Raw genomic sequence first — 56016 nt, forward strand, 5'->3', positions numbered from 1 at the left:
ACACTGCGGAACACCGTGTACGCGCGCGTGCCGCGCGACAACGCCGGCAGGAACGCCGTGGCACGGCTGGAGACGTCCTCAATGGCATAGGCCCAGCCGGGGACCATGCCGACACGGACGATTACCTAACGGCGCAGCTGAGCACGGTTTGCTACTTCAGCTTCCGTTCGCGGCGGAGCGCGGTGGTTGCCGCGTCTGGTTCCGGAATTGTGTGGGCGATGCGCCGACCACGCGGCGGAACGCGGTGCTGAATGCGCTCTCGGACCGGTAGCCGGTGGCCTGTGCGAGTTCGGAGATCGACAGGGTGTCGCGGGCGAGGGCGTCGCGGGCGAGGCTCATGCGCCATTGGATCAGGTACTCCAGCGGCGGGAGGCCGACGTGGCTCTTGAAGGCGTGGGCGAACGCGGAACGTGACATGTGGCTGATCTCGGCGAGCTCGTTGAGGGTCCAGGAGTGGGCCACGTCCGCGTGCACGGCGCGTAGCGCGGCACCGATGCCGTCGTCGTTCAGGGCACCGAGCCAGCCGGTGGGCCGGTCCGTCTGGCCGGCGTGGGCGCGCAGCATGTGCACGAGGAGGATCTGCGCGAGGTGATTTTGCACCAGCGGGCCGCCGGCGGCGGTGACCCCGACCTCGGTGGCCAGGAGATCGATCAGCTGGGCGAGCCGCCGGCCGTGGGGATCGGCCACGCGGACGGTCACGAGCGGCGGCAGAAGATCGGTCAGGAGGGCGGCGTTCGTGTCGTCGAAGGCGATGTGCCCGATGCAGAGGTAGAGGTCCTCCTCGGACTCCGGGCCGATCCTTACGAACCCGTCTTCGGCACCCGCCCACACCTGCTCCGCCGGGCGCGGGTTTGCGTCGGGCGTGCTGGCGAGCACGTAGGGCGGGGGGTTGCCCAGCATGAAGGTGTCCCCCTCCTGCAGGAGCACCGGCTCGTGCCCTTCGAGGATCAGCCAGCATGTGCCGTGCACGAGGCCGCCGATCCGCACGTGCAAGAACGTGTCGAAGCGCAACGCCCACTGGCCCGCGGCCCGGAGACTCGGCCCGATCACCGTGCGGGGCCGGAGCAGCCCGATCGCGTCGGCCACTGGATCCCGAAAGCCGAGCACCTCCCTCACCTCCTGGACGATACGTAAAGAATCCCGGACTCTGCATCATGGATCGTATCCCCGATCTCCCGCAGTATCGATAGCGAACGGATCGGCATCGAGACAAGTGGCGGAGACACCCACATGGGACAGCTGGAAGGCAAGACGTCGGTGGTCACCGGGGGCAGTGCCGGAATCGGCCTGGCCACCGCCGTACGGCTGGCGGACGAGGGCGCGCACGTGTTCGTCACCGGGCGACGCGAGGCCGAACTGGAGGCCGCCGTCAAGACCATCGGAACGGACCGGGCCACGGCAGTGGCCGGCGACATCTCCACGATGGCCGACCTGGACCGGCTCTACGACGCGGTCCGAGCCCGGGGCAAAGGGCTGGACGTCCTCGTGGCGAACGCGGCGACCGGCACGTTCGTGACACTGGAGCAGACCACCGAGGAACACTTCGACCAGACCTTCGACGTCAACGTCCGAGGCACGCTGTTCACCGTGCAGAAGGCACTGCCGCTGCTCAACGACGCAGCCTCGATCGTCCTGCTCGGCTCGACCGCCGGCGACCGCGGAGTGGCCGCCTTCGGCGCGTACGCGGCGTCCAAGGCGGCCGTCCGGTCCTTCGCACGGACATGGTCCAACGAGCTCAAGGACCGCGGCATCCGGGTCAACGTGGTCTCCCCGGCATGGATAGAGACCCCCGGCGGCACCGCCGCCTTCGGCGACGAGGAAACCGCCCGGGCCGTCAAGGAGAACGTCGCCGCAACCGTGGCCAGGGGGCGCATGGGTCAGCCTGAGGAGGCCGCCGCAGTCGTGGCCTTCCTGGCCTCCGAACAGAGCAGCTACGTCGTCGGCGCGAACATCTACGTCGACGGAGGCACCAACCAGATCTGAGCAGACACCACACAGTGGGCGGCATAAGGCTCGCCCCGGGTTCCGTGTCTTTGCTGCCTAGTGGCAGCGGCCGGTCCTGTAGCGGACGGCAAAGCACTTCGGTGGCCACACACACCGGTGCTGCCCAAGCACGTTGGTGACCGTCACGGGGACATTGGCTGGCGTGCTTCAAAAGCCGGCGTGTGAGGAGGTCCGCGTTGGCGTTCACGTCGTGGGCGAGCAGGATCCGGTGGTACGGGAGGGCGGCAAGCCGGTCGGTGACCGTGGCACAGGCCGGGCCACGTTTTCACGCGGGTCGGCATCGGATAGCGGCTATGGGGTGTGACGGGGCGTCACCGGGACGTGGGATTGCCTGGCGCCGCCGTCGTCTCGCCGGCGGCTTGGGCGATGTCCTCCCGGACGTGAGCCATCAGGTCGGCTACGGGGCCGGTGAGTGAACGGCGTAGCCAGTCGGCGATGGCCAGAGCGAGCGCCGCGGCCTGCTCGACCTTGCCGTCCGTGAGAAGTGCCTCGACCCGGTAGCCCACATCGGACAGCGTCTCCGCGTCGGTCTGGGGCACGAGAACCTTCCGCAGACCCGCCGGGTACGGCTCCCGGGTGCGGGCATCGCGCAGGGCTTCGACCACTTCCGGAACGTCGCCGTACCGGTCCAGAAGACCGAGGAAGACGTAGATCCGTGCCGTGAGGCGAGGGCGGCCGGGGAAGGTGTCCAGCCACGTCATCAGCTCGGCCTCACCGCCGAGGTGCGCGATGACGTCCTGGAGCGCCGCCTTCAGCTTGTAGGGCAGGTCCCAGCCGTGGGGCAGCAACTCCGCCACTTCCAGGGCGAGTCCGGCCTCGTCCTGCCGGCCGAGTGTGCCCGCGCCGAATCCGCGTACCTTCGCCGGGTCGAGCACGAGCTCTTCCGGGCGGGCCCGGGCGGCGGAGGGCCGGCCATCGTGGCGGTGGGTGAGGCGGCCGCCTGCCCTGTGGAGCAGCTTCTCGTGCACGACATCTCCTCGCTGCCCCTAGCTAGCCGCAGGTACCGGTACCAGGACGGACACCTCTTTCCATGATGCGGGCGCCCCGTGTGATCGGCGACTCGATCTCCCGGCAGGCGGCGGCCCCTGGCACCGGGCGGGCGCGGGGGGCCGCCTGGCGGGAGGGGCTACCCCACGGGGTGCCAGTCACCACCGCCGTCGTCGATGTCGTCCTCCGTCAGCGCGACGATCGACATCGAACCGTCGTCGAGCATCCGCAGGGCCACGCCGTACGGCATCTCGCCGCCCTTGCCCTCCTCGGCGGTCGCGGTCGCCGCGTACCCGGAGGCCTCGGCGGCCTTCCCGTCCCCGCCGCCGGCGGCCGAGGCCGCGGGGGCGGCGGCCAGCGCGGTGAAGCCCAGCAGCGCCGCCGACGACAGCGCGACGGCGAGAGCACCAGTCCTGCGCATGAATCCTCCTGGATCCGGAGAGCGGCCCTGTGCCGCCCTGCCTGAACCAAGAAGAACAAGCGCCCGCGTTCAGCCGGATAAGCCTTCTGGCGGAGAAAGCGGACGCCCGCTTATCTCTCTGCAATCCCACCGCAAAGCGCCGGCCGAGGGCACGGGATTCCGGAGCAGCGCCTTCCTCGTCAGGCTCGTTTTGGCGCCTCCCACCTGCTTCGATACGCTCACCCGGACCGCGACCACGGAAGAGCCCCATGACCGAGACCATCACCAGCGCCGCCAACCCCCTCGCGAAGCGGGTGAAACTGCTGGCAAGCCGCAAGCACCGGCGGCGTGAGGGGGCGTTCGTCGTCGAAGGGCTGCAGCCGGTGTGGTGTGCCGTGGAGGCGGGGTGGGAGGTCGAGACCCTGCTCGTCGCGCCCGGACTGCTCACACATCAGGCGGCTTGGCGCATGATCGAGGAGCAGGAGCAGGCGGGTGTAGCCGTCGCACGGTTCGGGGCCGAGCTCTTCCAGCGTCTCGTCGACCGGGACGGGCCCAGCGGCATCGCCGCCGTCCTGCGCAGCCGCGCCGGTGGACTGGACGGTCTGAGCACACACCCCGGGGCGGTCTTCGTCGCCCTGGACCGCATCGCCAACCCGGGCAACCTCGGCACGATCATCCGCACCGTGGACGCGGTGGGCGGGGCCGGGGTGATCCTCATCGGGGACACGGTGGACCCCTACGCCCCGGCAGCGGTCAAGGCCAGCATGGGGTCGCTCTTCGCCGTCGACGTGGTCCACACCCCCGAAGCCGCGGAATTCTTCGCCTGGGCCGCACAGCAGAGAGTCGACATTCTGGCCACATCCGGTTCCGCGCAAGAAGACCACTGGAACACCACCTACGAACCACCACTCGCCTTCCTGCTCGGCAGTGAACGCGAGGGCCTACCGGAAGACCTGCTCGCCCGGGCAACCCGGCAAGTACGCATCCCCATGGAAGGAACGGTCGACTCGCTGAACATCGGCGTCGCCGCATCGATCATGCTGTACGAGGCCCGCAGACACAGCCAGAACAGATGACCGGCCCCCCGGCCGACGCTGCCCAGGACCGGATCACCACTACCAACGCCGAGGAGCCGTCCGCCGCACGGGTTCCCGCCCCGGGTCAGTCCGCGACATCCTCCGCCGACGTCGGACCGAGCTGCGTGGCATCCGCGTATTCCGGCATCTTCATGGGCTGGTCGAACAGGAAGAACGACTGGTTCGTCCCCACCGTGAACTCCACGTACGCGCCCGTCGTCGCGTCGAAGCCGAAGTAGGCGTTGCACGCCGAACCCGAGTCGTACGTCCCGTCCATGCCCGGCTGCGCCACCACGACCTTGCCGTTCGACGAGGAGTCCACCGCCTCGGTCGGCGTGAGCTTCTTGCAGCGGGGCACGGGCAGGCCCTTCATGACGAAGTACCCGTACTCCCCCTTGCCGTTCTGGATGTAGACGTACGACAGCTTGCCGCGCTTGCCCCAGGTCTTCACCCACTCGTTGATGGCCTCACGGGTCGGCGAGTACGTCATCTTCCCCGCCGGCTGATTCGCCACCAGCGCGTCGTAGTTGCTCTGCTTGGCGGCGTTCTCCTTGCCCTGACTGGAATCGTCCTCGCAAGCGGCAAGGCCGAGAACCGCGATCAGCGCCAACACGGACGTCATGGCGATACGGGCGATCGTCTTCATGGTGTGCCGTCCCCTTCCCTGGATACCGACACCGCCGACACAGACCGCTCGGCGCCGACAGCGTCCGGACGGAGCGGAAGGCCGTGGCCACGGAGGTAGTGCGGCCTGCCGGCGGAGCTGTCGCGTACGGACGCCGCCAGACGGCCTGCCGACTCCTATTCTGCGGCGCGGCGCCCGGGAGGGGTCCCGCGTCCCGGCGGCTACGCCACGGGAAGTAGCGGCGGAGCCGCCCGACGGGGGACGCGCGCCCGGCGCGGCGCGGCCGATGCTGTGGGGCATGTCCTTACGTGCCCGTGTCACCGCGCTCTGTCTGGCCGTCGTCTCCGTGCTGTCCCCGGTGGGGGTGCCGGCAGCCGCCGAAGTGCCCGATCCCGCTCTGGTGCGGGTGGACGGAGGGCTGCTGCGCGGCGTGCGTGACGGCGACGTCCTGCGGTTCCGGGGCGTGCCGTACGCGCGGCCGCCGGTCGGCGAGTTGCGCTGGCGTGCGCCCCGGCCGCCCCGCCCGTGGTCCGGCGTGCGCGACGCCGGCGTGGCGGGGCAGGAGTGCGCGCAGCCCTCCGGCGGCGGCGAGGACTGCCTGTACGCCGACATCACCGCGCCGCACCGGCCAAAGCGGGCCGGGCCCTTGCCGGTGATCGCCTGGCTGCACGGCGGCGGCCTGACCACCGGCGCGGGATCCGACTACGACGCCGCCCGGCTGGCCGCCACCGGCGATGTGATCGTGGTGAGCGTCAACTACCGCCTCGGTGCGATGGGGTTCCTCTCCCACCCGGCGCTGGACGACCGGGGCGGCGTCTCGGGCAACCACGGGCTGATGGACCAGACCCGGGCGCTCGGCTGGGTCCGGGCCAACGCCGCGGCGTTCGGTGGCGATCCCGGGCGCGTCACGCTGGCCGGGCAGTCGGCAGGGGCCCGCAGCGTCTGCGCGCACCTGGCCTCGCCCGCCTCCCGCGGCCTCTTCCACCGGGCCGTCGTGCAGAGCGGCGCCTGCGCCAACCCGGTCCTGACGAAGGCCGCCGCCGACGCCAGGGGAGCACGGGCCGCGCGTGACGTCGGCTGCGCCGGGGCCGCGGACGTCGCGGCCTGCCTGCGCGGGGCGCCGGTCACCGACCTGCTCAAGGCGCTGGCGGATGTGGCGGCGCCGGTCACCGGGACGACCACCGACGACGCCTGGGGGCCGGTCGCCGGTACGCCGTTCCTGCCGCGGCAGCCGGGGGCGGCGCTGCGGCGCGGCTCGGCGGCCGGAGTCCCGCTGCTGATCGGCAGTACCCGTGACGAGACGCGTTCCTTCGTCCCGGACGCGTACGACCTCGGCGGCCGCCCGCTCACCGCGCGAGGCTACGCCGACGTCGTCACCGGGACGTTCGGCGACGACGCCCCGGCCGTGCTGCTTCGCTACCCGGCCGCCGGCGACCCGAGCCCTGTGCTCGCGCTGTCACGGCTGCTGACCGACCGGGGCGCAAGGATCGGCGCCTGCCCCACGCTGGCCACCGCCGCCTCCGCCGCCAGGCACGCGCCCGTGTACGCATACGAACTGGCCCAGGACAGCGGAACGGTGATCGACGGGTTCCCCTTCGGTGCACACCACGGCTCCGATCTGCCCTACCTGTTCGAAATGCCGTGGGCGGAACCCGGCCCCGCGGACCTGACCGCCGCGATGACCGGCTACTGGGCCGCCTTCGCCCACCGCGGCGACCCCAACCACGCCGGCCTGCCACGGTGGCATCCCGTACGGGCGGAGGGCAGGACCACGGTGCTCGGGCTGGCCGACGGCGCCATCGGGCCCACCCCGTTCGCGGCCGACCACCGGTGCGGCTTCTGGAACAGCCGGTGACCTCCGCGGCCCGTGTGCTACGTGGGAGCGGGGCCGGGCGTGGCGGTGGGGATCGCCGTCACGCTGCGGACGACGGCGAAGAACCGCGGCTCGTTCCCGGCCAGCCCGGCGGCCGCCAGCGCCCGGTCGGCGTCGGCCAGCGGCCCGGCCAGCACCGCCGCGGCCAACCCGTGCCCCCCGGGCTCGGCCAGCGCCGCCTGCGCGCTGCGCACCAGCCGCCGGTACGCCTGGGCCGCCGTCACCTCGGCGGTGTCGTCCGCCATCGTCGCCTCCGTTCGTCGGACGTGTCGTACGCCCTCATTCTGCCGAGGGGCACTGACATCGGCCGGCCGAACTCCCCTTCCGCCGGGGCCGGTTGGCCTCGCGGCAGGGAGGAGGCGGGCCGCCTACGGCGTCAGGTACGCGGCGAGCGCGTCGGCTTCGCGGCGCAGGCGGGACGCAGCTTCGCCCTGGCCCGCCGTCTCGTAGCCCCCGGCCTCGGTGCGGCGCTCGGTGATCTGCGTCCGCAGCAGGGCGCGTACGTCGTCGGCGGAGAGCACCCGCCGGGCCGCCTCCGCCGCACCGACGCCGGCGAGGGCGCCGGCGACGTGCTCGCTCCCCTGGTCCGCCGGGGTGTCGGGGGCCTCGACGGCTTCGGCGTTGTCGATGGCGGCCAGAGCGGTGCGCAGTGCGGAGACGACCTCGCGCCGGCGCTCCTTCATCGCGGCGCGGAGGTCCGCGCGCATGAGGGACCGCAGTGCCTGCGCGTCCTCGGTCGTCTCCGGGTCTGTGGGCGGGCCCGCCGCTGCCGCTGTCATGGGCCCAAAGTACCCGTCGCCGCCCCGGGTGGCGGTCCCCGGGCGGCGGCGTCGGGCCGGCCGTGCGTCAGCGCTGGTGGGCGGGGCGTACGACGATTTCGTTGACGTCCACCTCCGGCGGCTGGGACAGGGCGTACGAGACGGCGGCGGCGATGGCGTCGGGCGCGATCGCGTGGGCGCGGTAGGTGCGCATGGCCTCCGCGGCACCGGGGTCGGTGATGGTGCCGGCCAGTTCGGAGGTGACGACGCCGGGCGAGACGGTCGTCACCCGTACCGAGGGGTCGGACTCCTGCCGCAGGCCCTCGGTGATCGCCCAGGCCGCGTACTTGGTGGCGGAGTACACGGCGCTGGTGGGGACGACCTCATGGGCGCCGACGCTGGCGACCGTGACGAAGTGCCCGGAGCGCTGGGCGTCGAACACGGGCAGCGCCGCGGCGATGCCGTGGAGCAGCCCGCGGACGTTGACGTCGATCATGCGGTCCCACTCCTCGACGAGCAGGGAGTCCAGCCGCGACAGCGGCATCACCCCGGCGTTGGCGACGAACACGTCGACGCCGCCGTGCCGGGCGCGGGCGCCGGAGACGAAGTCGGCGACGTCCGCGCGGTCCGTCACGTCGAGGCGTACCGGCTCCAGCGTGCCGCCGCTGCGTGCCGCCGCGTCGGCGGTGCGCTCCGCGAGGGCCTTGAGGCGGTCGGTGCGGCGGGCGCCGGCCACGACACGGTGCCCCTCGGCGGCGAGCCGGGCGGCGACGGCCTCTCCGATGCCGCTGCTGGCGCCGGTGACGAGGACGGTCTTCGCCCGGCCGGCGGGGGTCTGTTCTGTCTGCTGTGTGGTCATGGCCACGAGGCTGGGCCGCCCGCGGCGCCCGCGGGAGAGACGGCGTCCTCCTGGGTGCGGCGCACCCAGGCACGTCCGCGTGCGCCGTGCCTAGCATGGGCGGCATGGCACGTACCGAGCTGGGCGCGTTCCTCACCGCGCGCCGCGCCGGCGTCACCCCGGCCGCCGCGAACCTCCCGGTCACGGGGCACCGGCGGGTGCCGGGGCTGCGGCGCGAGGAGGTCGCCGTGCTGGCGGGGGTCAGCGCCGACTACTACGTACGGCTGGAGCAGGGCCGGGAGCGGTCGCCGTCCGCGCAGGTCCTCGACGCGCTCGCGGCCGCGCTGCGGCTGGACGAGGACGGCCGGCTGCATCTGTTCCGGCTGGCGGGCCTCGGGCCGCGCGCCCGCGCCGCCGCGGTGCCGGACCGGGTGGAGCCGAGCCTGCTCGCGCTCTTGGACGCCTGGCCGCACAACCCGGCGGTCGTCCACAACCGCGCGTACGACGTGCTCGCCTCGAACGCCATCGCCGACGCGCTCTTCCTCGGCTGGACGCACTCGCGCAACCTCATGGACGTCGTCTTCACCGACCCCGCCGCCCGCACCTTCTACCGCGACTGGCACGACGTGGCGCGCAACTCCGTCGCCGGCTTCCGTCTCGGCCACGGCGCGGCGCCGGACGACCCGCGGGTGCGGCAGGTCCTCGCCGGACTGCTGGAGTCGAGCCCGGAGTTCGCCGAGCTGTGGGCGCGGCACGACGCCCGCGGAAAGGCGCTGGAGCACAAGCGCTTCGCGCACCCGGCCGTGGGTCCGCTGACGCTGACGATGCAGACGTTCGGCGTACGCGCCGCCCCGGGGCAGGAGTTGGTCGTCTACCACACGGAGCCGGGCTCGCCCGGCGGCGAGGCGCTCGCGCTTCTCGGCTCGCTCGCCGCGACCCCGGACCCCGGCTGACCGCCCGCCCGGCACACCGCGCGTGCTCAGCCGGGCAGACGCAGCCGGTAGGCGTGGGTGCGGCGGTACGGGCGGAAGCCGAGCTGCTCACCGAGGGCGAGGACCGCGGCATCGCGGTCGGCCGCGGCTATCTCCACCTCGCTGATCTGCGGGTGCTCGGCGTGCAGCCGGCGCAGCATCTCGGCCGTGACCCAGCGGCCCAGGCCCCGGCGGCGGTGGGCCGGCACGACGGCCAGGTGGGAGTGCTGGGCACGCGGGGCGGGCGCGGGCGGGATGAGCACTTCGGTGTAGCCCGCGACGGCGCCGGTGCCGGTGTGCAGGGCCGCCACCGTCAGCAGCCGGCCGCTGCCGGGCTCCGGCGCACCGGCGGCGGGGCCGAAGGCGAAGCCGGGGACGGCCGCGGCGAGGCCGTCGGGGTCGTCGGCGTCCGCCGGTGCGGGTTCTCCCGTACGGGCTGGGCCGGGTATCCCCGGCGCGGGGATGGCGGGGGCGTACCAGGTGGTGAGGCGGTAGCCCGGGTGGTCGGCGCAGACCAGCTCGGCCAGCCAGGCGCGGTGGACCTCGGCCAGCGGCAGCAGCAGGTGGTGGACGACGCGCTCGCGGACGAAGCCGTGGCGCAGGCAGAAGACGTCCGCGGGCGTGCACGCCGGGGCGTCTGCCCGCAGGGTGGCCCAGCCGTCCTCCCGGGCCGCGGCGGCGACGGCGGCCAGCAGCAGGGTGCCGGTACCGCGGCGGCGGGCGGCGGGGTGGACGTAGAGCTGGAGGTCCGCCGCGGTACGGGCCGGGCCGGGCGAGGTGGCCGGCTGCACCCCCGCGACGGCCGTCACCTCGCCCTCCGCCCCCGTGGCCGCCCACGCCGGCGGCATCCTGCCGCCGGCGTGGGCGTCCCCCCGCAGTCCGGCGAGGACCTCTTCCCGTACCGGCGCCGGAACGCCGGGCAGGTCCGCCGCCCGCGCGGCGGCGACGACTGCACGCCAGGCGGCCGCGGCCGGCGCGGCGTCGCGTACGACGGTGATCTCCACCGGTGAACTCATGGCTCCAGCCTCGCCGCGCCCCGCCCGGCGAACAACGGCCGATCCCGGAACGTGCCATAACCCGTCGGTTATCGATGGGGGCGGGGGATTCATAACCGACGGGTTATCCATCGTTGCCGGATCGGCCGTTGTTCGCGGGCCGCGCCGAGCCGAGGCTGGTCCACGCAAACGAAAGAGCAGGAGCTCACGCAGCCACCGAAGGGGGCGCAAGGTCCATGACCGCCACCGCACGTACGGGCAGGGTCTGGTTCGTCACCACGGCAGGACACGGCGCGGGCCGGGCCGTCACCGCGGCCGCGCTGGCGCGCGGCGAACGGGTCGCCGCCGTCGTACCGGACGAGGCCGCCCGTGACCGGCTGCTGGCGCGGCACGACGAGCACCGGCGCAGGCTGTTCGTCCGGGCGCTGGACGTGGCCGACAACTGGTCGGTGAACGCCACGGTGTGCGCGGCGGCCGACCGGTTCGGCCGCCTCGACGCGATCGTCAACGACGCCCGCCCGCCGCGCCACTCCCCCGGCACCCGGGACGCGGCCGCGCCGGTCGGGTGGATACCCGAGGCGGCGGCCCGCGCGCGGATGGAGTCGGCGTTCTTCGGCCCGCTGTGGGTCGCGCAGGCCGTCCTGCCGCTGCTGTACGAGCAGCGCTCCGGCCATCTGCTGCAGCTCTGCGGCTCCGTCGGTCCGCCCGGGGCGCCGGGCGCCGCGCTGGACCGGGCCGGCACCTGCGCGGTGGTGGCGCTGAGCCGTGCGGCGGCGTGCGAGGCGGCGCGCGCCGGCGTCGACATCAGCGTCGTCGGCGGGCGGCCGGACGCGGGTGCGCTGCTGCGGCTCGTCGACGGCGCCGCGGCCCGCCGCCGGGAGGCCACCGGCCCCGTGTCCGCCTCCGCCGCAGGTCACGGCGCGGCGGCCTGAGGGTGACGGGGGCGGGGCGGGCGGGATACGCTCCCGGGACGGTGCCGGTTTCCGGCCAGGGCCAGGCGATGCGGGGGTGCGGGATGGAGCTGCGGGACATAGAGATCTTCCTCGCGCTCGCCGAGGAACTGCACTTCGGCCGGACCGCGGAGCGGCTGCACGTCTCGCAGGCCCGCGTCAGCCAGTCGATCGCCAAGCAGGAGCGCCGCATCGGCGCGCCGCTGTTCGAGCGCACCAGCCGCCGGGTGGAGCTGACGGCCATCGGGGCGCAGCTCCACGACGATCTGCAGGCGGGCTACCGGCGGATCCAGGACGGCATCGACTCCGCCGCCGCGGCGGCCCGCGGCACGACCGGCGTGCTGACGCTGGGGCTGATGTGCGCCCAGGCGTTCGACCAGGCGTCGATCCTCGCGCGTTTCAAGGACCGCTACCCGGGTGTCGAGCTGCGCTTCCGCGAGGTGGTCTTCAGCGACCCGTTCGGGATGCTGCGGGCGGGCGAGGTGGACCTGGAGGTCACCTGGCTCCCGGTGCGCGAGCCGGACCTGACGGTCGGCCCCGTGCTGGCCCGCGAGCCGCACGTGCTGATGGTCGCCGAAGGGCACCCCTTCGCCGCCCGCGGGTCCGTGAGCCTGGAAGACCTCGCGGACTGCGTGTTCCCGCAGCCGGTGAACCCGGTCCCGGCGTACTGGATGGAGGCGCTGATGCCGGCGCGTACGCCGTCCGGGCGGCCGATCCCCGCGGACGGGCCGAAGATCGCCACGTTCCAGGAGGCGCAGGCGGTGGTCGCGGCCGGGGACGCGGTGTGCGTGGTGCAGGGTGAGGCGGCGCGGCACTTCCCGCGGCCGGGCATCGCCTACGTGCCGATCACGGAGCAGCCGATGGGCGTCTGGGGGCTGATCTGGCGTACGGCGCACGAGACGCCGCTGGTACGTGCCTTCGTGCAGTCGGCCGTCGACACCCTCGCCGACGCGGCGCAGGCGGCACCCGGCGCCGACGTCCCGGAGGTGCCGCAGGCCCCGGAGCCGGCCCGCGCCGTTCCGGAGCCCGCCGTCGCCCGCGGCTGAAGCCCCGCACGGAGGGCTTCAGAGCAGGGAGTTCTGCTTCAGCACCGCCACCGCGCCGACCGTACGGTAGCCGCGCCACTCCAGGGCGGCGGCCGGCGAGAACGAGCCGAAGTCGACCAGCCAGCCGCCGTCTTCCTGCTGTCCCGCGGCCAGCCGGCGCAGTTCGTCGTCGACCACCTCCGGGGCGTACAGCGTGCGCGCGGGGCGGCCGGGTTCGGGGGCGACGTCGAGCGGCCGGATCGCCTCGCCCTCGGAGCCGCCGGCGACGGGCAGCACGCCGTCGTCGGGGATGAGCCGGCGCAGCCGTTCCAGCAGGGAGGCGGCCTGCGGGCGGGTGTCGGCGGCGGCGTCGAGGAAGCGGATGGCGAAGGACAGCTCGATGGCGTGCGGTTCGTCGCCGATGGCCTCGATCGCGTCGAGGCAGTAGCGCGTGGCCCGCTCCAGCCAGGGGTGTGCGGCGACGGCGGGGTCGTGCGCGGCCAGCCTGAGGGCGGTGCCGGCGGCGAACGCGGTGCTCTGCAGGGCGGAGGCCGCCGGGTCGGCCCGGGTCCAAAACGGTGCGCAGCCGGCGGGGTCCGCCACGGGCAGCGCGAAGGGCAGCCCGCCGTCGGGCAGCGTGACGGACAGCAGCCAGTCGCAGAGCCGCGCCGCGTGCGGGGTGGTGGCCGGGGCGGCGTCCACGAACGCCTCGAAGGCGTGCAGCGCACCGCCGGGCTGGCTCTCCGGCGCCCGCAGGTCCGGCTCCAGACCCCAGCCGTAGCCGCCGTCGGGGTTGCGGTAGCCGTCGACGGCGGCGAGCACGGCGGCGGGGCCGGTCGCGCCGAGCAGCAGCTCGAAGCGGCGGCGGTCGAGGAGCCGCGCGTGGGTGGCCATGAAGGAGGCGGCGGCGGAGAGGTCTGCGGTCATACGCCCACGATGGCAGCGGCGCACGCGGTGGTCTTGAACGTTTCGGACGTGTCCGCCGGCCGGGACCGGATCGGGGGACGGCCACCGCCCACCCGCGTCGGCCGTCCGCCGCCCCCCACGGGTCAGGTGCCTTCGCGGACCGTGAACGTCGTCGTCGCCAGCACCGCCGCGTGCGCCGCGTTCCTGGCCCGGATACGAACCGTGTGCCGCCCCGGCCGCAGCGTCAGCGACGCCGTGAGCCGGCCCGTGGCCGGGTCGAAGCGGTGCCGCACTGGGGGGCCGTCGACCTGTGCGCCCTCGCGGGTGGTCCGGGGGTCGGCCCGGCGGCGGTGTGTGCGGGCTGCTGGCGGTGGTCGCGGCGGCGGGCGCGCTGGTGTGGCGGCGGCGGGCGCCTGCGGGTGCCGGCCGTGGTGCTGCTGCTCGACGGCGGCGCCGAAGCGCTGGTCCCGGAGGCGGCGGTGGTGCCGGCGCTCCCGGGTGCGGTGTGGGTGGCCCTGTTCTCGCTGGCGGTGCACGGCGGCGTACGGGACGCGCTGGCCGGGGCGGCGGTGGCAACGGCGGTCGTGGGGGCCCCGATGGCGGATGCTTCGTCGGCGTGGGCGCTCCTCGACGAGTTGCCGGCCGGGGCGTCGCTGCATCTGCTGCTCGTGCTGTGCGGGCGGCTGCGGCGGCACCGGGTGGCGCGGCGGGCACGGGTCGCGGCGCGGCGGGCCGGGGTGGCGCGGGAGCAGGACGCGGCCGCCGCGGCGGAACGGGAGCGGCTGACGCGCGAGTTGCACGACGCGGCCGGGCACCATCTGAGTGCGGTCGCGGTGCAGAGCGCCGCCGCGCTGCGGCTGGTGGACAGCCGCCCCGAGCTGGCGGGCGAGGCGCTGGCGGGGGCGGCGGCCACGGGCCGGACGGCGCCGGCGACGCTGGCACGCCTGGTGGACGCCGCGGGCGACGAGGCGGGCCAAGGCCCGCTCGACCGGCGGCTCGCCGCGCTCTGCGGCAGGCTGGCGGACCTGGGGTTCCCGGTGGCGCTCGCGGTGACGGGGCGGGTGCTGATCCTGACCACGTACCGGCGCGACGACTACGTCTTCGAGGCGCTGCGCGCGGGCGCGTCAGGCTTTCTGCCCAAGGCCTGCTTCCCGCAGGACCTGGTGGACGTTATCCGCACCGTCGCGGCCGGCGAGGCGCTGCTCGCGCCCGCGGTCGTCCGCGGGCTGATCGAGGCCTTCATGACCGGCTGGACGCGCTGACGGAGCGGGAGGCCGAGGTGCTGCGGCAGGTGGCGAAGGGGTTGAGCAACCCGGAGATGGCCGCCGTCCTGGGCATCGGCAGGTCGACGGTGAAGACCCACGTGACGGCGGTCCTCGCGAAGCTGGGCCTGCGGGACCGTACGCAGGCCGTCATCTACGCGCACGAGACGGGCCTGGTCTCCGGCTAGCCCTGCTATGTCTGCGACTGCGCGAGCAGGCGCAGCGCCAGCTCCTTCAGCTCATGGCTCGCCCCGGCCGCGTCGCCCGAGTCGTACGGGGGCTGCGGGTCGTACTCGACGGCGAGCTGGATCGCGCGCGCCGTCAGCTCGTCGGTGAGCAGGGCGGCCAGGTAGACGGACATGTCGATGCCCGCGGAGACGCCCGCGGCGGTGATCACCTTGCCGTCGTGGACGTAGCGTTCGGGCACGTAGGTGACGCCGAAGGTCGCCTCCAGATAGTCCTTCGACGCCCAGTAGGTGGTGGCGCGGGTGCCGAGCAGGCCGGCGGCGCCGAGGACGAGGGAGCCGGTGCACACCGAGGTGGTGAAGCGGGTGCGGCGGTGGGCCCGGCGCAGGAAGCCGAGGATCGCCGGGTTCTCCATGGCGGCGACGGTGCCGCGGTTGCCCGCGCCGGGGACGAGGACCACGTCCAGCTCGCCGGTCTCGGCGAAGGACCGGTCGGCTTCGACCGCGGTGTGCCCGGTGTCCGTACGGACGGGGCCGCGGCGTTCGGCGATCATGGTGACCTCCGCCCCGGGCAGCCGGGACAGCACTTCGACCGGGCCCGTCGGGTCGAGCAGGCTGAAGCCGTCGTAGAGCATGACCCCGATCCGGGGTCCTTCGGGTGTCCGCCCCGCGGTTGTCCCCTTCGTGCCGGCGTGGGCCGCCCCGGCGGGGATCCCGGCCGCCAGGCCCGCTGCGGCGATCGCCATCGCGCCCCCGAGGGCGGCCCTGCGCGTGGTCGTCGTGTGGGCTTCCGTGTCGCTGTTCGTCATGCTCCGGGAGTCTGCCGGTCGGTCCGGGTGCGGGCCCGCGGCATGTCCGGCATCCTGCGAATCGTGTCCCCCGTGGCCCCGTAGTGCTCCAGGAACGCCTGCCGCAGCGTCTCGGCGGAGCGGAACCCGCAGCGGCGCGCGATCGCGGCGAGCGTCAGTCCGCTGGAGCGGACGAGGTGGGCGGCGCCCTCGGTGCGGGCGGCGCGCACCGCTCGCGCCGGGGTGGTGCCGAGGTGCCGGGCGAACAGCCTCGTGAGGTGGCGGGTGCTGATGCCCGCGCGGGCGGCGAGCGCACGCGGGCCGAGGTCGTCGGAGAGGTGTCCCGAGACGTATCCGAGGAGGTCGCGGACCAGGCGGTCGCCGCTGGGCGGGGCGGCCAGGAACATGCTGATCTGCGCCTGGTCGGCGGGGCGGTGCAGGTACGTCACCAGCTCGCGGGCGACGGCGCGCGCGAGGGTCGGGCCGTGGTCGTCCTCGATGAGCGCGAGCGTCAGGTCCAGCGCGCTGGTCACCCCGGCGGAGGTGTAGACGTGTCCGTCGCGTACGTACAGCGGAGCCGGATCGACGGCGACGGCCGGGTGGCGGGCGGCGAGTTCGGCGCCGTAGCGCCAGTGGGTGGTCACCCGCCGCTGGTCCACCAGCCCGGCGGCGGCGAGCACGAACACCCCGGTGCACACCGCCGCGACCCGGCGGGCGCCGGTGGCGAGCCTGCGTACCTGCCTGATCAACTCCCCGTCCACGGCGGCCCGCTCGTGCCCGATGCCGCCGACGACCATGAGGGTGTCCGGCCGCGGAGGCACCTCGGCGAGGCGCTGCCCGCCGCCGACGCCGATGCCGGCGGAGCTGAGCACGCCGCGTCCGCTGGCGGTGGCGAGCCCGATGGCGTACGCAGGCGCCGCGCCGAAGCGGTTCGCGGCGTCCAGGGCGCCACTGGGGCAGGCGATGTCGAGTATCTGCGCGTCGTCGTACGCGACGAGCACCACCCGGCGTACCGCGTCCGCCACCCGCACCCCGCCCTTCCGGTTCGCGCAGGCCCGCGCCGCTCCGGCCTCCGGCAGGGTATCCGGCGGCGGCCTAACCTTGAGGGCGTGGCCCTGTTCGAGGTGGAGCGTACGGTGCGGGCGCCGGAGGTGGCCGTCTGGGAACGGCTGACCGACTGGCCGGCGCACGGCGGGCGGGTTCCCCTGACGCGGATCGTCGGGGTCTCGGAGCCCGCGGACGGTGTCGGGGCGCGGTTCACGGCGCGTACCGGTGTGGGCCGGGCGGGCTTCGACGATCCGATGGAGGTCGTCGCGTGGACGCCTCCGGCGGCCGGTCGGGCGGCGGGGCGGTGCCGGCTCGTCAAGCGGGGGCGGGTGGTGCGCGGTTGGGCCGAGATCGAGGTGTACGGGCCGGAGGCGGGCGCCGCGGACGGCGGTGAGGTGCGGGTGGTGTGGCGGGAGGAGCTGGGGGTGCGGGGTGTGCCGCGGGCGCTGGATCCGCTGGTGGCGTGGACCGCCCGCAAGGTCTTCGGCCGCGTCCTCGACGGTCTGCTGCGGGCGCGCTGACCCGGCCGGTACGGGCGTACCGCCGGCCGCGAGGGTGCCCTGGCGCGGTGGTACAGGAGCAGCGCGGTGACCGCCGTCCAGGCGGCGAGGGCGCAGGCGGTGGCGGTGCGGGTCAGCGGCTGCGGGAGGGGCCGAGGGCGGTGATGGCGGTGGCGAAGCGGCCGGGGCGTACGCGTCGTCGACGGTCTCTCCCAGCTCGACGAGGAACGGCAGGTCGGTATATCCGTTCGCCCGTTTTCCCGGGTCCGGCGGAAGGGGCACGGGCCCCGGCGTGCGGGGCGCGCTCACGCCCCGCACGTCCGGCCGGCGAGGGGGCCGGCCGGACGTGGCCCCGACGAGAAGAAAGTCACAGCCAAGGCCGGCATCGTCTATCCATTAGCCGACCTGGCTAGCATCCGACCATGACTGTCCTGCCCGATGACGGGCTCTCCCTGGCGGCCGAGTTCGCCGACGCGTCGCACGAGCAGTGGCAGCAGCTCGTGGCCGGCGTGCTGCGCAAGTCCGGCAAGGACGTCTCCGGCGCCGACGCGGAGGCCCTGCTGTCCACCGCGCTGGAGGACGGGCTGCGCACCCCGCCGCTGTACACCGCGCGCCACCACGCCCCCGACCCCGGCCTGCCCGGCTTCGCGCCCTTCGTCCGCGGCGGCCGGATCGAGGGAAACGCGGCGGGCGGCTGGGACGTTCGCCAGCGGCACGCGGTGCCCGACGCGGAGGCCGTGCTCGGCGACCTGGAGAACGGCGCCACCTCCCTGTGGCTCGCCGTCGGCGACGCCGGCGGCATCCCCGTCGCGGCGCTTTCCGACGTCCTGGCGGACGTCTACCTCGACCTCGCGCCCGTCGTCCTGGACGCCGGCGCGGAGACCGAGCCGGCCGCGCGGGAACTGCTGCGGCTGTACGGGGGGCGCGGCGTCGCCGCCGAGGCCGCCCAAGGCGGCCTGGGCGCCGACCCGCTCGGCCACGAGGCCCGTACCGGACGCCGGGGGGACCCCGCGGCCGTGGCCGGACTCGCCCGGCTGTGCGCCGCGCGCCACCCGGGCCTGCGCGCCGTCACCGTGGACGCGCTGCCGTACCACGAAGCCGGCGGGTCGGCGGCGCAGGAGCTGGGCTGCTCCCTGGCCACCGCGGTCGCCTATCTGCGGGAGCTGACCGCGGCCGGGCTGAGCGCCGCACAGGCGTGTGCCCAGCTGGAGTTCCGGTACGCGGCCACCGCCGACCAGTTCCTGACGATCGCCAAACTGCGCGCGGCCCGCCGGCTGTTCGCGCGGGTCGCGGAGGTCTGCGGGGCGCCCGAGGCGGGTGCGCAGCGCCAGCACGCGGTGACCTCGCCGGTGATGGCGACCCGCCGCGACCCGTGGGTGAACATGCTTCGCACCACGGTCGCCACGCTCGCCGCCGGGGCCGGCGGCGCGGACGCGGTGACGGTGCTCCCCTTCGACCACGCGATCGGCCTGCCGGACGCGTTCTCCCGGCGCATCGCCCGTAACACCTCGGCCGTCCTCGTCGAGGAGTCGCACCTGGCCCGGGTCATCGACCCGGCGGGCGGCTCCTGGTACGTGGAGGGGCTGACCGACGAACTCGCCCACGCCGGCTGGGCGTTCTTCCAGGAGATCGAGCGGGCCGGCGGGCACGCCGCCGCGCTGCGCTCCGGGATGGTCGGCGAACGGCTGGCGCAGACCTGGGCGGAGCGCGGCAAGAAGCTCGCCACCCGCCGCGAGCCGGTGACCGGGGTCAGCGAGTTCCCCGACCTGGCGGAGAAGCCCGTCGTCCGCGAGCCCGCGCCCGAGCCGCCGTCCGGCGGGCTGCCGCGGGTGCGCAGGGACGAGGCGTTCGAGGCGCTGCGGGCGCGCTCCGACGCGCATCTGGCCGCGACCGGCGCCCGGCCGCGCGTCTTCCTCGCCGCACTGGGCCCGGCGGCCGTGCACACCCCGCGGCTGACCTTCGCCGCGAACCTGTTCCAGGCCGGCGGCGTCGAGCCCGTCACCGGGGGCACCTTCGCGGACAGCGGGGCACGCGAGGCGTGCCTGTGCTCCGGCGACACGGTGTACGAGGAGCAGGGCGCCGCCGCCGCCGCGGAGTTGCGGGCCGCGGGGGCGCGGCACGTGTACCTCGCCGGGCGCCCCGGCCCGTACGACGGCGCCGACACCTACGTCCACGCCGGCTGCGACGCCGTGGCCGTGCTGACCGACGCACTCGACCGCATGGGAGTGGCCCGATGACCGTCCCCGACTTCTCGGACATCGAGCTGGGCACCCCGGCCCCCACGGCCGGCACCGACGAGTGGCGCGCCGCCCTCAAGCGCGGCGGCGACGGCGGCGACCTCGGCTGGGAGACGCCCGAGGGCATCGCCGTCCGGCCGCTGTACACCGGGCAGGACCTGGCGGACCTGGACTTCCTGGACACCTACCCGGGCGTCGCCCCGTATCTGCGCGGCCCGTACCCGACGATGTACGTCAACCAGCCCTGGACGATCCGGCAGTACGCGGGCTTCTCCACCGCCGAGGAGTCGAACGCCTTCTACCGCCGCAACCTCGCGGCCGGCCAGAAGGGCCTGTCCGTCGCCTTCGACCTGCCCACCCACCGCGGCTACGACAGCGACCACCCGCGGGTGACGGGCGACGTCGGCATGGCGGGGGTGGCGATCGACTCGATCCTGGACATGCGCCGGCTCTTCGACGGCATCCCGCTGGACCGGATGACGGTGTCGATGACGATGAACGGCGCGGTGCTGCCCGTGCTGGCGCTCTACATCGTGGCGGCCGAGGAGCAGGGGGTGCCGCCCGAGAAGCTGGCGGGGACCATCCAGAACGACATCCTCAAGGAGTTCATGGTCCGCAACACCTACATCTACCCGCCGAAGCCGTCGATGCGGATCATCTCCGACATCTTCGCCTTCACCTCGCAGAAGATGCCGCGCTACAACTCGATCTCGATCTCCGGCTACCACATCCAGGAGGCGGGCGCGACGGCCGACCTGGAGCTGGCGTACACCCTCGCCGACGGCGTGGAGTACCTCCGGGCGGGCCGGGACGCGGGCCTGGACGTGGACGCCTTCGCGCCGCGGCTGTCGTTCTTCTGGGCGATCGGCATGAACTTCTTCATGGAGATCGCCAAGCTGCGCGCGGCCCGCCTTCTGTGGGCGAAGCTGGTCAAACGCTTCGATCCGCAGAATCCCAAGTCGCTGTCGCTGCGCACGCACTCGCAGACCTCCGGCTGGTCGCTGACGGCACAGGACGTCTACAACAACGTGACGCGCACGTGCGTCGAGGCGATGGCGGCCACCCAGGGCCACACGCAGTCGCTGCACACCAACGCCCTGGACGAGGCGCTGGCACTGCCGACGGACTTCTCCGCCCGGATCGCCCGCAACACCCAGTTGCTGCTCCAGCAGGAGTCGGGGACGACCCGCGTGATCGACCCGTGGGGCGGCAGCGCGTACGTGGAGCGGCTGACGTACGACCTCGCGCGGCGGGCCTGGCAGCACATCGAGGAGGTCGAGCAGGCCGGCGGGATGGCGCAGGCGATCGACGCGGGCATCCCGAAGCTGCGGGTGGAGGAGGCGGCGGCGCGCACCCAGGCCCGTATCGACTCCGGCCGGCAGCCGGTGATCGGCGTGAACAAGTACCGGGTGGCATCCGACGAGCAGATCGAGGTGCTGAAGGTCGACAACTCCGCGGTGCGGGCGCAGCAGATCGCGAAGCTGGAGCGGCTGCGCGCGGAGCGCGACGAGGCCGCGTGCCGGGGCGCGCTGGACGACCTGGCGCGCGCGGCCGGCGGTGAGGGCAACCTGCTGGAGCTGGCGGTACGGGCCGCGCGGGCCCGCGCGACGGTGGGCGAGATCTCGTACGCCCTGGAGTCGAGCTACGGGCGGCACGCCGGGCAGATCCGTACGATCTCCGGTGTGTACCGGAACGAGGCGGGCGAGTCGCCGTCGGTGGAGCGGACCAGGGCGCGGGTGGGCGAGTTCGCGGACGCCGAGGGCCGGCGGCCGCGCATCCTGGTCGCCAAGATGGGCCAGGACGGGCACGACCGCGGCCAGAAGGTGATCGCCACGGCCTTCGCCGACCTCGGCTTCGACGTGGACGTCGGCCCGCTCTTCCAGACCCCGGCGGAGGTGGCGCGGCAGGCCGTGGAGGCGGACGTGCACATCGTGGGGGTCTCGTCGCTGGCGGCCGGGCATCTGACGCTCGTTCCGGCGCTGCGCGAGGCGCTGGCGGAGGAGGGACGCGACGACGTCATGGTCGTGGTCGGCGGCGTGATCCCGCCGCAGGACGTGACGACGCTGCTGGAGATGGGCGCGACGGCGGTGTTCCCGCCGGGCACCGTGATCCCGGACGCCGCGTACGACCTGGTGACGCAGTTGGCCGCCGGCCTCGGTCACGACGCCGCGTGAGCGGGTGACCCGGTGGCCATCGACCTCGACACGTACGTCAAGGGCGTCCTCGACGGCAAGCGCGCGCTCGTCGCCCGCGCGATCACCCTTGTGGAGTCAACCCGGCCGCAGCACCGGGCGCTGGCCCAGGAACTGTTGACCGAGCTGCTGCCGCACAGCGGGAACGCCCGGCGCATCGGGGTCAGTGGGGTGCCGGGGGTGGGCAAGTCGACGTTCGTCGACGCCTTCGGCAGCATGCTGACGGGGCTGGGCCACCGGGTGGCGGTGCTGGCCGTGGACCCGTCGTCCAGCCGCACCGGCGGGTCGATCCTGGGCGACAAGACGCGCATGGAGCGCCTGGCCGTGGATCCGGCCGCGTTCGTCCGCCCCTCCCCCACCGCGGGCACGCTCGGCGGGGTGGCGAAGGCGACGCGCGAGTCGATCGTGGTGATGGAGGCCGCCGGCTACGACGTGGTGCTGGTGGAGACCGTCGGCGTGGGCCAGTCCGAGACGTCCGTCGCGAACATGGTCGACTCCTTCCTGCTGCTGACGCTGGCCAGGACCGGGGATCAGTTGCAGGGCATCAAGAAGGGCGTGCTGGAGCTGGCGGACGTCATCGCCGTCAACAAGGCGGACGGGCCGCACGAGCGCGACGCCCGGGCGGCGGCCCGCGAACTGGCGGGCGCACTGCGACTGATGCACGGCAGGGGCGCGTTCTGGACGCCGCCGGTGCTGCACTGCAGCGCGCGCGAGGCGACGGGGCTCGACACGGTCTGGGACCGGCTGGAGCGCCACCGCGAACTGCTGGAGAGCACCGGCCGGCTGGCCGACCGGCGGCGCGATCAGCAGGTGGACTGGACGTGGACGATGGTCCGTGAGGAACTGCTCGGCCGGCTGCGCGCCGATGCGGAGGTCGGCGCGCTGGCGCCAGGGCTGGAACGGCAGGTCAGGGACGGCGAGTTGACGGCGACCCGGGCGGCCGAGCAGATCCTGGACGCGTTCGGCGGCTGAGCGGCCCCGGCCGGAGGAGCCGGTGTGGTGCGGTCCGCCGCGGCGTCGGCTCACCGGCTGCCCGTGCGGCCACGTCGTGGGACGCCCGCGGGGCTCCTCGCGGGGCGGCTCAGACCGCCACGCCTTTCGATTTCAGGAACTCGACGGTGCCCGTGACGTTTCCGGCCTCCTGGACTTCCTCGTGGGAGACGTCCGTGTCGAATCGCCGGCTCAGTTCCACGGCGACTTCGACGAGCACGAGCGAGTCGAATTCCATGGACGGCGTCATACCGCGGGCATTCCGGGCCAGGTGAGGGCGACCGAACCCCAGGAAAGTCCGCCGCCGAAGGCGGCCAGGACGACACGGTCCCCGCCGTCAGTTCGCCGGCCGCGACGGCGTTGGTGAGAGCGAGCGGAATCGAGGCGGCGGAGGTGTTTCCCACCCGGTCGATGTTGACGACGAGCCGTTCCACGGGGAAATCCAGCCTGCGCGCCAGCGAGGTGAGGATCCGTATGTTCGCCTGGTGACCGACGAGCCGGTCCACCTCGCCGGTCTCCCAGCCGACGCGCCCCGGCAGCGCCGTCACCGAGTCCGCCATCCGGGCGACCGCGAGCGCGAAGACCTTCTCGCCCTGCATCGTCAGCCGGTGTGCCCGGGGGGCGCGTACGGGCCCGGCGGCGGCCTCCCTCGAACCGCCGCCGGGCACGTACGCGAGATCGTGGCGGGAACCGTCGGAGCCGAGGTCGGTGCCGAGCAGCACCCCCGGAGCGGCGGCGTCCGGCACGGCGGCGAGCACGGCAGCGCCGGCGACGTCGCCGAAGATCACCGCCGTCGTGCGGTCGCTTGTGTCCAGCAGGCTCGACATCGTCTCCGCGCCGATCACCAGCACCCGCCGCGCCTGCCCCGCGGCGATCTGTCCCGCCGCGATCGCCAGCGCATAGAGGAAGCCGGAGCACGCGGCGCCCATGTCGTACGCCGCCACCGGGCCGAGTCCCAGCCGGGCCGCGACCTGCGGCGCCGTGGCCGGGCAGGGGTGGTCGGGGGTGGTGGTGGCGACCACCAGGGCGTCGACCGCGCCGGGCTCGGGCGCCAGGCACGCCGACCTGAGCGCCCGTTCACCCGCCGCCACGGCCAGGTCGCCGGTGGCTTGGCCCGGGGTGGCCCAGCGTCGGGTGCGGATGCCGGTTCTGGTGGTGATCCACTCGTCGGAGGTGTCGAGGGTGCGGCTGAGGTCGTTGGTCACCTGCCGCGGCGGCAGAGGGGCGCCCAGCCCGATGAACGCGGCGTGCTGCGTCATGTGGTTCCCCTTCGGACGGCGCGGCGCGGTGCCGGCGCGCGGACTGCGTGCTGCGGGGTCAGGGCAGCAGGTGCGCGACGTTGCAGGCGAGCCGCATGCCGGCGGAGGTACTGGTCAGCCGGCCGACGCGCCAGGTGCCGCGCTCGGTCGTCAGCTTCACGGGGCGGCGGAGCGCGACCCGCAGCCGGCCGTCGTCGTACGCCGTCCCGCCGGCGGAATCGGGCGTGTCGGCGAGGGAGATCGAGGTGGTGCGCATCCAGAGCGTGTGGGAGGCGGCCCGCTCGATGCCGTCGTAGCGGTAGAGGAGCACCTGCCCGAGTTGGAGCGCGGCGACGAACAGGTCGATCATCGTGGGCCTGAGTCCGGCTCCCCCGGCGCGGGTTCCGGCGGTCACGGCCAGGTCCGCGCTCATCTCCTCGTCGCCCTCGGCGGCGACGCCGGTGACGAACTGGCTGCGGCCGAAGTGGGACGCTCCGAAGGGCGCGTCGTTCCAGGGGCCCGGCCGTCTCTCGGCCGTCGCGTACGCGCCCTCGGCCGCGCCCGTCCGGTCGCCCGCGGGAGGCTCCACCTCCGCCCGGACGGCCATCGCCCCGACCCGGCAGTCCGCGGTCGTACGCCGCATCCCCGGCGCGGAGCCGACGGTCACGGCGTCCTCGGTGGCGCCGACGGAGAAGTGGCCGAGGCCGTCCTCGACGGGCTCGCTGCCGGCGGGCGCCTCCGCCTCCGCGTAACCCCGGCCCCTCCGCGCAGCCCCGCGCACTCCCCCGCCGACGTCGCCGCCGACGTCGCGGCGGGGGCGGCGCCCGCTGCCGTTCGCTGCACGACTCTTGAGCTGTCCGACGCGTCGATCTAGGATTTTCGAAGAGTCCGATTGAAACGTTTCAATTGCCAGGTCGGACACGCCATCCTCGATCAAGGGACGTGCGATGAGCCACGAGCGCGAGACGAACAACGGAAGTGCATGGAACCGGCGGGCCTTTCTGCGCACCTCCGCAGCCGCCGGCGCGACAGCCGGTGTCATCGGCCTCGGCCAGGGCGCCGTCCCCGCCGCCGCGGCCGGCCGGGACGGCGGGGACGGCGGCGAGGCGGGGCTGCGCGTCGAGCGCACCACCGTCGAGTACGCGCCCTCCCTCCTCGGCACGGACGTCGCCGCACCCCGGCTGAGCTGGGAGCTGTCCGCGCCGGGCAACGGCGCGCGGCAGAGCGCGTACCAGGTCCGGGTCGCGCCGGACACCGAGGGCGACGGTCCCGTGGTGTGGGACTCCGGCCGCGTCGCCTCGGCGCAGACCGTCGGCGTCGCCTACGGCGGTCCGGCGCTGAAGACCCGTACCCGCTACCACTGGCAGGTGCGGGTCTGGGACGGCCACGGCCGGCGGTCCGACTGGAGCAGATGGAGCTGGTGGGAGACCGCGCTGGCGGAGGGCGACTGGCGCGGCCACTGGATCGGCGCCGACGCCGCGCCCCAGCCGCCCGGCTTCGACGGCACGTCGTGGATCTGGGCGCCCGGCGCCACCCCGCAGAACGCCCCCGCGGGACCGGTCTGGTTCCGCGCCGCGCTCGACCTGCCCGCCGGGGCCGAGGTGTCGGCGGCGCGGATCGTGGCCACCGCCGACGACGACTTCACCCTCTTCCTCGACGGCGCCCAGGTGCTGCACGCCCCGCAGCAGACCGACGGCTGGCGCACCGGCCGGCAGGCCGACGTCACCGACGCGGTGCGCGCCGCGGACGGCCGGGTGGTCGTCGCCGTCCGGGCCACCAACCGCGGCGGCGCCTCGGTCAACCCGGGCGGTCTGCTCGTACGTCTCATGGTGCACCGCGGCGACGACGTCACCGAGCTGGTCACCGGGCCGGGCTGGCGGTGCGCGGGGGAGGAGCAGGACGGCTGGCAGCAGCCCGGCTTCGACGACGGCGCGTGGGAGGCTGCCACGGTGCTCGCGCCGTACGGCCAGGGCCCCTGGGGCAGCGGCGCGGCGGTCCCCGCCGAGGTGCGGCCCGCGCCGCTGCTGCGCCGCGAGTTCACCGTTGGCAGGCCCGTGCTGCGCGCCCGGCTGTACCTCAGCGGGCTCGCCTACTACGACGCCGAGATCAACGGCCGCCGCGTCGGCCGCCAGGTCCTCGACCCGGGCTTCACGGACTACGACGAGACGGTGCTGTACGCCGTCCACGACGTCACCGACCTCGTCACCCGCGGCGCCAACGCCATCGGCGTCGCCCTGGGCCGCGGCTTCTTCGGCATGACGACGCCCAACGTCTGGAACTGGCACACCCCCCCGTGGCACGGCGAGCCGCGCCTGCTGGCCCAGTTGGAGATCGAGCACCCGGGCGGCGCCCGTACCACCGTGGCCACCGACGGCAGTTGGCGTATCAGCGAAGGCCCCACCCGCTCCGACTGCCTCTACGCCGGCGAAACCTACGACGCCCGCGAGCACCCCGCGGGCTGGACCGAGCCGGGCTTCGACGACGCGGCCTGGGCGGCCCCCGCGCGCCAGGATCCGCCCAAGGGGTCCCTGCGCGCCCAGCCCCACGACGCGATCCGGGTCATCGACACCGTCCGGCCGGTCGCCGTCACCGCCCACGGCGACACCTGGATCGTCGACATGGGCCGCACCCTGGCCGGCTGGTCCCGGCTTTCGGTACGGGCCCCCGCGGGCACCGTCGTGCGGCTCGTGCACGGCGAGAAGCTGAAGGCCGACGGCAGCGTGCACGCCGAGACCGGCCATGTGCCGGGCCGCTTCCAGACCGACGAGTACGTCTGCGCGGGCGGCGGTTCCGCGGAGGTGTGGGAGCCCAAGTTCTCGTACAAGGGCTTCCGTTACGTGCAGATCAGCGGGCTGCCCGCCAAGCCGGAACCCGGCGACGTCCTCGGCCGGGTGGTGCACACGCCGGTCGACGACACCGGGACGTTCGGCTGCTCGGAGCCGTTCTACGAGCAGTTGGAGCGCGCCATGCGCCGCACCGTGCAGAACAACCTGCACGGCATCCCCACCGACACCCCGATGTACGAGAAGAACGGCTGGACCGGCGACGCGCAGGTCGGCGCGCCCGTGATGATGTACGCGCTGGGCATGCACCGGATGCTCGGCAAGTGGCTGGACGACCTCCGCGACAGCCAGAACGCCGAGGGCCAGGTGCCGGTGATCGTGCCCAGCGGCGGCTGGGGCTACCGTGACCTGGCACCCGCGCCGGAGTGGACGACGGTCTACCCGTTCCTGGTCAGGGAGATGTACCGGGTGTACGGCGACGAGCGCGTCGTACGCGACCATCTGCCGGCGCTCACGCGCTATCTGGACTGGGAGCTGGACCGGCTGGTGGACGGCCTGGCGGTCACCGCGCTCGGCGACTACCTGCCGCCCGGCTACGGCGGCAACCCGCCCGAGGACACCCGGCTGACCGCCACCTCCTATCTGCACCGGGCGCTCACCGACACCGCGGCGATGGCCGGCCTGTCGGGCGAGACCGGCACCCGGGACCGCTACCTGGCCGCCGCCGAACGCCTCAAGGAGGCGCTGAACGCCGCGTTCCTGGCACCCGAGGGCCATTACCGCACGGCGAAGGACCCGGGCTACCGGCAGACGAACAACTGCATTCCGCTGGCCTTCGGCCTGGTCCCGCCCGGGGCGCGGGCGAGCGTCACCGCGTCGTTGCTCGCCGACATCGAAGAGCGCGGCAACCACCTCAACACCGGGGCGCTGGGCACCAGCGTGCTGCTGCGCGCGCTGACCGCGGAGGGCCACGCCGACGTCGCGCACGCCATCGCGACCCAGCGCACGTACCCCAGTTGGGGCTACTGGTTCGACAACGGCGCCGACACCATGTGGGAGATGTGGCAGCTCGACTCGCGCTCGCGGGACCACTACTTCCAGGGCACGGTGGTGCAGTGGCTGTACGAGAACGTGGCCGGACTGCGGCCGGGCGACGCCGGCTACCGCACGTTCTCCGTACGCCCGGACGCGCGCGCCGGGGTCGACTGGGCGCGCACGGAGCTGCACACGGTGCGCGGTCCCGCGGCCGTGTCGTGGTCGCGGATCGACCGGACGGTGCGGCTGGCGGTGCGGGTCCCGGTGGGGGCGACGGCGGAGGTGCACGTGCCGAGCGGATCGCGCGGGGACGTACGGGAGCCGGAGGGCGCGGAGTTCGTACGGGCCGAGCCCGGCTTCGCGGTGTACCGGGTGCCGCACGGTTCGTGGACGTTCACCGGGAAGCCGTGACCGCGTTCGCAGCCGCGGAGCGAAGCGCGGATTGAAACCATTCAGTAGCACGGGGCGGCGGCGTGCGACGGGCCGCCGCCCCGGCAACGACCGCCCCCGCGGGGGTCGTTGACACCTCCGGTGCGGCTCCTTACCGTGTCAGGCGATTACAACGATGTAATAGCGCGCGCAGCTCACCTCACCCGGGCGGCCGGCCCCGCAGCCGACCGCCCGGAGTCCGCTCCCGGAAGGAGCTTCCGTGTCCCCGCGCCCCGCCAGAGCCGTCACCGCCGCCGCGGCCGTCCTCGCCGCTCTCGCCGCCTTCGCCGCCCCCGGTTCGTCCGCCGCCGCCTCCGAGCCGGGACCCGCACCCGCCGCCGCCCCGGGACCGCCGGTGCTCGACGCGAACTTCCCCGACCCCGACATCGTCAAGGCCGGCGACACGTATCACGCCTACGCCACCAACGGCGCCGGCAAGAACATCCAGCACGCCACCTCCACCGACCTCGCCTCCTGGTCCCTGGACGGCGCCGACGTGCTGCCCGGGCTCGGCGACTGGGCGGCACCGGAAAGAGGGCTGGTCTGGGCGCCCGAGGTCTTCGACAACGGCGCCGGGTTCACCATGCACTACACCGCGCGCGATCGCGCCAGCGACAAGCAGTGCATCGGCGTCGCCCTGGCCGACACCCCCGCGGGCCCCTTCGAGCCCGCCGGCCGCGGGCCGCTGGTCTGCCCCGAACGCCAGGGCGGCGCCATCGACGCCTCCAGCTACACCGAGGGCGGACAGCGCTACATGCTGTGGAAGAACGACGGCAACTGCTGCGCCACGGACACCTGGCTGTACCTCCAGCCCGTGAACGCGAACGGCACCGTCGTCAAGGGCAGGGCGACGCCGCTCATCCGCCAGGACCGCGCCTGGGAGGGCAACGTCATCGAGGCGCCGACGCTCGTCAAACGCGGCGGCAGGTACGTGCTGCTGTACTCGGCCTCCTTCTACGACGGCAACCGCTACAAGACGGGCTACGCCGTCGCCGACCGGCTCACCGGCCCGTACAGCAAGGTGGCCGACCCGCTGCTCAGCACCGACACCTTCGGCGGCGCCGTCCGCGGGCCCGGCGGCCAGGACGTCGTCACCGGCCCGGACGGGCGCGACCGGATCCTCTTCCACGGCTGGAGCGCGGACCGGTCGCGACGCGCGATGTACGCGACCGGCATCGGCTGGACGGACGGCCGGCCGGTCGTGGAGGGCAGCAAGGTCCTCTACCAGGCGGAGAACGCCGTCGTGCACAACGCGCGGATCCGTGATTCCGCCGGTGCGCACGACGGCGGCGCCGTCGGGCACATCGACTACGCGAACAGCTACGTGGAGTTCTCCGTCTTCGCCCCCGCCGCCGGCCACCGCACCCTGTCCGTGCGCTACGCCAACGGCTCCCTCGCCGGCTCCGCCCCCGTGGCCTCGACGCACCTGCTGACGGTCCGCGGCAAGGCGGCCGGGAAGGTGACCTACCCGTTCACCGGCTGGGAGAAGTGGGCCACGGTCGACCAGCGGGTCCGGCTCGACGCGGGCTGGAACACGATCCGCCTCGGCCGCGACACGTACTACGCCGAGCTCGACAGCATCGAGATCACCTGAGTCACGGCGCCGGCCGCCCATGTCCGACACTGGTCCGATGGAAGATCAGGTACGCACGGTCATGACGCTGGTCGACGACGTGCTGGGGCCCGAGGTCGTCGGCGCCTATCTGCACGGCTCCGCCGTCCTCGGAGGGCTCCGCCCCGCCAGCGACGTGGACGTCCTCCTCGTCACCCGCCGGTCCCTGACCGGCGACGAGCGGCAGGCGCTCCTCGACGGGCTGCTGCGCGTGTCCGGCTTCACCGGCGGGCTGCGCCCGGTGGAGCTGACGGTGGTCGTGGAGTCCGAGGTCCGGCCGTGGCGCTACCCGCCGACCGGCGACTTCCTGTACGGGGAGTGGCTGCGCAAGGGGTTCGAGGCGGGCGGGCCGCCGCGGCCGGAGGCCATGCCGGACCTCGCGATCGTGCTCACGATGACGCGGGCCGGCGACCACGCGCTCGCCGGCCCGCCGCCCGCGCGGGTGCTGGATCCGGTGCCGTACGAGGACGTGGTCCGCGCCGCCACGGCCGGCATCCCCGAGCTGCTGGCCGGGGCGGACGACGACACCCGCAATGTGCTGCTCACCCTGGCCCGGATCTGGAGCACGCTGGCCACCGGGGAGATCCGCCCCAAGGACGCCGCCGCCGCGTGGGCGCTGGAACGGCTGCCCCCTGAGCACCGGCCGGTGCTGGAGCACGCCCGGGAGCTGTATCTCGGCAGCCGGTACGCCGAGGAGAGCTGGAGCGAGGAGCTGAGGGCGGGGGTACGTCCGCACACGGAGTACGTGGTCGCGGAGATCGGGAAGCTGTCCCGGCCCTGACCGCCTGCGTGCCGCTTACGTGCGGCGGCTGCCGCCCGGGGTCGTGCCGTAGGCGCGGCGGTAGACGTCGATGAAGGCGCTCGCCGAGGACCATCCGCAGCGGTGCGCGACCGTCGTCACCGGTACGTCGTCGGCAAGCAGCCGCAGCGCGTGGTAGAGCCGCACCTGCGTGCGCCACTGAGGGAACGTCATGCCCGTCTCGCGGCGGAACAGGCGGCTGAGCGTCCGCTCCCCCGCGCCCGCGGCCCGGCCCAGGACGGCCAGCGTGCGCTGGTCGGCGGGGTCGGCGTAGAGCAGGTCGCAGACGGCGGCGAGCCGCGGGTCCGCGGGCGCGGGCAGCGGCGCGGGCTGCCCCGCCGGGCCGGCGGCCCCCGCGGCGCGCAGTTGGTCCAGCAGGACGGTGTGCAGCCGCTGCCGCTCGGGGGTGTCGTCGTACGGGTCGCGGGTGCAGGCGAGGATCAGTTCACGCAGCAGCGGGCTGACGGCCAGCACGCCGGGCGCGCCGAGGCCGAGGGGGTCGGTGGCCGCGGGCACGCCGATCAGGTGCAGGTCGAGGTGGCCGTACGCGCGGTGGGCGTGGACGCAGCCCGCGGGCACCCACAGGGCCCGGGTGCCGGGCGCGAACCAGGTGCCGGCGTCGGTGGTGACGGCGAGCACGCCGGCGCCGGCGTAGACGAGTTGGTGGTCGTCGTGCCGGTGCGCGTCGATGCGCTCGCCCGCGGCAAGCGTCCTGGCCCGCGTGGGCGCCTCGGGGGTGTGGCGGATATCCGGCATCGATTGGCATTTTATCGGAAGTTCGCCAGGGGCGACTCGGTGACGATCGGGGGATGCCCGAACCCCGCGCCGCCCGTGTCCGGCCCCTGACGCTGCTGTCCGTGGGGCACGCCTGCGTCGACGTGTACCAGGGGGCGGTGGCGGCGCTGGTGCCGTTCTTCGTCGCCGAGCGGGCGTACACGTACGCCGCGGCCTCCGGTGTCGTGCTGGCGGCCTCGCTGCTGTCGTCGGTGGTGCAGCCGCTGTTCGGGGTGCTGACCGACCGGCGGCCGCTGCCGTGGCTGCTGCCGGTGAGCACGCTGGCGGCCGGCGCGGGGGTGGCGCTGGCCGGGGTCTTCGGCTCGTACGCCGTGACGCTCGCCGTCGTCGCGCTGTCGGGCATCGGGGTCGCCGCCTACCACCCGGAGGCCGCCCGGGTGGCGCGGCGGGCGAGCGCGGGCAGCCACACCGCGATGGGCTGGTTCTCCCTCGGCGGCAACCTCGGCTTCGCCACCGCTCCCCCGCTGGTGGCCGCCGTCGCCGCGGCCGGCGGGCTGCGGGCCTCGCCGCTGCTGGTGCTGCCGGCGCTGGCGGGCGCGGCGCTGTGCGCGGCGGCGCTGCGTGCGCTGCGGCCGTACGCACAGGACGGGCCGGCGGACGGCGCGGGCCCGGCGGGCGTACCCGGGGGACGGGACGACTGGGCGTCGTTCGCGCGGCTGACCGGGGCGGTGGTGTGCCGGTCGGTGGTGTTCGTGGGGCTGAGCGCGTTCGTCTCGCTGTACGTGCCCGGGCGCACGGCGGGCGGTACGGCGGCGGGCACGGCGGCGCTGTTCGTGCTGTATCTGGGCGGTGCGGTGGGCACGGTGGCGGGCGGGCGGCTGGCCTCACGGTTCGGGCGGCTGCCGGTGGTGCGGTGGTCGTACGCGCTGGCCGGCCCGGCGGTCGCCGGCGTGGTGTTCGTACCGGGGCCCGCCGTCTACGTCTTCGTGGCCCTCACCTCCGCGGGGCTGTACGTGCCGTTCTCTCTGCACATCACGCTCGGCCAGGACTACCTGCCCCGGCACGTCGGCACCGCCGGCGGCGTCACGCTGGGGCTGGCCGTGAGCGCGGGCGGACTGGGCAGCCCGCTCATCGGCGTACTCGCGGACGCGACCTCGCTCACCGTGGCGCTCAGCCCGCTGATCGCCCTGCCGGCGCTCGGGCTGCTGCTGCTGGGCCCGCTGCGCGAGCCGGGAACGCCGCGCTGAACCGCCGTCGCCGGCACCTTCGCGACGCTCCCCGCGGGCATGCCCGTACGCGCGTGGATCGAGGTGGCCGACGCCGGTGACCGCCTGGAGCCGGCGACCGCGGCGGACGCGGAGGTCACCTGGCTCGTACGCGGCCCGGGACGCCCCGGTGCCGGACGCCGTTCGGGACCGCCGAGCTGCCCGGGGGCACGCCGTACGCCTGGATCGCCGGGGAGTCGGCGACGGTCAGGGCGGTGCGCCGCCAGCTGGTGCGCGAACGGGGCTTCGACCGCGGGGCGGTGACGTTCTCCGGCTACTGGCGTCGCGGCACCACGGAGGACCAGTGGCTGGCGGCGGCGGAGTCCGCCTGACGGCAGTGCGCCGCCGGGGGCGTAATCCGGTGGCGGCGTGCGGGGTCCTGGGGCAGGGTGCGTCCATGACCTCGGTAGTGCAGAACATCGCGATCGACTGTGCCGACGCCTACGAACTGTCGCTCTTCTGGAGCAAGGTGACCGGCAGCCCGGTCCATCCGGAGGACGGACCGGGCTCGCCGGAGACGCAGGTGCTCCTGCCCGAGGGTCCGGTGCTGCACTTCAACCAGGTACCGGAGCGGAAGACCGGCAAGAACCGGATCCATCTGTGCCTGCGCCCGCAGACCCGGCGCGAGGAGGAGGTCGAGCGGCTGCTCGGCCTCGGCGCGTCCTTCGTCGCCGACCACCGCAACCCGGACGGGACGGGCTGGGCCGTCCTCGCCGACCCCGAGGGCAACGAGTTCTGCGTGCTGCGCAGCGCCGCCGAGCGGGCGGCGACGCAGCCCTGACCCGCCGCCGTACGCGTCAGCCGTCGCCGTCCTCCGCGCCGATCGGGCGCAGGTGCCGCAACAGCACGGCGGCAAGCACCGCGAGGCCCCCGCAGACCAGGGCGGCGGCCACGGCGACGGCGGTCATCCCGGAGCCGAAGGCCGCGTGGGCGGCGTCGAGGAGCTCGCCGCCGAGGCGCTCCGGCAGCGCGGCGGCCGCCGCGTCGGCGTCGGCCAGCGACTCCCCCGCCCGCTCCGGCGCACCCGCGGGCAGGTCGAATCCGGAGGTGTAGACGGCGGCGCCGAGGCTGCCGAAGAGGGCGACGCCCAGCGAGACGCCCATCTCGCCGCTGCTCTCCGCGGTCGCCGAGGCGGAGCCGGCCTTCTCCGCGGGCGCCGTGCCCACGATGAGGTTCAGCCCCAGCGCGCCGACGGGCGCGGCGCCGAGGAAACCCAGCGTGAACCCGATCACCAGGGGTACGAGGTCGTCGCTGACGGCCACGTACAGGAACCCGGCCGCGGAGAGGGCCAGGCCCGCGCCGACGACGACCGCGGGCCGCACCGTCCGCGCCACCACCGGCGCCAGCAGCGAACCGGCGACCAGCGCGAGCGCCGGCGGCGCCATCCAGAACCCTGCCTTCAGCGGCGAGAAGCCCTCGATCATCTGGAGGTGCTGGCTGAAGAAGAAGTACGTGCCGCCCTGCACGAGCATCGTGAACAGCAGCACCACCAGGGCCGCGGAGAACGACCGGTTGCGGAACAGCCGCAGGTCGAGCAGCGGTTCCGCCAGCCGGAGCTGGCGGCGGGCGAAGGCGTAGCCGAAGGCGAGCCCGGCGGCGACGGCCAGGCCCGCGCGCGCGTCCGGCTCATCGGCCAGTTCCTTCAGCCCGTACACGAGCGGAACGACCGTCAGCAGCGACAGCGCGACGCTCACCGGATCGAGCCGCCCGCCCCCCTCGCCGCCGGACTCCGGCAGCAGCGGCCGGGCCGTGAGCACCAGCAGCAGCGCCACCGGCACGCCGAGCAGGAAGACCGAGCCCCACCAGAAGTTCTCCAGCATCACTCCGCCGACGACCGGGCCGAGCGCCGCCCCGCCCATGAAGCAGGCGGTGAACACGCCGATGGCCAGGGCGCGCTGGCGCGCGTCGGTGAACATGGTGCCGACCAGGGCCAGCGCCGAGGGCGCGAGCGCGGAGGCCGAGATGCCGAGCAGGATACGGGCGGCGATGAGCATTTCCGCGCTCACGGCGTACGCGGCGAGCACCGACGCGGCGCCGAAGGCCGCGGCGCCGAAGGTGAGCAGGCGGCGACGGCCGATCCGGTCGCCGAGGGTGCCCATGGTGATGAGGAAGCCGGCCATCATGAACCCGTAGACGTCCATGATCCACAGGACTTGGGTGGCGGACGGCTCCAGATCCGCGGTCAGATGCGGCAGCGCGAGGTAGAGCACGCTGTTGTCGACCGAGGCGAGCAGCATGGGCAGGGCGAGAACGCTCAGGCCGAGCCATGCCCGGGGCCCGGCCTTCGTGGCGGTGGTCGTCGTCATGGGTTCACGGTCGCCGCGCGGTGTTCGGGTTTGCTTATGGTGGTGTCATGCGCTTCGGAATGCTCGGTCCCGTGCGGGTCTGGACCGACGACGGACGGCCGGTCAGGGTCCCGGAGCTGAAGGTACGCGTGCTGCTGGCCGCGCTCCTCGCCCACGAGGGGCGGCCGGTGCCGCAGTGGCGGCTGGTGGACGATCTGTGGGGCGCCCATCCGCCCGGGAAGCCCACGGGTGCGCTCAGGGCGAAGGTCTCCCAGTTGCGCCGGGCGCTCGGGGACGCCGAGCCGGGCGGGCGGGAGCTGGTGGTCTCGGGCGCCCCGGGGTATGTGCTGCAGGCCACCACGGACGCCGGGGACTTCGCGGAGCTGGTCCGGCGCGCCCGTACGGCGCAGGGCCCGGCGCGCGCCGCCGACCTGCTCACCGAGGCGCTGGCGCTGTGGCGCGGGCCGGCCTTCAGCCCGTACGAGGACGCGCCCTTCGCCCGCGCCACCGCCGCGCGGCTGGAGGAGCAGCGGCTGACCGCGCTGGAGGAGCTGGCGCAGGCACGCCTGGAGCTGGGCGAACACGGCCCGCTGGTGGCGGAGTTGACGGACCTGGTGGGCGCCCATCCGGTGCGGGAGCGGCTGACCGGGCTGCTGATGCGGGCGCTGTACGGCTCCGGCCGGCAGAGCGAGGCGCTGGCCGCCTACCGCGCGCTGCGGGTGCGGCTGCGCGAGGAGGCCGGGCTCGACCCCGGCCCCGAGCTGGCAGGGCTGCAGCAGCGGATCCTGGCGGGCGACGAGGCGCTGGCCGCCGCGCCGCCCGCGGTGCCCCGGCTGCGCCCGCCGCGGCTGCCCGCGTCGCTGACGCCGCTGGTCGGCCGGGCGGCGGAGCTGGCGGAGCTCGGGCCCCTGCTCGACGGGGAGCGGCTGGTGACGCTCACCGGCCCGGGCGGCGTGGGCAAGACGCGGCTGGCGCTGGCGCTCCTGGGCGACCGCCCGGAGCCGGGCTACGTCGCCGAACTGGCGGGCGCCGGCGGCGGGAGCGTGGCCGACGTGGTCGCGACGGCGTTCGGCGTACCGGACGAGGACCGGATCGCCGCGGCGCTGGGGGACCGGCCCGCGGTGCTGCTGCTCGACAACGCGGAGCACGTCGTCGACCAGGCCGCCAAGCTCGCCGACCGGCTGCTGCGCACGGCACCCGGGCTGCGGGTGCTGGCCACCGGCCGGGAGCCGCTGGGCGTCGCGGGCGAGGTCGTACGGGCGGTCGCGCCGCTGACCGAGGCGGACGCGGTGCGGCTCTTCGCCGACCGCGCCGCGGCGGCGGCGCCTGGCTTCGCGCTCGGTGCCGGAAACGCCGGAGACATCGCCGAGGTGTGCCGCCGGCTCGACGGCATTCCGCTGGCCCTGGAGCTGGCCGCGTCCCGCGTCCGCGGTCTGGGTGTACGGGGTCTGGCCGCCGGGCTCGACGACCGCTTCCGGCTCCTGGACGACGGCCCGCGCGGCCTGCCGGAGCGGCAGCGGACGCTGCGGGCGGCCCTGGAGTGGAGCTGGCGGCTGCTGGACGACCGCGAGCGCGCGGCGCTGCGGCGGCTGGCGGTGCACGGCGCGGGGTGCACGCTGAGCGGGGCGATCTACGTCTGCGCGGACACCGGCGCCGGTCCGGACGCCGGGGTGGCCATCGAGGCCGGCGGCGAGCAGGTGCCGCCCGCGGGCCTGACGGCCGAGGAGGTGCCGGGGCTGCTGGCCCGGCTGGTCGACCGGTCGCTGGTCTCCCGGGACGGCGAGCGCTTCCGGCTGCTGGAGACGGTCGCCGCGTACGCCTGGGAGCGGCTGGAGGAGGCCGGCGAGACGGCGGAGGTGCTGCGGCGCCGCGACGACTACTACGCCCGGCTCGCCGAGTGCGCCGAGGCGGAGCGGGCGGGACATGCGCGGCAGCGCTGGATCGGCCGGCTGGACGCGGAGATCGCCAACCTGCGCGAGGCCCTCGACGGCGCCACCCGCCGCCGTGAGACGGCCCTGGCGACCCGCATCAGCGGCTCCCTGGCCTGGTACGAAGCCGCCAGCGGCCGGCCGACGCCGCACTGACGCCGAAACGGTCCGGTGGACGCGCCAGGCACGGCGGGCGGACGGCAGTTACGGTCCGCGGAGCCCGGTGGCCGTTGTCCGGATGCGTCACCGGCCACCGCCCACCGCGGGCGGCGCGCACGCGTTCAGGTCGCCCGCGGCCCGCTGCCGGGGTCCGGCACCGCAGGGTCCAGCAGGCTGTCGAGCATCTGCCGGGAGCGGTCGAGGCGTTCGATGGCGGTGGTGATCCTGGCCTGCTCCCGGCTGAGCCGGGCCACCACGCCCGGGCAGCCGGTCGTCACCAGGCGGCGTACGGGGCCGTCGTCGACGCAGTCCAGGATCCTCGTGATGACCGCGGTGCCCAGGCCCGCGTCGAGCAGCACGCGGATGTGCCGCACGGTGGCGACGTCGCGGTCGCCGTACTCGCGGTAGCCGTTGGACAGGCGGACGGGGTGCAGCAGGCCCTGCTCCTCGTAGTAGCGCAGGAGCCGGCGGCTCACGCCGGTCCGGTGGGCCAACTCGCCGATCCTCATGCCGTCCCGCCTTCTCGCTTGACCTTCACACCGGTGTCACGCCTTAACGTCGCGGACACCGCCGATCATCCGCGGGTAGAGTGAGGAGAGGTCATGGCAGGAGCAGTGGTCATCGGGGCGGGTCCCGGGATCGGCGCGGCGGTGGCCCGCCGGTTCGCCCGGGAGGGGCTGCCCGTGGCGCTGGTGGCGCGTTCGGAGCGTACGCTCACGCCGGTCGCAGAGGCGGTGAAGCAGGCGGTCGCCGCAGCGGGTACGGGGGTGCCGCCGGGATACGGAGTGCTGGCGCTGCCCGCCGACGTCACCGACGAGGCGGCGCTGCGCGCCGCGCTCGACGCCGCGACCGACAGGTTCGGCGTGCCCGAAGCCGTCGTCTACAACGCGGCCCGAATACGCGGCGACGCGCTCGGCGAGTTGGCGCAGCGCGCCCTGCTGGACGCCTGGGCCGTCAACGTCGGCGGCGCAATCACCGCGGCGACGCACCTGGCCCCGGCGATGGCCCGGCGCGGGGCCGGCTCGTTCCTGATCACCGGGGGCATGCCCGAGCCGAAGGCGCCGTACGTCAGCCTCTCGCTGGGAAAGGCGGGCGTGCGCACACTGGCCCAACTGCTCGACCTGGAGTACGGGCCGGACGGCGTCCATGTCGCGACGGTGACGGTCGACGGCGTGGTCGCGCCCGGCACGGGCTTCGACCCGGACGTGATCGCGGAGCACTACTGGCGGCTGCACACCCAGCCGCGGTCGCGCTGGGAGCACGACGTCCTGCACACGGGCGCGGAGGCGGCGGCGCCGCACCCGTGACCGGCGCGGCACGCGCTATGCGCCGGGCTCCCGGCTCACCGCGACCGCCGCCTTCAGGTCCGCCCAGAACTCCGGCCGCGGCGCGATGCGGTGGCCGAGGCGGTAGACCGTCGTACGGGTCCGGCCGCGCACCCTCAGGTGGACGTCGGACGGACCGGGGTGGGCCTGGAGCACGGCCTTGAGCCGGCCCACGGACTCGGGCGTGACCTGGGCCTCGGTGATGTCGAGGCGGACGGGGGCGCGTTCGCCCGCGGTGCTGAGGTCGGGGACGGCGAGTTCCATGGCGACCAGCCGCGGCACGTCCTCGCGCTTGTCGAGGCGGCCCTTGACGAAGACGATGGCGTCCTCCACGAGTTGCGAGGCCACGAGCTGGTAGGTGGCGGGGAAGAACATGCAGTCGAGGGAGCCGCCGAGGTCCTCGACGGTGGCGATGGCCCAGGCGTTGCCCTGCTTGGTCATCTTCCGCTGCAGTCCGGAGATGATGCCGCCGATGGTGACGATGGCCCCGTCGGCGTGGTCGCCGCCGTTGAGCGCGGCGATGGAGGCGTCGGCCCTGTCGCCCAGCACGTGCTCGATGCCGAAGAGGGGGTGATCGGAGACGTAGAGGCCGAGCATCTCCCGTTCCTGGGCGAGCAGATAGGACTTCTCCCACTCCTCGTCCGCGAACTGCACGTCGAGCCCGAAGCCCGGCTCGTCGGCCGATCCTGCCCCGCCCATGTCGCCGAAGAGGTCGAACTGCCCCTCCGCCTCCTTCCGTTTGACCTGGACGACGGCGTCGATCATCGGCTCGTACCGGGCGAGGAGACCTTTGCGGGTGTGCCCGAGGGCGTCGAAGGCGCCCGCTTTGATCAGCGATTCGGTGGTGCGCTTGTTGCAGACGACCGGTTCGGACTTGTCGAGATAGTCGGGAAAGGAGACATAGGGGCCCAGGGACTGCCGGCCGCGCACGATGGAGTCCACCACGTTCCGGCCGACGTTACGGACGGCCGAGAGGCCGAAGACGATCGTGTCGTCCCCGCGGGGCGTGAAGTCGGCGTCGGACTCGTTGACGTCCGGGGGCAGCACCTTGATGCCCATCTTCCGGCACTCGTTGAGATAGACCGCGGACTTGTCCTTGTCGTCGCGCACGGAGGTGAGCAGCGCGGCCATGTACTCGGCGGGATAGTTGGCCTTGAGATACGCCGTCCAGTACGACACGAGCGCGTACGCCGCCGCGTGCGCCTTGTTGTACGCGTAACCGGCGAAGGGGACCAGGACGTCCCAGACCGCCTGCACCGCCTCGTCCGGATACCCGCGCTCGCGGCAGCCGTCGCGGAAGGGGACGAACTCCTTGTCGAGCACTTCCTGTTTCTTCTTGCCCATCGCCCGGCGCAGCAGGTCGGCCTGGCCGAGGGTGTAGCCGGCGAGGACCTGCGCGGCCTTCTGCACCTGTTCCTGGTAGACGACCAGCCCGTAGGTGATGTCGAGGACTTCCTTCAGCGGCTCTTCGAGCTCCGGGTGGATCGGAGTGATCTCCTGGCGGCCGTTCTTGCGCAGCGCGTAGTTGATGTGCGAGTTCATGCCCATGGGGCCCGGCCGGTACAGCGCGGTGACGGCGGTGATGTCCTCGAAGTGATCCGGGCGCATCAGCCGGAGCAGCGAGCGCATCGCGCTGCCGTCGAACTGGAAGACGCCGAGGGTGTCACCGCGCCCCAGCAGTTCGAAGGTCCTGGCGTCGCTCAGCGGGAGCGACAGCAGCTCGATGTCCCGGCCCTTGTTCTGTTTCACCATCTTGACGGCGTCGTCCATGATGGTGAGGTTGCGCAGGCCGAGGAAGTCCATCTTCAGCAGGCCGAGCGATTCACACGTCGGGTAGTCCCACTGTGTGATCGTCACCTGGTCGCTGTGGCGCACCCATACGGGTACGTGGTCCACGATCGGCTCGCTGGACATGATCACGCCGGCCGCGTGCACGCCCATCTGCCGCACGAGTCCTTCCACTCCCCGCGCGGTGTCGATCACCTTCTTCACGTCCGGCTCGTTCTCATACATCGCCCGGACCTCGCCGGCCTCGGCGTGGCGGGGGTGTGCGGGGTCGGTGATGCCCGCGAGGTCGATGCCGTGGCCGCCTACGTCGGCGGGCATGGCCTTGGTGATGCGGTCGCCCATCGCGTACGGATACCCGAGCACCCGCGCGGAGTCCTTGATCGCGTTCTTGGCCTTGATCGTCCCGTACGTGCCGATCATCGCGACCTTGTCGGCCCCGTACTTCTCCGTGACGTAGCGGATCACCTCCGCCCGCCTGCGCTCGTCGAAGTCGATGTCCACATCCGGCATCGAGACCCGCTCGGGGTTCAGGAACCGCTCGAAGATCAGCCCGTGCTCGATCGGGTCCAGGTCCGTGATCCCCATCGCGTACGAGACCAGCGAACCCGCCGCCGAGCCGCGGCCCGGACCGACCGCGATCCCGTTGTTCTTCGCCCACATGATGAAGTCCGCCACCACCAGGAAGTATCCCGGGAACCCCATCTGGATGACGACGTCCATCTCGTACTCCGCCTGCTTGCGGTAGTTCTCGTCCCAGCCGTCCGGGTAGCGGCGGCGCATGCCGTTCCACACTTCCTCGCGGAACCAGGTGACCTCGCTGTAGCCGTCGGGGACCTCGAACCGGGGCATCAGGTCGCGCTTCTCGAACCACCCCTCGGTGTCGATCTGCTCCGCGACCAGATGCGTGTTCGCACACCCCTCCTGCCACGCGTCCGAGGAATCGACCGCATACATCTCCTCGGTCGACTTCAGGTAATAACCCGTCCCGTCGAACCTGAACCGGTCCGGATCCGAAAGATTCTTCCCCGTCTGAATGCACAGCAACGCATCATGCGCCCCCGCCTCCTGCGCATACGTGTAATGCGAATCGTTCGTCACCAGCGGCGGAATCCCCAGCTTCCGCCCGATCTCCAGCAGCCCGTCCCGCACCCGCCGCTCGATCTCGATCCCGTGATCCATCAGCTCCAGGAAATACCGCTGCTTCCCGAACACCTCCTGATACCACGCCGCCGCCGCCAGCGCCTCGTCGAACTGCCCCAGCCGCAACCGCGTCTGCACCTCACCCGACGGACACCCCGTAGAAGCGATCAACCCCTCGGCATGCTCGGCGATCACCTCCTTGTCCATCCGCGGCCACTTCTGCAGCCACCCCTCCTTGTACGCATCCGACGACAACCGGAACAGATTGTGCAGACCCGTACGCGAAGACGCCCAGATCGTCTTGTGCGTATACCCACCGGAACCCGACACGTCATCACGCTTCTGATGCGGCTGCCCCCACTGCACCTTCCGCTTGTTCCGCCGCGACTCCGGCGCCACATACGCCTCGATACCGATGATCGGCGTCACCCCCGCCGCCGACGCCTGCGCAAAAAAGTCATACGCACCGTGCAGATTCCCGTGATCCGTCATCGCAATATGCGACATCCCCATCTCACGGCACGCCGCGAACATGTCCTTCAACCGCGCCGCCCCGTCCAGCAGCGAATACTGCGTGTGCACATGCAGATGCGTAAAAGGCGGCTTGGCCACGACGGCTCCTCACACAACGGGGCGTTGTCAGAAGCGCCATCAAATCCCCAGGTCGGGGAGCGATTCAAACAACGAACACGCCCGCTTGAACAACTCCGCGTTGTACCGGAGTGACTGCTTCAGCATGGGATCGCGAACGAGAGCGCCGGGCGGGCGCCCGCCCCGCAAGCCGCCCGCAAGCCGCCCGCCACTACCCCGACCGGACCCATGACGGCCGCGCCGCGCCTGCGGGACAATGGCGGTTCGTTCACGTTGCGACCTGCTTCGACCGCAACTCGTTCGGATCCGGCCACGTCCGGCGGAAAATCCGTCGCACGCCGCCCGGTTGCGGGTGTTTTGCCCCGACCGTACGGGGGCCGGCACGCCGAACCCGGTGCCGGACAGACAACGATTCGGCCGCATCGGTCCCGGATGGGCCGATCCTTGCCTAGCCTCACGGGGTGGGGGCCGGCCGCGACGGGGGCTGTATCTCCGCGCCGTCCGAGGTGCAGAGCCGAACAGCGGCTGGAGTAGCGAGTAGCGCATGACCGACCGGAAGTTGCCGCATCATCGCACGCTGAACGCGCTGCCGTACGCCGTCATGGGCTGCGTCGCGGTCGTGGACGTCACCGCCGGGCCCGACGTCGGGTTCCTGCCCCTGGTCTCGCTGGGGCCGGCCTTCGCCGGCCTGGTCGGGGGCTGGCAGCGCACGGTGTTCGTCGGCGGGATCGCGCTCGTGCTCTGCGTCCTCCTCGGGATCTCCGACGTGATGTTCGAATCGCGGCGCGGCTACGTGGCCCTGCTGTCCGTCGTCGGCGTCACGGTCGCCGCGCTGCTCGCCGTGCGGATGCGACATCGCCGCGAGGAGGAGCTGGCGAGCGTCCGGTCGATCGCCGAGGTGGCGCAGCGCGTGCTGCTGCGTCCCGTGCCCCGCAGCGCGGGGCGGCTGCGGGCGGCGGTCTCGTACACCTCCGCGGTGGCGGAGGCGCGGATCGGCGGCGACCTGTACGAGGTGGTGACCTCGCCGGCGGGCGTCCGGCTGATCGTGGGGGACGTGCAGGGCAAGGGTCTCGAAGCGGTCGAGACCGCGGCGGTGGTGCTCAGCGCCTTCCGCGAGGCGGCGTACGACGAACCGGACCTGACCGTCGTCGGGGAGCGGCTGGAGCGGGCGCTGGACCGGCAGCTCGGCGGCGAGAAGTTCGTCACCGCCATACTCGCCGAGGTGGGCTCCGGCCAGGAAGTGACGCTGCTCAACTTCGGGCACCCCGCGCCGCTGGCGGTGCGCCAGGACGGCGACGTGCGCTATCTCGCGCCGCCGCAGCGGGCTTTACCGCTGGGTCTCGGGGAGCACGGCGTCGCCCAGCCGCAGCCGCACACGGCGGGGTTCGCGCCCGGAGACCAACTGCTGTTCTACACCGACGGCGTCACCGAGGCCCGCGACCGTGCCGGGGCCTTCTACCCGCTGGAGCAGCGCGCCGGGCTGCTCAAGGACCCCGACCCGGAGGGGGCGCTGACCGCGCTGCGCCAGGACGTGATCGAGCACGTCCGGGCGCCGCTGCACGACGACGCGGCGATGCTGCTGCTGCGCTACCGGGACGGCTGACGGTACGTCATCCGGTGCGGCGGGCGATCCGCAGCTCGGTCAGGTAGCGCTTGACGATCCGGCCGCCGTGCCGCCCGTCGATCAGGCCGGCGAGGCAGGCCAGCAGCGCGTCCCGGGCCGGCGCCGGCAGCGCGCGGTGGCCGGAGTACGTGCGCAGCAGGTCGAGGTACTCCGCGGTGGAGTACGGCAGCTCCCACTCGTACCGGTGGAAGACCGGCGCCGCGAAGCGCTCCTCGCCGCGGAGGTCGTCCCGGTCCTCGGGGATGGCGGACGCGGGCCGCAGCCGCAGTCCGGGCGGCGTCGCCGGGTCGAACCGCTCGTAGCAGCCCTGGGCCGCGGCGAAGAACTCCCCGGTGCCGCCGGCCACATGGTGGGTACGGACGGTGGCCAGTACCCCGCCCGGGCGCAGCGCGTCGGCCGACTTCGCCACCCGCACCACGGGGTCGACCCACGCGAACGCGGTGGCGGCGAGCACCACGTCGAACGGCTCCGGCGGCAGCGGCCACTCCTCGAACGTCGCGTTCTCGACCTGCACGTCCGGGAACCGGGCGAGGTTGCGGCGCGCCACCCGCGCCATCTCCGTGCCCAGCTCCACCGCGGTCACCCGGCAGCCGCGCTCGGCGGCCGGCACGGTCGCCTGCCCGGTGCCGCAGCCGATCTCCAGCACCCGGCAGCCCGGCCCCAGCCCGCCGGGCGCGGCGGCGTCGAGGTCCTCGTACATCCCGATGGGGTAGCGGGGACGGGCGCGGTCGTACAGCTCAGGCGCCTCGGTGAAGGTCGCGCGCAGGCGCTCGCGTTCGTCTGCTGTCACCGGCCCACCTTATGATCGGCTTCCTTGTCCGTGCATCATCATTTCGCCGCATCCGCCACCGAGAGGAACGCCCCCCTTGATCCGACGCGAGAGCTACTGCGGCGGCCGGCTGGTGAAGGAGGTCGAGCAGGTGCGCGACGACCGTGCGCCCTCGGGGTTACCGGCGCCGGGCGGCGACGGTCCCACGCTGTGGCTGCTGGACGGTGAGCGCGTGGAGCCCGCGGAGGCGGAGGCGTTCTGGGTGGTGTGGACGTCGGTCCGCCGGCGGCATCCGCTGGGCGAGACGGCGCGGAGCTGGCCGGTCGTCACGATCGGGTGCGCCATCGTGCTGTGGCTGGTGACGATGGTGCTGACGCAGTTCGAGTGAGGGGTGTACGGGCCGGGTGCCGCGTGCGGCGGATGCCGGCGGCGGCGCCTGCTCAGTCGTCCTCGTCGCCTTGGTCGTCCTCGTCGTGGTCGCCGCTGCCGCCGCCGTGGTCACCGTGGCCGCCGTCGCCGTGACCGCCGTCGCCGAAGTGCTTCTCGCAGAAGCCGGCGACGGCCTTCTTGCCGCCGGCCTCCCGGACGAGCCGGTTCCAGGACTTGTTCTCGTTGAGGTTCGCCCCGCCGTCGCGTTCGGCGAGGAACGCCTCGCACTGCCGCTCCACCGACTTGCCCGGCGCGCCCTGTTCCCGGCCCTGCCCGGCGCCGCCCTGGCCGGCGTCCTCGTCCTGCGTGCCCTCGGGCTCCGCGCCGTCGGCGCCGCCGCCGGGCGCCGTGCCGGTGTCCGGCTCGTCGCGTCTGCCCTCGGGTCTGTCGTCGACCCGGCTGCCGCCCGCGGAAGCGACGCCCTCGTCGGCGGAGTCGTCGCCGGTACGCTCCGGGTCGGCGGTGGCCGACGGCGAGACGGCGGGTCCCACGGACGGGCCCGGGGTAGCGGGGGGCGTACGCAGGACCGCGCCGGCCCCGAGCGCGACGCCGCCGAGCACGCAGCCGGCCGCGGTGACCGCGGCGGCGGTGCGCAGGCGCCCCAGCCGCCGGGGCGTACGGCGTACGGGCGCGGCGCCCGCGGCGGACGGTGCGAGCCGTACCACGGGCTCGGCGGGTACCCGCCGTCCCGGCACGCGGGCCTCGCAGCCGGGGCGGGCGCCGTTGGCGGCGCGGCCGTTCACCGCCCGGCCGTTGAGCGCCCGGCCGCCCGGTGCCGCGCCGTCGGCCGTCTCGTCGTCACGGGCCGGCTCCGCCGGTCCGGCGGCGTCCGCGGCGCGGGCGGCGCGGAACGCGGCCAGTGCCGCCCGCTCCCCCGGCAGTTCGGTGTCGAGCGCCGGGCGGCCGGCCCGGGCCGCGGTGTCCAGCAGCGCGGCCAGCCGCGCGGCGGTGTCCCGGTCGGCGGGCGGCACCGCGGACCCGGCGTCCAGCCGCTCGCCGGCGAAAAGCCGCTCGGCGGCGGGCTGGTCGAGCCAGATGTTCCGGTCGTCGTCGCCCATCACATACCCCTGAGCATCCACGTGGCCGTGCAGGTCGCGTCACCCGCCGGTGCGCCGGTCGGACAGGCGCCGGCCGCGGCGTCGCCGAGCTGGTCCGCCAGCAGGCGCAGACCGCGCAGGGTGGCGGAGCGGGCCGCGGCGGGGCTCGTGCCGAGGACGTAGGCGGCTCGCTCGGCGTCCAGCCCCACGATCGACCGCAGCGCGACGGCGTCGGCTTCCGCGCGCGGCAGCCAGGCGATCAGGGCAAGGCTACGCCCGCCGTCCTGCCGCCCCGGGACCCCCTCGGGGTGCGGGCCGCCGCCGGGAGGCAGCGGCCCGCGGCCGTGCCCGCGGGGGCGGCGCTGCATCCGGGCCAGCGCGCGGGTACGGGCGATGCGGGCGCACCAGGCGCGAAAGCGCACGGCGTCGCCGTCGAACGCGCGCAGATCGCGGGCGATCTCCTGCCAGGCGCCCGCGGTGACCTCCTCCGCGTCGCCGTCTCCCGCGGCGTCGCCGACGAGTGTGCCGACGTAGCGGACGAGACAGGGGTGCACGGTTCTGTACAGATGCACGAACGCGGTCTCGTCGCCGGACTGTGCGGCGCGTATCGCTTCCGCGAACGGTACGTCAGCTTCTGTCATGCCGGGTCAGCCCGCCCGCGGCCTTCTGGCCGGGCGCACACAAAACGGATCCATTCGGTAAGCACCCCCCAGGTGCCGGTTTATCGGGAGGCCGACCACACGCCTTCGCTGTCCGCCCGCGCGGAAGAGCACGCTACGGCCCGCCGCGGGATCGCGTCCAGTCCGCGGACACCGGGCCACACGCCTTGGGACGTAAGGGAGTTCTTGGACCGACTGGGGTATGTGCGGGGCTGCCGCCCGGATGATCACCGATCTTCGTCCCCTCGCCCGCGGCCGCCGTCGAGGCCGTCGAGGAGCTGGCGGACGAGGGCGGCGGCGAACCCGTCGGCGAGCGGGGCGCGGCCGAAGAGCAGCCGGTGGTAGACGGGCGCGAAGAGCTGGTCGAGAGCGGCGTCGACGTCGGTGTCCGGCCGCAGTTCGCCGCGCGCCACGGCGTCGTGGAGCAGCCGGGCACAGGCGGCTCGGCGCGGGCGTACCCACCGCTCGTCGAGCGCGGTACGGATCCCGGGGTCGGCCTGCGCGGCGGCGACGAGGTCGGCGACCAGCGGCCCGGCGGCGGTGTCGCGGAAGACCCGGACGAGCGCGCCGACCTCGGCGGCGAGGGCGCCGGCGAGGGGTTCGCCGTCGGCCGGCAGGGCGGGGGCGTCCCCGGTGACGTGCGCCAGGCTGTCGAGCATCACGTGTCCGCGCGTGGGCCACCACTTGTAGACCGTCGACTTGCTGACCCGTGCCCGGGCGGCGATCGCCTCCATGGTGACCGCCTGTACCCCGCCGGCCACCAGCAGCTCGGTGGCGGCCGCGAGCACCGCGGCCCTGGCCCGCTCGCTGCGCGGCCGGCCCCGCGGGGCGCGCGGCCCACCCGTTTCGCCCATGCCCGCCTCCGGAGTCCGCCTTATACTGAACGCACCGTACGATAAAGGGAAGGAGCACGTGTGACCAGCGTCCCGGTCCGCAGGCTCAACGACGGTACGAAGCTCCCCGCCCTCGGCCTCGGCACGTACCCGATGGACGACGCGCAGGCCGAGCGGGCGGTCTCCACCGCCCTGGAGACCGGCTACCGGCTGGTCGACACCGCGCTCAACTACGGCAACGAGACGGGCACCGGCCGCGGCATCGCCCGCAGCGGCGTGCCGCGCCAGGACGTCGTGGTCACCACCAAGCTCCCCGGCCGCCACCACGGCTACGAGCAGACGCTCGCCTCCTTCGAGGAGTCCCGCAAGCGGCTGGGCGTGGGCTACGTCGACCTGTATCTGATCCACTGGCCGCTGCCGCGCGTGGACCTGTACACCGACTCCTGGCGCGCCATGATCAAGCTGCGCGAGGAGGACCTCGTACGCTCCATCGGCGTGTCCAACTTCACCGTCGCCCAACTGGACCGGCTGGAGCGGGAGACGGGCGTACTGCCGGCGGTCAACCAGATCGAGCTGCACCCCCACTTCCCGCAGGAGGAACTGCGCTCGTACCACGCCGAGAAGGGCATCGTCACGGAGAGCTGGAGCCCGCTGGGCCGCGGCACCGACGTGCTGGCCGACCCATCGATCGCCCGGGTGGCGCAGGCGCACGGCGTGACGCCCGCCCAGGCGGTGCTGCGCTGGCACACGCAGCTCGACGCCGTGCCCATCCCGAAGTCCGCGGATCCCGTACGGCAGCGCGAGAACCTCGGCGTCTTCGGCTTCGAGCTGTCGGCCGCCGAGATGGCCGCGGTCGCCGGGCGGCCGCGGCGGCGCATGGGCGGCGACCCGGACGTACACGAGGAGTTGTGACCCGCGGCCCGTCGCAAACGGCACCGCGCAGCAGGGCAACGGCAGAGGAGTCCGCAAGGTGAAGGCAGCAGTACTGGGAACGGGCGTGATGGGCGCGGGCATGGCGCGCTCGCTGCTCCGCGGCGGCGTCGAGGTGACCGTGTGGAACCGCACGCCGGAGCGCGCGCGGCCGCTCGCCGCCGACGGCGCGCGGGTCGCACCGAGCGCGGCGGAGGCGGTGCGCGACGCCGACGCCGTGCTGGTCGCGCTGTACGACGCGGAGGCCGTGCTCGCCGTCCTGGGCGACGCGCTGGCGGCGTCGCCCGAGGACACCGTGTGGGTGCAGACCGCCACCGTCGGCCCCGAGGGGACCCGGGCGGCCGCCGAGACGGCCGCGAAGGCGGGGCGCACGCTGGTGGAGGCGATGCTGCTGGGCACCAAGCGGCCCGCGGAGACCGGCCGGCTGACGCTGCTGACCGCGGGCGACCCGGCCGTCTTCGCCCGGATCGAGCCGCTGACCGCGGCCATCTCGGTGAAGACGGTGTGGACGGGGCCGGAGGTCGGCGCGGGTACGGCGCTGAAGCTGGCGTGCAACGCCTGGATCGCCTCGATCACGGCGGCGGCGGCGCAGTCGCTGGCCCTGGCCGGGGCGCTCGGGCTGGACCCGAAGCTGTTCCTGGCGGCCATCGAGGGCGCGCCGGCGGACTGCGGGTACGCGCACGCGAAGGGCGAGGGGATGCTCGCGGGCTCGTACGAGCCGCAGTTCGCGCTCGACGCCGCGCTGAAGGACGTCGACCTGATCGACGGCGCGGCCCGGGGCGCGGGGGTCGACACGACGCTGCTGGCGGCGCTGCGCGAGCTGTACGGGCAGGCGTCGGCGGCGGGGCACGGCGGCGAGGACGTGGCCGCGGTGTACACGAGCTTCGGCGGGCCGGGCGCCACGGGCGGCTGAGCGGCGTCCGGGACGCTGCGGGCCCGGCGGGGTGACCGCGCCGCTGCCCGGCCGGCGGTACGGGGCGGCCCGTACCGCCGGGCGGGGGTGGCGGTGCCGGCGGTCTCAGCCGCCGTAGACGGTGGCCTCCTTCGAGGTGGCCGCAATGCCGTCCTGGCCGTGGAAGAAGCGCCGCCCCCAGTCCGTCAGCGCGGCCGGGTCGAAGTTCCGCACCATGTCGAGGTACTCGACGCCGCCGCCGTTGCCGCTGTAGGACCAGCCGAGGTAGCCGAGGCCCAGTTCCCGGGTGAGGCGCATGAGGGCGTCCTCGTCGGGATTGCCGTCGGAGTGGTCGTGCCCGAACTCGCCGACGGCGATGGGCAGCCCGGCCTCGGTGAACGACGTCAGGTAGTCCTCGATCTCGGCGGCGGTGTCGTAGACGCCGTACATGTGGATCGAGAAGAGCGTGTCACCCTGCGGGTCGGAGTCGGCGACGGCGCGCGCGTTGGTGCGCATCGTGTGCGTCCAGTCCTGGCCCCAGTTGGGGGCGTCCGCCATCAGGGTGTGCTGCAGTCCGGCGGCGCGCAGCTTGGCGATGGCACCGCGGGTGTCGGCGGTCCAGCGCTCGTAGCCCTGGTTGCCGTGCGGCTCGTTGCCGAGGTTGACGATGACGTAGTCCTCCTCGCCGACGAGGGCGTCACGGACGCTGATCCAGTAGTCGGCGGCGCGGTCGAGCGAGACGGCGGCGCCCTCCTCGCCGTAGCCGGTGGTGTCGTGGACCTCCAGCACGCAGATCAGGCGGTTCGCCTTGCACTGGGAGACAACGTTGTCGACGTCGGCGACGTCGCTGCGCGGCCAGCGGTCGCCGGTGGCCAGGACCACGCGGACGCTGTTCGCGCCCAGTTGCTTGATCTCGCGCAGCGAGTCCAGCTCGCCGGTGTACCAGGCGTGCGGGTGGTTCACGCCGCGCAGCACGAAGTCGTTGCCGTTGCCCTCCAGCAGCCGCCCGCCCTCGGTGCGCAGCCCCACGGCCGCGGCGGCGGGTTCGGCCTGCGCGCCCGGCCCGAACCCGGCGACGGCGGCGGCCAGACCGAGCAGGACGGCGAGCAGGGCGCGTCCGGTCCGGGTCCGGCCGCGCCGGCGGCGTCCGCGAGCGGTGGGGGGTGTGGTGCTCGGTGCGCTCATGTGCGGCTCCTCGCAGGTCGGTTGACGCGGAGAATGGGAGCGCTCCCATGAACCCACTCGCGACGGCGCCGCGTCAAGGCCCGCGGCAGCGGCCGTTGCCGGCGGGCGTCCCCGTACGGACCGGACACGCCGCGCGTTGTCTGTCGCGGCCGGTAGCGTTCTCGGCGAGATCCCCGGGCCGATCGAGGAGTCGACCATGGCGCAGCCGGAGCACAGCGCGGACGCCGGACCGGGCGCGGAGCCCGCAGGACTCGTGATCGAGGGGTGCACCGCGCTGGTCCACGGCCCCGGCGGCGAGGTGTCCTTCGCCGAGGACGCCGGCATCGTGATCCGGGACGGCACCGTCGAGGCGGTGACGACCGCGGCGGAGGCGGCGCGGGTGCCGGCGGCCGAGCGCATCGACGCCCGCGGCCAGGTCGCCATGCCGGGGCTGGTCAACTGCCATACGCACGCGCCGATGGTCTTCCTGCGCGGCTTCGCCGAGGACGTGCCGGCCGAGGAGTGGTTCAACGACTGGATCTGGCCGGTGGAGAGCAATCTCACCGACCGGGACGTCGAGTTGGGCGCACTGCTGGCCTGCGCCGAGATGATCCGCGGCGGCGTGACGACCTTCGCCGACCACTACTTCGCCATGGACCGGGTCGCCGACGCGGTCACGGCCACCGGGCTGCGCGCGGTGCTGGGCCTGGCGTACTTCTCCTCCCAGGGCACCGAAGGGCGCGAGCGGTCGCTGGAGTTCGCGCTGCGCCGCGCCGGCGGCGCGGACGGACGGATCACGACGTGCCTGGCGCCGCACGCCCCGTACACCGTGACGGACGACGACCTTCAAGCCACCGCCCGGCTCGCGCGGGAGCACGGGCTCCTGGTCCATCTGCACGCCGCGGAGAGCCGGGAGCAGACCGAGGCCAGCCTCGCCCGGCACGGCCGTACGCCCATCGAGGTGCTGCAGCGCTGCGGGCTCCTCGACACCGACGTGCTGATCGCGCACGGCACCGGGCTGACGGACGGCGACATCGAGCTGCTGGGCCGGGCACCGGCCGCCGGGGTGGCGACCGCGCCGCGCGGCTATCTGAAGTTCGGCTGGGACACCACGCCCGTGCGCGCGCTGCGGGCGGCGGGCGTGCCGGTGGGGCTGGCAACCGACGGTGCCGCCTCGAACAACACGCTCGACGTCTGGGAGAGCATGGCGCTCACCGCGCTGGTGCAGAAGTCGACGGAGCGGGATGCCACCTGGGCCACCGCCCGCCAGGTGCTGCACCACGCGACGACCCAGAGCGCCCGGGTCGTCGGCCTCGGCGACCGGGTGGGCGCGCTGGCGCCGGGCCGCCGGGCCGACGTGATCCTGGTCGATCTGACGGGGCCGCACACGCAGCCCGTGCACGACCTCGCCGCCACCCTGGTGCACAGCGCCCGCGCCGGTGACGTGCGCACGACCGTCGTCGACGGCCGGGTCCTCATGCGCGACCGGCAGCTGCTGACCGTCGACGTGGCGGAGGTCGCGGCCGAGCTGGCCCCGCGCCTCGCGGCGCTGACCGAGCGCGGCCACGGCCGCCGGATCCAGAGTTACGACACGTAGGCGTGCCGGGCTACTGCGCGGCGTCGGGGGTGGTGACGCGTACGTAGTCCACGACGAGCTGCTGCGGGAAGGACGTGCTGCCGTCCGGGTCGCCGGGCCAGTAGCCGCCGACGGCCAGGTTGAGGATGAGGAAGAACGGCTTGTCGAAGACCCACCGCCTGCCGCCGAGGTCCGCGGGCGTACGGGTCTGGTAGACGTCGCCGTCCACGGACCAGGTGATCTCGTCGGGCGACCAGTCGACGGCGAAGGTGTGGAACCCGTCGGCGAACGCCTCGCCGCCCGGCAGCGAGTAACCGGCCCCGATGCCGCCGGAGCCGGAGTAGTCCGGCCCGTGGAGCGTGCCGTGGACGGTGCCCGGCTCGAAGCCGACGTTCTCCATCACGTCGATCTCGCCGCTGGCCGGCCAGCCGACCTGGCCGATGTCGTCGCCGAGCATCCAGAACGCGGGCCACATGCCCTGCCCGCGCGGCAGTTTCATCCGCGCCTCGACGTGGCCGTAGGTGGTGGTGAACCGCCCGGAGGTGTTGAGCCGGGCGGAGGTGTACTCGCACCGGCCGTACCAGCACTGGTAGTCGCCGGGGTTCTCCTTGCGCGCGGTGATGACCAGGTTGCCCTGGCCGTCGAGCGCGGCGTTGGCGTTGCCCGCGGTGTAGTACTGCCGCTCGTGGTTGTTGACGTTGTCGCCGGTCTCGATCAGCCACTTGCCGCCGTCGACGGCGGAACCTGCGGGTCCGTCGAAGTTGTCTTCGAAGGTCACCGCCTGCGCGCCGTCCGGCGCGGCGCCCGCGGAGCCGGGTGTCCAGCTCAGCCCGGCGCAGACGGCGGCGAGCAGCAGGACGGCGGGCGTACGCCGACGCCGTTTGTTCGGTGATGTCATGAAGGTGCGCCTCGATCCTCTGGTGGGGGGTTGCCGACCGGGGGACGCCGCTGGGGCCGGGCGTCCCGACTGGTCAGCCGGGTATCGAGCTTGGTCCAGACCTGTTTCGGTGCGAAAGTGAACTCCTTCGCGCGGGCGCCGTCAATGGATCCGGCGGATCCCGCCGCGTTCACCTTCCGAAGCGAACGGGGCCCGAATCCACGCCCGTTGCCCAAGCGGGCACCGAACGGGCACGCGTCCTGGCCGGGGCGGGCACGCCCGGCACCCGGCGAACGCGGCCGACTGCCGCTCCCCAGCGGCGATACGGCGGTGAAAGCGGGCACAGTCGGTCACGACGTGCGGTGCAGGAAGCCTGGCCGGTGGGTTCCGCCGCCGGTAGAAATGCCTTCGGAAGCCCGAACGGGCAGGGCTTCGCCACTCCGACAGCACCCCCCACAGCCAAACCGCGAAGGCAGGTGGTCGTCGTGGACGGAGAAGAACGCAGGCGCGTCATCCTGGAGACCGCTCGGCGCGCCGGCAAGGTGGACGTCGCCAAGCTGGCCGCCGACCTGGGTGTCTCCCGGGAGACCGTACGGCGTGACCTGACGCTCCTGGAGGACCACGGGCTCGTCCGGCGCACGCACGGCGGCGCGTATCCGGTGGAGAGCGCGGGGTTCGAGACCACGCTCGCGTACCGCACGACCATGCACGTACCGGAGAAGTCGCGCATCGCCACCGCGGCGGCGGAGCTTCTCGGCGACGCCGAGACGGTCTTCATCGACGAGGGCTTCAACCCCCAGCTCATCGCCGAGGCGCTGCCGCGGCCCCGCCCGCTGACCATCGTCACGGCCTCGCTCGCCACCGCGAGCGCCCTGGCCGGGGACGACCGGGTGACGGTGTTACTGCTCGGTGGCCGGGTACGCGGCAGCACCCTGGCCACCGTGGACCACTGGACGACCAGGATGCTCGCCGGCTTCGTCATCGACCTGGCGTACGTCGGCGCCAACGGCATCTCCCGCTCCTACGGGCTGACCACCCCGGACCCGGCGGTCAGCGAGGTCAAGGCGCAGGCGATGCGGGTGGCCCGGCGGAAGGTCTTCGCCGGGATCCACACCAAGTTCGGCGCGGTGAGTTTCTGCCGCTTCGCGGAGGTCCCGGAGTTCGACGTGATCATCACCGACACCGGGCTGCCCGCCGCGGAGGCACACCGCTATTCCCTGCTGGGCCCGCAGGTCATCAGGACCTGACCGGCCCGGCGCCCGTCCCGTAACCCCGCAACCCACATCCCATACCCGCGTACGCCACGCCTGCCCGGACGAGAAGCAAACCGGGCGGCCCGGCTCCGTGCGCCCTGATTCCCGCCCCCGACCCTCTTTGGGAGCATGCGATGCTCACTCCGACCCGCAGCAAGCGCACCATCCGCACCCTCGTGCCCGTGGCCACCGCCGCGGCCCTGCTCGCCGCGTGCAGCGGCGCGGGGGGCGGCGGCAGCTCCGGGGGCGACGACTCCGTCAACGTCGTCATGGTCAACAACCCGCAGATGGTCGAGCTGCAGAAGCTGACGGCCAAGCACTTCACGAAGAAGACCGGCATCGAGGTGAACTTCACCGTGCTGCCGGAGAACGAGGTCCGCGACAAGATCAGCCAGGACTTCGCCAACCAGGCGGGCCAGTACGACGTGGCCACCATCAGCAACTTCGAGGTCCCCTTCTACGCCGAGAACGACTGGCTGCTGCCGCTCGACGAATACGCCGCGGACGACGCGAAGTTCGACCAGGAGGACATCCTCGCGCCGATGCGCGAGTCGCTGACCGCCGAGGACGGCAAGCTGTACGCCGAGCCGTTCTACGGCGAGTCGTCGTTCCTGATGTACCGCAAGGACGTCTTCGCCGAGAACGGGCTGAAGATGCCCGACAAGCCCACCTGGCAGCAGGTCGCCGACCTCGCCGCCGAGGCGGACGGCGCCGAGCCCGGCATGAAGGGCATCTGCCTGCGCGGCCTGCCGGGCTGGGGCGAGGTCATCGCGCCGCTGACGACCGTGGTCAACACCATGGGCGGCACCTGGTTCGACGAGAACTGGGAGGCGCAGCTCACATCGCCGGAGTTCACCAAGGCGGCGAAGTTCTACGTCGACCTCGTGCGCGAGCACGGCGAGGCCGGCGCGGCCCAGTCCGGGTACGCCGAGTGCCTGAACAACCTCACCCAGGGCAAGACGGCCATGTGGTACGACGCCACCGCGGCCACCGGCTCGCTGGAGGCCGAGGACTCCCCCGTCCGCGGCACGATCGGCTACGCGCCGGCGCCGGTGGACAAGACCGAGTCCTCCGGCTGGCTCTACACCTGGGCGTGGGGCGTGCAGAAGGCGTCCGAACGACCGGAGAGCGCCTGGAAGTTCATCTCCTGGGCGTCGAGCAAGGAGTACGAGGAGCTGGTCGGCAAGGAACTGGGCTGGGCCAACGCGCCCGCCGGCAAGCGCGCGTCGACGTACTCCAACCCCGACTACCTGAAGGCCGCGGGCTCCTTCGCCGACATCACCCGCGAGGCGATCGAGGGCGCCGACCCACGCGACCCGGGCACGCAGCCGCGGCCCGCGCCCGGCATCCAGTTCGTCGGCATCCCCGAGTTCTCCGATCTGGGCACCAAGGTCTCCCAGGAGATCAGCTCGGCCATCGCGGGCAAGCAGTCCGTCGAGGACGCGCTGGCCAACTCCCAGGAACTGGCCGAGGAGGTCGGCGGGGAGTACCGGGACCGATGAGTACCCCGACCGCCGTACGCACCGAGCGCCCGGCCCCGCGCGCGGGCCGGCCGGCACCCCGCCGGCCGGGCCGCGGGGCCCGGGCCTGGGCCACCCGCGCACCGCTGCTGCCGGCCCTGGTGTTCCTGATAGCCGTCACCCAACTGCCGTTCGTGGCGACGCTGGTGATCTCCCTCTTCGACTGGAACTCGCTGCGCCCGGACGACCGCAGCTTCACCGGGCTCGAGAACTACAGCAAGGTGGCGAGCGACGAGAGCCTGCGCGAGTCGGTGGTGACCACGGCGCTGCTGACCGCCGCCGTCGTCCTGGTCAGCGTCGTGCTCGGGCTGCTCATCGCGCTGCTGCTGGACCGGGCGTTCCCCGGCCGGGGCGTGGTGCGCACGCTGCTCATCGCGCCGTTCCTACTGGTGCCCGTGGCGGCCGCGCTGCTGTGGAAGCACGCTCTCTACAACCCCGAGTACGGCCTGTTCAACGGCGCCATCACCTGGGTCGCGGAGCTGTTCGGAGACGATTCGCCGCCGCAGCCGGACTGGGTGTCGGACATGCCGCTGATCGCCGTCGAGGCCGCGCTGATCTGGCAGTGGACGCCGTTCATGATGCTGATCCTGCTGGCCGGGCTGCAGAGCCGGCCGACGGAGATGGTGGAGGCCGCCAAGCTCGACGGCGCCACCGGCTTCCAGATCTTCCGCTATCTCACGCTGCCGCATCTGCGCCGCTATCTGGAACTGGGCGTGCTGCTGGGCTCGGTGT

The 56016-nt window shown here is 73.9% G+C and carries 51 protein-coding genes and 2 pseudogenes (1 of these 53 only partly in view); 28 read left to right on the forward strand and 25 right to left on the reverse strand.

The genetic code is table 11. The features are described from left to right. Positions 1-156: 156 nt before the first annotated feature. Positions 157-1116 carry an AraC family transcriptional regulator gene (locus tag ABGA99_RS15455; RefSeq protein ID WP_347579761.1) on the reverse strand — a complete coding sequence of 320 codons (960 nt, stop codon included), beginning with the start codon at positions 1114-1116 and terminating at the stop codon, positions 157-159. A gap of 114 nt (positions 1117-1230) precedes the next feature. Here ABGA99_RS15455 and ABGA99_RS15460 point away from each other — a divergent pair, with 114 nt between their 5' ends. Continuing rightward, positions 1231-1983 (forward strand): SDR family oxidoreductase, encoded by a 753-nt coding sequence (locus tag ABGA99_RS15460; protein WP_347579762.1) that lies wholly within the window; start codon positions 1231-1233, stop codon positions 1981-1983. A gap of 332 nt (positions 1984-2315) precedes the next feature. On the opposite strand, the gene ABGA99_RS15465 is transcribed toward ABGA99_RS15460, so the two are convergent. Together ABGA99_RS15465 and ABGA99_RS15470 are read right to left on the reverse strand one after the other, a co-directional pair. Beyond that, positions 2316-2972, reverse strand: a complete 657-nt coding sequence (locus ABGA99_RS15465) for a hypothetical protein (protein ID WP_347579763.1) — start codon at positions 2970-2972, stop codon at positions 2316-2318. 158 nt (positions 2973-3130) lie between these two features. Next, the gene (locus ABGA99_RS15470; protein WP_347579764.1) at positions 3131-3412 is read right to left on the reverse strand and encodes a hypothetical protein; all 282 of its coding nucleotides are present in this window, start codon (positions 3410-3412) and stop codon (positions 3131-3133) included. A gap of 248 nt (positions 3413-3660) precedes the next feature. Between ABGA99_RS15470 and ABGA99_RS15475 the strand changes: the two genes are divergently transcribed. Continuing rightward, entirely contained in the window at positions 3661-4467 is an 807-nt protein-coding gene (locus ABGA99_RS15475; protein WP_347579765.1) for an RNA methyltransferase, read from the forward strand. An 85-nt stretch (positions 4468-4552) separates the two neighbouring features. On the opposite strand, the gene ABGA99_RS15480 is transcribed toward ABGA99_RS15475, so the two are convergent. Then, the gene (locus ABGA99_RS15480) at positions 4553-5113 is read right to left on the reverse strand and encodes a hypothetical protein (protein ID WP_347579766.1); all 561 of its coding nucleotides are present in this window, start codon (positions 5111-5113) and stop codon (positions 4553-4555) included. A gap of 277 nt (positions 5114-5390) precedes the next feature. On the opposite strand from ABGA99_RS15480, the gene ABGA99_RS15485 reads away from it, so the two are divergent. Further along, positions 5391-6947: a carboxylesterase family protein gene (locus ABGA99_RS15485; protein ID WP_347582831.1), complete on the forward strand. Its 1557-nt coding sequence runs from the start codon at positions 5391-5393 to the stop codon at positions 6945-6947. Positions 6948-6964: 17 nt separating this feature from the next. Here the strand turns inward: ABGA99_RS15485 and ABGA99_RS15490 are convergent, their stop codons facing one another. From ABGA99_RS15490 to ABGA99_RS15500, 3 genes are all read right to left on the reverse strand, one after another. Further along, the gene (locus ABGA99_RS15490; protein WP_347579768.1) at positions 6965-7210 is read right to left on the reverse strand and encodes a hypothetical protein; all 246 of its coding nucleotides are present in this window, start codon (positions 7208-7210) and stop codon (positions 6965-6967) included. Positions 7211-7333: 123 nt separating this feature from the next. After that, on the reverse strand, positions 7334-7744 hold the full coding sequence (locus ABGA99_RS15495; RefSeq protein ID WP_347582832.1) for a hypothetical protein: 411 nt from the start codon (positions 7742-7744) through the stop codon (positions 7334-7336). Positions 7745-7811: 67 nt separating this feature from the next. Beyond that, positions 7812-8582, reverse strand: a complete 771-nt coding sequence (locus tag ABGA99_RS15500; protein ID WP_347582833.1) for an SDR family oxidoreductase — start codon at positions 8580-8582, stop codon at positions 7812-7814. Positions 8583-8677: 95 nt separating this feature from the next. Between ABGA99_RS15500 and ABGA99_RS15505 the strand changes: the two genes are divergently transcribed. After that, positions 8678-9514: a helix-turn-helix transcriptional regulator gene (locus ABGA99_RS15505; RefSeq protein WP_347582834.1), complete on the forward strand. Its 837-nt coding sequence runs from the start codon at positions 8678-8680 to the stop codon at positions 9512-9514. Positions 9515-9540: 26 nt separating this feature from the next. Here the strand turns inward: ABGA99_RS15505 and ABGA99_RS15510 are convergent, their stop codons facing one another. Further along, positions 9541-10548: a GNAT family N-acetyltransferase gene (locus tag ABGA99_RS15510; RefSeq protein WP_347582835.1), complete on the reverse strand. Its 1008-nt coding sequence runs from the start codon at positions 10546-10548 to the stop codon at positions 9541-9543. Between the two features lie 215 nt (positions 10549-10763). Between ABGA99_RS15510 and ABGA99_RS15515 the strand changes: the two genes are divergently transcribed. Continuing rightward, positions 10764-11459, forward strand: coding sequence for an SDR family NAD(P)-dependent oxidoreductase (locus ABGA99_RS15515; protein ID WP_347579774.1), 696 nt, complete (start codon positions 10764-10766; stop codon positions 11457-11459). A gap of 83 nt (positions 11460-11542) precedes the next feature. Continuing rightward, positions 11543-12523 (forward strand): LysR family transcriptional regulator, encoded by a 981-nt coding sequence (locus ABGA99_RS15520; RefSeq protein ID WP_347582893.1) that lies wholly within the window; start codon positions 11543-11545, stop codon positions 12521-12523. Between the two features lie 18 nt (positions 12524-12541). Here the strand turns inward: ABGA99_RS15520 and ABGA99_RS15525 are convergent, their stop codons facing one another. Beyond that, the gene (locus tag ABGA99_RS15525; protein ID WP_347582836.1) at positions 12542-13429 is read right to left on the reverse strand and encodes a hypothetical protein; all 888 of its coding nucleotides are present in this window, start codon (positions 13427-13429) and stop codon (positions 12542-12544) included. A 122-nt stretch (positions 13430-13551) separates the two neighbouring features. Beyond that, a complete protein-coding gene (locus ABGA99_RS15530) occupies positions 13552-13701 on the reverse strand; it encodes a hypothetical protein (protein ID WP_347579777.1) in 150 nt (49 codons plus the stop codon). Between ABGA99_RS15530 and ABGA99_RS15535 the strand changes: the two genes are divergently transcribed. Further along, positions 13693-14670, forward strand: coding sequence for a histidine kinase (locus ABGA99_RS15535; protein WP_347582837.1), 978 nt, complete (start codon positions 13693-13695; stop codon positions 14668-14670). The two genes, ABGA99_RS15530 and ABGA99_RS15535, sit on opposite strands and share 9 nt — an antisense overlap. Before the next feature lie 17 nt (positions 14671-14687). Further along, complete coding sequence (locus ABGA99_RS15540) at positions 14688-14858, forward strand: LuxR C-terminal-related transcriptional regulator (protein ID WP_347579779.1); 171 nt, start codon at positions 14688-14690, stop codon at positions 14856-14858. Between the two features lie 5 nt (positions 14859-14863). Here ABGA99_RS15540 and ABGA99_RS15545 read toward each other — a convergent pair whose 3' ends face one another. Then, positions 14864-15664: a DJ-1/PfpI family protein gene (locus ABGA99_RS15545; protein ID WP_347579780.1), complete on the reverse strand. Its 801-nt coding sequence runs from the start codon at positions 15662-15664 to the stop codon at positions 14864-14866. Beyond that, the gene (locus ABGA99_RS15550) at positions 15661-16674 is read right to left on the reverse strand and encodes a DJ-1/PfpI family protein (protein WP_347582838.1); all 1014 of its coding nucleotides are present in this window, start codon (positions 16672-16674) and stop codon (positions 15661-15663) included. Before ABGA99_RS15550 ends, ABGA99_RS15545 begins: the two co-directional genes overlap by 4 nt. A gap of 78 nt (positions 16675-16752) precedes the next feature. On the opposite strand from ABGA99_RS15550, the gene ABGA99_RS15555 reads away from it, so the two are divergent. The 4 genes from ABGA99_RS15555 (at position 16753) to meaB (ending at position 22591) form a co-directional block, all read left to right on the forward strand. Beyond that, positions 16753-17211, forward strand: coding sequence for an SRPBCC family protein (locus ABGA99_RS15555; RefSeq protein WP_347582839.1), 459 nt, complete (start codon positions 16753-16755; stop codon positions 17209-17211). Between the two features lie 401 nt (positions 17212-17612). Next, positions 17613-19427: a methylmalonyl-CoA mutase family protein gene (locus tag ABGA99_RS15560; protein ID WP_347582840.1), complete on the forward strand. Its 1815-nt coding sequence runs from the start codon at positions 17613-17615 to the stop codon at positions 19425-19427. Beyond that, positions 19424-21601 carry a methylmalonyl-CoA mutase gene (gene scpA, locus ABGA99_RS15565; RefSeq protein ID WP_347579784.1) on the forward strand — a complete coding sequence of 726 codons (2178 nt, stop codon included), beginning with the start codon at positions 19424-19426 and terminating at the stop codon, positions 21599-21601. The genes ABGA99_RS15560 and scpA overlap by 4 nt, the downstream gene beginning before the upstream one ends. A 12-nt stretch (positions 21602-21613) precedes the next feature. After that, positions 21614-22591 carry a methylmalonyl Co-A mutase-associated GTPase MeaB gene (gene meaB / locus ABGA99_RS15570; protein WP_347579785.1) on the forward strand — a complete coding sequence of 326 codons (978 nt, stop codon included), beginning with the start codon at positions 21614-21616 and terminating at the stop codon, positions 22589-22591. Between the two features lie 109 nt (positions 22592-22700). Here meaB and ABGA99_RS15575 read toward each other — a convergent pair whose 3' ends face one another. The 3 genes and pseudogenes from ABGA99_RS15575 to ABGA99_RS15585 all read right to left on the reverse strand — a co-directional run bounded on the left by ABGA99_RS15575 (position 22701) and on the right by ABGA99_RS15585 (position 24628). Next, positions 22701-22859, reverse strand: a complete 159-nt coding sequence (locus ABGA99_RS15575) for a phosphopantetheine-binding protein (protein ID WP_347579786.1) — start codon at positions 22857-22859, stop codon at positions 22701-22703. Beyond that, a pseudogene (locus tag ABGA99_RS15580) lies at positions 22856-23868 on the reverse strand (beta-ketoacyl-ACP synthase 3). The gene ABGA99_RS15575 and the pseudogene ABGA99_RS15580 overlap by 4 nt, the downstream one beginning before the upstream one ends. 58 nt (positions 23869-23926) lie before the next feature. Then, positions 23927-24628 carry an AvrD family protein gene (locus ABGA99_RS15585; RefSeq protein WP_347582841.1) on the reverse strand — a complete coding sequence of 234 codons (702 nt, stop codon included), beginning with the start codon at positions 24626-24628 and terminating at the stop codon, positions 23927-23929. A gap of 166 nt (positions 24629-24794) precedes the next feature. On the opposite strand from ABGA99_RS15585, the gene ABGA99_RS15590 reads away from it, so the two are divergent. From ABGA99_RS15590 to ABGA99_RS15600, 3 genes are all read left to right on the forward strand, one after another. Further along, positions 24795-28076, forward strand: coding sequence for a family 78 glycoside hydrolase catalytic domain (locus ABGA99_RS15590; RefSeq protein WP_347582842.1), 3282 nt, complete (start codon positions 24795-24797; stop codon positions 28074-28076). A gap of 238 nt (positions 28077-28314) precedes the next feature. Then, on the forward strand, positions 28315-29688 hold the full coding sequence (locus tag ABGA99_RS15595) for a family 43 glycosylhydrolase (protein ID WP_347579789.1): 1374 nt from the start codon (positions 28315-28317) through the stop codon (positions 29686-29688). Positions 29689-29725: 37 nt separating this feature from the next. After that, entirely contained in the window at positions 29726-30487 is a 762-nt protein-coding gene (locus ABGA99_RS15600; protein WP_347579790.1) for an aminoglycoside adenylyltransferase family protein, read from the forward strand. 15 nt (positions 30488-30502) lie between these two features. Here the strand turns inward: ABGA99_RS15600 and ABGA99_RS15605 are convergent, their stop codons facing one another. Continuing rightward, positions 30503-31261, reverse strand: coding sequence for a helix-turn-helix transcriptional regulator (locus ABGA99_RS15605; RefSeq protein ID WP_347579791.1), 759 nt, complete (start codon positions 31259-31261; stop codon positions 30503-30505). 53 nt (positions 31262-31314) lie between these two features. On the opposite strand from ABGA99_RS15605, the gene ABGA99_RS15610 reads away from it, so the two are divergent. The 3 genes from ABGA99_RS15610 (at position 31315) to ABGA99_RS15620 (ending at position 33286) form a co-directional block, all read left to right on the forward strand. Beyond that, a complete protein-coding gene (locus tag ABGA99_RS15610; protein WP_347579792.1) occupies positions 31315-32487 on the forward strand; it encodes an MFS transporter in 1173 nt (390 codons plus the stop codon). 203 nt (positions 32488-32690) lie between these two features. Next, entirely contained in the window at positions 32691-32837 is a 147-nt protein-coding gene (locus ABGA99_RS15615; RefSeq protein ID WP_347582894.1) for an SIP domain-containing protein, read from the forward strand. Between the two features lie 65 nt (positions 32838-32902). Further along, positions 32903-33286: a VOC family protein gene (locus ABGA99_RS15620; RefSeq protein WP_347582843.1), complete on the forward strand. Its 384-nt coding sequence runs from the start codon at positions 32903-32905 to the stop codon at positions 33284-33286. 16 nt (positions 33287-33302) lie between these two features. Here the strand turns inward: ABGA99_RS15620 and ABGA99_RS15625 are convergent, their stop codons facing one another. Further along, positions 33303-34811 (reverse strand): MFS transporter, encoded by a 1509-nt coding sequence (locus ABGA99_RS15625; RefSeq protein WP_347582844.1) that lies wholly within the window; start codon positions 34809-34811, stop codon positions 33303-33305. Positions 34812-34858: 47 nt separating this feature from the next. On the opposite strand from ABGA99_RS15625, the gene ABGA99_RS15630 reads away from it, so the two are divergent. After that, the gene (locus tag ABGA99_RS15630; RefSeq protein ID WP_347582845.1) at positions 34859-36874 is read left to right on the forward strand and encodes a BTAD domain-containing putative transcriptional regulator; all 2016 of its coding nucleotides are present in this window, start codon (positions 34859-34861) and stop codon (positions 36872-36874) included. A gap of 125 nt (positions 36875-36999) precedes the next feature. Here the strand turns inward: ABGA99_RS15630 and ABGA99_RS15635 are convergent, their stop codons facing one another. Further along, complete coding sequence (locus ABGA99_RS15635) at positions 37000-37386, reverse strand: MerR family transcriptional regulator (RefSeq protein WP_347579796.1); 387 nt, start codon at positions 37384-37386, stop codon at positions 37000-37002. A gap of 93 nt (positions 37387-37479) precedes the next feature. On the opposite strand from ABGA99_RS15635, the gene ABGA99_RS15640 reads away from it, so the two are divergent. After that, positions 37480-38184, forward strand: a complete 705-nt coding sequence (locus ABGA99_RS15640; protein ID WP_347579797.1) for an SDR family NAD(P)-dependent oxidoreductase — start codon at positions 37480-37482, stop codon at positions 38182-38184. Between the two features lie 15 nt (positions 38185-38199). On the opposite strand, the gene dnaE is transcribed toward ABGA99_RS15640, so the two are convergent. Next, entirely contained in the window at positions 38200-41742 is a 3543-nt protein-coding gene (gene dnaE / locus ABGA99_RS15645) for a DNA polymerase III subunit alpha (protein ID WP_347579798.1), read from the reverse strand. A 523-nt stretch (positions 41743-42265) separates the two neighbouring features. Between dnaE and ABGA99_RS15650 the strand changes: the two genes are divergently transcribed. After that, positions 42266-43324 (forward strand): SpoIIE family protein phosphatase, encoded by a 1059-nt coding sequence (locus ABGA99_RS15650; protein WP_347579799.1) that lies wholly within the window; start codon positions 42266-42268, stop codon positions 43322-43324. Positions 43325-43331: 7 nt separating this feature from the next. Here ABGA99_RS15650 and ABGA99_RS15655 read toward each other — a convergent pair whose 3' ends face one another. Next, on the reverse strand, positions 43332-44135 hold the full coding sequence (locus ABGA99_RS15655) for a class I SAM-dependent methyltransferase (protein ID WP_347579800.1): 804 nt from the start codon (positions 44133-44135) through the stop codon (positions 43332-43334). Between the two features lie 76 nt (positions 44136-44211). Between ABGA99_RS15655 and ABGA99_RS15660 the strand changes: the two genes are divergently transcribed. Then, positions 44212-44502, forward strand: a complete 291-nt coding sequence (locus tag ABGA99_RS15660) for a hypothetical protein (RefSeq protein WP_347579801.1) — start codon at positions 44212-44214, stop codon at positions 44500-44502. 52 nt (positions 44503-44554) lie between these two features. Here ABGA99_RS15660 and ABGA99_RS15665 read toward each other — a convergent pair whose 3' ends face one another. The 3 genes from ABGA99_RS15665 to ABGA99_RS15675 form a co-directional block, all read right to left on the reverse strand. Further along, positions 44555-45601 carry a hypothetical protein gene (locus ABGA99_RS15665; protein WP_347582846.1) on the reverse strand — a complete coding sequence of 349 codons (1047 nt, stop codon included), beginning with the start codon at positions 45599-45601 and terminating at the stop codon, positions 44555-44557. Beyond that, entirely contained in the window at positions 45601-46221 is a 621-nt protein-coding gene (locus ABGA99_RS15670; RefSeq protein ID WP_347582847.1) for a sigma factor, read from the reverse strand. Before ABGA99_RS15670 ends, ABGA99_RS15665 begins: the two co-directional genes overlap by 1 nt. Positions 46222-46466: 245 nt before the next feature. After that, positions 46467-47093 (reverse strand): TetR/AcrR family transcriptional regulator C-terminal ligand-binding domain-containing protein, encoded by a 627-nt coding sequence (locus ABGA99_RS15675; protein WP_347582848.1) that lies wholly within the window; start codon positions 47091-47093, stop codon positions 46467-46469. Positions 47094-47153: 60 nt separating this feature from the next. On the opposite strand from ABGA99_RS15675, the gene ABGA99_RS15680 reads away from it, so the two are divergent. Next, positions 47154-47984, forward strand: a complete 831-nt coding sequence (locus ABGA99_RS15680; RefSeq protein ID WP_347582849.1) for an aldo/keto reductase — start codon at positions 47154-47156, stop codon at positions 47982-47984. 40 nt (positions 47985-48024) lie between these two features. Next, a pseudogene (locus ABGA99_RS15685) lies at positions 48025-48915 on the forward strand (NAD(P)-dependent oxidoreductase); the annotation flags it as partial. Positions 48916-49020: 105 nt separating this feature from the next. Here the strand turns inward: ABGA99_RS15685 and ABGA99_RS15690 are convergent. Further along, positions 49021-50079 carry a glycoside hydrolase family 5 protein gene (locus ABGA99_RS15690; RefSeq protein WP_347579806.1) on the reverse strand — a complete coding sequence of 353 codons (1059 nt, stop codon included), beginning with the start codon at positions 50077-50079 and terminating at the stop codon, positions 49021-49023. A 196-nt stretch (positions 50080-50275) separates the two neighbouring features. Between ABGA99_RS15690 and ABGA99_RS15695 the strand changes: the two genes are divergently transcribed. Beyond that, entirely contained in the window at positions 50276-51655 is a 1380-nt protein-coding gene (locus tag ABGA99_RS15695; protein WP_347582850.1) for an amidohydrolase, read from the forward strand. A gap of 10 nt (positions 51656-51665) precedes the next feature. Here ABGA99_RS15695 and ABGA99_RS15700 read toward each other — a convergent pair whose 3' ends face one another. Then, positions 51666-52532 carry a glycoside hydrolase family 16 protein gene (locus ABGA99_RS15700; protein WP_347579808.1) on the reverse strand — a complete coding sequence of 289 codons (867 nt, stop codon included), beginning with the start codon at positions 52530-52532 and terminating at the stop codon, positions 51666-51668. 464 nt (positions 52533-52996) lie between these two features. On the opposite strand from ABGA99_RS15700, the gene ABGA99_RS15705 reads away from it, so the two are divergent. From ABGA99_RS15705 to ABGA99_RS15715, 3 genes are all read left to right on the forward strand, one after another. Beyond that, entirely contained in the window at positions 52997-53758 is a 762-nt protein-coding gene (locus tag ABGA99_RS15705) for a DeoR/GlpR family DNA-binding transcription regulator (protein WP_347579809.1), read from the forward strand. A 140-nt stretch (positions 53759-53898) separates the two neighbouring features. Then, positions 53899-55266, forward strand: a complete 1368-nt coding sequence (locus ABGA99_RS15710; RefSeq protein ID WP_347579810.1) for a sugar ABC transporter substrate-binding protein — start codon at positions 53899-53901, stop codon at positions 55264-55266. Then, positions 55263-56016, forward strand: the 5' portion of a protein-coding gene (locus ABGA99_RS15715; RefSeq protein ID WP_347579811.1) for a sugar ABC transporter permease. Its footprint extends 218 nt past the window's final position; the window shows 754 of its 972 coding nt (coding positions 1-754); it begins with the start codon at positions 55263-55265; its stop codon lies beyond the right edge, outside the window. The genes ABGA99_RS15710 and ABGA99_RS15715 overlap by 4 nt, the downstream gene beginning before the upstream one ends.

It is taken from the genome of Streptomyces sp. B5E4 (assembly GCF_039871555.1).
GTDB lineage: Bacteria > Actinomycetota > Actinomycetes > Streptomycetales > Streptomycetaceae > Streptomyces.

Bases quoted from the DNA above. Each gene is read 5' to 3' on its own strand.
- ABGA99_RS15575 (WP_347579786.1), bottom strand. From the start codon at position 22,859: ATGACGCCGTCCATGGAATTCGACTCGCTCGTGCTCGTCGAAGTCGCC.
- ABGA99_RS15620 (WP_347582843.1), top strand. From the start codon at position 32,903: ATGACCTCGGTAGTGCAGAACATCGCGATCGACTGTGCCGACGCCTAC.
- ABGA99_RS15625 (WP_347582844.1), bottom strand. From the start codon at position 34,811: ATGACGACGACCACCGCCACGAAGGCCGGGCCCCGGGCATGGCTCGGC.
- ABGA99_RS15590 (WP_347582842.1), top strand. From the start codon at position 24,795: ATGAGCCACGAGCGCGAGACGAACAACGGAAGTGCATGGAACCGGCGG.
- scpA (WP_347579784.1), top strand. From the start codon at position 19,424: ATGACCGTCCCCGACTTCTCGGACATCGAGCTGGGCACCCCGGCCCCC.
- ABGA99_RS15635 (WP_347579796.1), bottom strand. From the start codon at position 37,386: ATGAGGATCGGCGAGTTGGCCCACCGGACCGGCGTGAGCCGCCGGCTC.
- ABGA99_RS15600 (WP_347579790.1), top strand. From the start codon at position 29,726: ATGGAAGATCAGGTACGCACGGTCATGACGCTGGTCGACGACGTGCTG.
- ABGA99_RS15670 (WP_347582847.1), bottom strand. From the start codon at position 46,221: ATGACAGAAGCTGACGTACCGTTCGCGGAAGCGATACGCGCCGCACAG.
- ABGA99_RS15490 (WP_347579768.1), bottom strand. From the start codon at position 7,210: ATGGCGGACGACACCGCCGAGGTGACGGCGGCCCAGGCGTACCGGCGG.
- ABGA99_RS15695 (WP_347582850.1), top strand. From the start codon at position 50,276: ATGGCGCAGCCGGAGCACAGCGCGGACGCCGGACCGGGCGCGGAGCCC.
- ABGA99_RS15520 (WP_347582893.1), top strand. From the start codon at position 11,543: ATGGAGCTGCGGGACATAGAGATCTTCCTCGCGCTCGCCGAGGAACTG.
- ABGA99_RS15485 (WP_347582831.1), top strand. From the start codon at position 5,391: ATGTCCTTACGTGCCCGTGTCACCGCGCTCTGTCTGGCCGTCGTCTCC.
- ABGA99_RS15710 (WP_347579810.1), top strand. From the start codon at position 53,899: ATGCTCACTCCGACCCGCAGCAAGCGCACCATCCGCACCCTCGTGCCC.
- ABGA99_RS15505 (WP_347582834.1), top strand. From the start codon at position 8,678: ATGGGCGGCATGGCACGTACCGAGCTGGGCGCGTTCCTCACCGCGCGC.
- ABGA99_RS15610 (WP_347579792.1), top strand. From the start codon at position 31,315: ATGCCCGAACCCCGCGCCGCCCGTGTCCGGCCCCTGACGCTGCTGTCC.
- ABGA99_RS15510 (WP_347582835.1), bottom strand. From the start codon at position 10,548: ATGAGTTCACCGGTGGAGATCACCGTCGTACGCGACGCCGCGCCGGCC.
- ABGA99_RS15480 (WP_347579766.1), bottom strand. From the start codon at position 5,113: ATGAAGACGATCGCCCGTATCGCCATGACGTCCGTGTTGGCGCTGATC.
- ABGA99_RS15460 (WP_347579762.1), top strand. From the start codon at position 1,231: ATGGGACAGCTGGAAGGCAAGACGTCGGTGGTCACCGGGGGCAGTGCC.
- ABGA99_RS15700 (WP_347579808.1), bottom strand. From the start codon at position 52,532: ATGACATCACCGAACAAACGGCGTCGGCGTACGCCCGCCGTCCTGCTG.
- ABGA99_RS15470 (WP_347579764.1), bottom strand. From the start codon at position 3,412: ATGCGCAGGACTGGTGCTCTCGCCGTCGCGCTGTCGTCGGCGGCGCTG.
- ABGA99_RS15525 (WP_347582836.1), bottom strand. From the start codon at position 13,429: ATGACCGCAGACCTCTCCGCCGCCGCCTCCTTCATGGCCACCCACGCG.
- ABGA99_RS15605 (WP_347579791.1), bottom strand. From the start codon at position 31,261: ATGCCGGATATCCGCCACACCCCCGAGGCGCCCACGCGGGCCAGGACG.
- ABGA99_RS15675 (WP_347582848.1), bottom strand. From the start codon at position 47,093: ATGGGCGAAACGGGTGGGCCGCGCGCCCCGCGGGGCCGGCCGCGCAGC.
- ABGA99_RS15665 (WP_347582846.1), bottom strand. From the start codon at position 45,601: ATGGGCGACGACGACCGGAACATCTGGCTCGACCAGCCCGCCGCCGAG.
- ABGA99_RS15500 (WP_347582833.1), bottom strand. From the start codon at position 8,582: ATGACCACACAGCAGACAGAACAGACCCCCGCCGGCCGGGCGAAGACC.
- ABGA99_RS15475 (WP_347579765.1), top strand. From the start codon at position 3,661: ATGACCGAGACCATCACCAGCGCCGCCAACCCCCTCGCGAAGCGGGTG.
- ABGA99_RS15640 (WP_347579797.1), top strand. From the start codon at position 37,480: ATGGCAGGAGCAGTGGTCATCGGGGCGGGTCCCGGGATCGGCGCGGCG.
- ABGA99_RS15545 (WP_347579780.1), bottom strand. From the start codon at position 15,664: ATGACGAACAGCGACACGGAAGCCCACACGACGACCACGCGCAGGGCC.
- ABGA99_RS15560 (WP_347582840.1), top strand. From the start codon at position 17,613: ATGACTGTCCTGCCCGATGACGGGCTCTCCCTGGCGGCCGAGTTCGCC.
- ABGA99_RS15495 (WP_347582832.1), bottom strand. From the start codon at position 7,744: ATGACAGCGGCAGCGGCGGGCCCGCCCACAGACCCGGAGACGACCGAG.
- ABGA99_RS15630 (WP_347582845.1), top strand. From the start codon at position 34,859: ATGCGCTTCGGAATGCTCGGTCCCGTGCGGGTCTGGACCGACGACGGA.
- ABGA99_RS15650 (WP_347579799.1), top strand. From the start codon at position 42,266: ATGACCGACCGGAAGTTGCCGCATCATCGCACGCTGAACGCGCTGCCG.
- ABGA99_RS15690 (WP_347579806.1), bottom strand. From the start codon at position 50,079: ATGAGCGCACCGAGCACCACACCCCCCACCGCTCGCGGACGCCGCCGG.
- ABGA99_RS15515 (WP_347579774.1), top strand. From the start codon at position 10,764: ATGACCGCCACCGCACGTACGGGCAGGGTCTGGTTCGTCACCACGGCA.